The 57,671-nt window shown below is 61.6% G+C and carries 48 protein-coding genes (2 of these 48 cut by a window edge); 15 read left to right on the top strand and 33 right to left on the bottom strand.

Annotated features, from left to right (window positions below; genetic code table 11):
- From AC3RCM_RS10900 to AC3RCM_RS10785, 24 genes are all read right to left on the bottom strand, one after another.
- On the bottom strand, positions 1-510 hold the start of the coding sequence (locus AC3RCM_RS10900; RefSeq protein WP_492629600.1) for an OmpA family protein. The gene continues 657 nt to the left of window position 1, outside the view; the window shows 510 of its 1,167 coding nt (coding positions 1-510); the start codon lies at positions 508-510; its stop codon lies off the left edge, out of view.
- 21 nt (positions 511-531) lie between these two features.
- Positions 532-972, bottom strand: a complete 441-nt coding sequence (gene tssE / locus AC3RCM_RS10895) for a type VI secretion system baseplate subunit TssE (protein WP_004576432.1) — start codon at positions 970-972, stop codon at positions 532-534.
- A 4-nt stretch (positions 973-976) separates the two neighbouring features.
- The gene (gene tssJ / locus AC3RCM_RS10890; protein ID WP_004576431.1) at positions 977-1,513 is read right to left on the bottom strand and encodes a type VI secretion system lipoprotein TssJ; all 537 of its coding nucleotides are present in this window, start codon (positions 1,511-1,513) and stop codon (positions 977-979) included.
- A complete protein-coding gene (gene tssG, locus AC3RCM_RS10885; RefSeq protein ID WP_492629599.1) occupies positions 1,494-2,591 on the bottom strand; it encodes a type VI secretion system baseplate subunit TssG in 1,098 nt (365 codons plus the stop codon). The genes tssJ and tssG overlap by 20 nt, the downstream gene beginning before the upstream one ends.
- Positions 2,555-4,324: a type VI secretion system baseplate subunit TssF gene (gene tssF, locus AC3RCM_RS10880; protein ID WP_492629598.1), complete on the bottom strand. Its 1,770-nt coding sequence runs from the start codon at positions 4,322-4,324 to the stop codon at positions 2,555-2,557. The genes tssG and tssF overlap by 37 nt, the downstream gene beginning before the upstream one ends.
- A gap of 23 nt (positions 4,325-4,347) precedes the next feature.
- Positions 4,348-5,934, bottom strand: a complete 1,587-nt coding sequence (tssA, locus tag AC3RCM_RS10875) for a type VI secretion system protein TssA (protein ID WP_457250621.1) — start codon at positions 5,932-5,934, stop codon at positions 4,348-4,350.
- Positions 5,931-9,182 (bottom strand): ImcF-related family protein, encoded by a 3,252-nt coding sequence (locus AC3RCM_RS10870; RefSeq protein ID WP_492629686.1) that lies wholly within the window; start codon positions 9,180-9,182, stop codon positions 5,931-5,933. The genes tssA and AC3RCM_RS10870 overlap by 4 nt, the downstream gene beginning before the upstream one ends.
- 49 nt (positions 9,183-9,231) lie before the next feature.
- The gene (locus AC3RCM_RS10865; RefSeq protein WP_492629597.1) at positions 9,232-10,203 is read right to left on the bottom strand and encodes a hypothetical protein; all 972 of its coding nucleotides are present in this window, start codon (positions 10,201-10,203) and stop codon (positions 9,232-9,234) included.
- A gap of 158 nt (positions 10,204-10,361) precedes the next feature.
- Positions 10,362-10,619 carry a PAAR domain-containing protein gene (locus tag AC3RCM_RS10860; protein ID WP_104887809.1) on the bottom strand — a complete coding sequence of 86 codons (258 nt, stop codon included), beginning with the start codon at positions 10,617-10,619 and terminating at the stop codon, positions 10,362-10,364.
- Positions 10,620-10,621: 2 nt separating this feature from the next.
- Positions 10,622-11,113 (bottom strand): Tli1a family immunity protein, encoded by a 492-nt coding sequence (gene tli1a / locus AC3RCM_RS10855; protein ID WP_409322159.1) that lies wholly within the window; start codon positions 11,111-11,113, stop codon positions 10,622-10,624.
- Between the two features lie 149 nt (positions 11,114-11,262).
- The gene (gene tli1a, locus AC3RCM_RS10850; protein ID WP_104887890.1) at positions 11,263-11,757 is read right to left on the bottom strand and encodes a Tli1a family immunity protein; all 495 of its coding nucleotides are present in this window, start codon (positions 11,755-11,757) and stop codon (positions 11,263-11,265) included.
- Positions 11,758-11,818: 61 nt separating this feature from the next.
- Positions 11,819-14,167 (bottom strand): T6SS phospholipase effector Tle1-like catalytic domain-containing protein, encoded by a 2,349-nt coding sequence (locus AC3RCM_RS10845; protein ID WP_492629596.1) that lies wholly within the window; start codon positions 14,165-14,167, stop codon positions 11,819-11,821.
- Between the two features lie 117 nt (positions 14,168-14,284).
- Positions 14,285-15,088 carry a toxin Tle1 chaperone Tla1 gene (gene tla1 / locus AC3RCM_RS10840; RefSeq protein WP_409322152.1) on the bottom strand — a complete coding sequence of 268 codons (804 nt, stop codon included), beginning with the start codon at positions 15,086-15,088 and terminating at the stop codon, positions 14,285-14,287.
- On the bottom strand, positions 15,085-17,469 hold the full coding sequence (locus AC3RCM_RS10835; RefSeq protein WP_457250625.1) for a type VI secretion system Vgr family protein: 2,385 nt from the start codon (positions 17,467-17,469) through the stop codon (positions 15,085-15,087). The genes tla1 and AC3RCM_RS10835 overlap by 4 nt, the downstream gene beginning before the upstream one ends.
- Before the next feature lie 2 nt (positions 17,470-17,471).
- Positions 17,472-20,126, bottom strand: coding sequence for a type VI secretion system ATPase TssH (gene tssH, locus AC3RCM_RS10830; RefSeq protein WP_492629685.1), 2,655 nt, complete (start codon positions 20,124-20,126; stop codon positions 17,472-17,474).
- Positions 20,127-20,274: 148 nt separating this feature from the next.
- A complete protein-coding gene (locus tag AC3RCM_RS10825) occupies positions 20,275-20,766 on the bottom strand; it encodes an Hcp family type VI secretion system effector (protein ID WP_104887814.1) in 492 nt (163 codons plus the stop codon).
- Positions 20,767-20,781: 15 nt separating this feature from the next.
- The gene (locus tag AC3RCM_RS10820; RefSeq protein WP_492629684.1) at positions 20,782-22,512 is read right to left on the bottom strand and encodes an OmpA family protein; all 1,731 of its coding nucleotides are present in this window, start codon (positions 22,510-22,512) and stop codon (positions 20,782-20,784) included.
- Between the two features lie 5 nt (positions 22,513-22,517).
- Positions 22,518-23,198 carry a type VI secretion system protein TssL, short form gene (tssL, locus tag AC3RCM_RS10815; protein WP_104887816.1) on the bottom strand — a complete coding sequence of 227 codons (681 nt, stop codon included), beginning with the start codon at positions 23,196-23,198 and terminating at the stop codon, positions 22,518-22,520.
- Entirely contained in the window at positions 23,195-24,550 is a 1,356-nt protein-coding gene (gene tssK / locus AC3RCM_RS10810) for a type VI secretion system baseplate subunit TssK (protein WP_265959414.1), read from the bottom strand. The genes tssL and tssK overlap by 4 nt, the downstream gene beginning before the upstream one ends.
- 24 nt (positions 24,551-24,574) lie before the next feature.
- The gene (tssC, locus tag AC3RCM_RS10805; RefSeq protein WP_004576423.1) at positions 24,575-26,113 is read right to left on the bottom strand and encodes a type VI secretion system contractile sheath large subunit; all 1,539 of its coding nucleotides are present in this window, start codon (positions 26,111-26,113) and stop codon (positions 24,575-24,577) included.
- 34 nt (positions 26,114-26,147) lie between these two features.
- Entirely contained in the window at positions 26,148-26,651 is a 504-nt protein-coding gene (gene tssB / locus AC3RCM_RS10800; RefSeq protein ID WP_004576422.1) for a type VI secretion system contractile sheath small subunit, read from the bottom strand.
- Between the two features lie 596 nt (positions 26,652-27,247).
- Positions 27,248-28,303, bottom strand: coding sequence for a lipocalin-like domain-containing protein (locus AC3RCM_RS10795; RefSeq protein ID WP_492629595.1), 1,056 nt, complete (start codon positions 28,301-28,303; stop codon positions 27,248-27,250).
- On the bottom strand, positions 28,293-30,752 hold the full coding sequence (locus AC3RCM_RS10790) for an ABC transporter permease (protein WP_492629594.1): 2,460 nt from the start codon (positions 30,750-30,752) through the stop codon (positions 28,293-28,295). The genes AC3RCM_RS10795 and AC3RCM_RS10790 overlap by 11 nt, the downstream gene beginning before the upstream one ends.
- The gene (locus AC3RCM_RS10785) at positions 30,752-31,417 is read right to left on the bottom strand and encodes an ABC transporter ATP-binding protein (RefSeq protein ID WP_010954570.1); all 666 of its coding nucleotides are present in this window, start codon (positions 31,415-31,417) and stop codon (positions 30,752-30,754) included. The genes AC3RCM_RS10790 and AC3RCM_RS10785 overlap by 1 nt, the downstream gene beginning before the upstream one ends.
- 281 nt (positions 31,418-31,698) lie before the next feature.
- Here AC3RCM_RS10785 and AC3RCM_RS10780 point away from each other — a divergent pair, with 281 nt between their 5' ends.
- Both AC3RCM_RS10780 and AC3RCM_RS10775 read left to right on the top strand, forming a co-directional pair.
- On the top strand, positions 31,699-32,766 hold the full coding sequence (locus AC3RCM_RS10780; protein ID WP_492629593.1) for a Rieske 2Fe-2S domain-containing protein: 1,068 nt from the start codon (positions 31,699-31,701) through the stop codon (positions 32,764-32,766).
- 12 nt (positions 32,767-32,778) lie between these two features.
- Positions 32,779-33,729: a PDR/VanB family oxidoreductase gene (locus AC3RCM_RS10775; RefSeq protein WP_020192346.1), complete on the top strand. Its 951-nt coding sequence runs from the start codon at positions 32,779-32,781 to the stop codon at positions 33,727-33,729.
- Between the two features lie 6 nt (positions 33,730-33,735).
- Here the strand turns inward: AC3RCM_RS10775 and AC3RCM_RS10770 are convergent, their stop codons facing one another.
- Positions 33,736-34,449 carry a GntR family transcriptional regulator gene (locus AC3RCM_RS10770; protein WP_003256147.1) on the bottom strand — a complete coding sequence of 238 codons (714 nt, stop codon included), beginning with the start codon at positions 34,447-34,449 and terminating at the stop codon, positions 33,736-33,738.
- Positions 34,450-34,775: 326 nt separating this feature from the next.
- Between AC3RCM_RS10770 and AC3RCM_RS10765 the strand changes: the two genes are divergently transcribed.
- Positions 34,776-35,834 (top strand): IS110-like element ISPpu11 family transposase, encoded by a 1,059-nt coding sequence (locus tag AC3RCM_RS10765; RefSeq protein ID WP_098316384.1) that lies wholly within the window; start codon positions 34,776-34,778, stop codon positions 35,832-35,834.
- A gap of 602 nt (positions 35,835-36,436) precedes the next feature.
- On the opposite strand, the gene AC3RCM_RS10760 is transcribed toward AC3RCM_RS10765, so the two are convergent.
- Together AC3RCM_RS10760 and AC3RCM_RS10755 are read right to left on the bottom strand one after the other, a co-directional pair.
- Positions 36,437-37,690 (bottom strand): OprD family porin, encoded by a 1,254-nt coding sequence (locus AC3RCM_RS10760; protein WP_104887823.1) that lies wholly within the window; start codon positions 37,688-37,690, stop codon positions 36,437-36,439.
- Positions 37,691-37,792: 102 nt separating this feature from the next.
- Positions 37,793-39,133 (bottom strand): MFS transporter, encoded by a 1,341-nt coding sequence (locus AC3RCM_RS10755; RefSeq protein WP_104887824.1) that lies wholly within the window; start codon positions 39,131-39,133, stop codon positions 37,793-37,795.
- Between the two features lie 560 nt (positions 39,134-39,693).
- Between AC3RCM_RS10755 and mrdA the strand changes: the two genes are divergently transcribed.
- Complete coding sequence (mrdA, locus tag AC3RCM_RS10750; protein WP_064493046.1) at positions 39,694-41,589, top strand: penicillin-binding protein 2; 1,896 nt, start codon at positions 39,694-39,696, stop codon at positions 41,587-41,589.
- A gap of 42 nt (positions 41,590-41,631) precedes the next feature.
- Here the strand turns inward: mrdA and AC3RCM_RS10745 are convergent, their stop codons facing one another.
- Positions 41,632-42,258: a glutathione S-transferase family protein gene (locus tag AC3RCM_RS10745; protein WP_108190621.1), complete on the bottom strand. Its 627-nt coding sequence runs from the start codon at positions 42,256-42,258 to the stop codon at positions 41,632-41,634.
- Positions 42,259-42,539: 281 nt separating this feature from the next.
- Here AC3RCM_RS10745 and AC3RCM_RS10740 point away from each other — a divergent pair, with 281 nt between their 5' ends.
- A complete protein-coding gene (locus AC3RCM_RS10740; RefSeq protein ID WP_064493044.1) occupies positions 42,540-42,857 on the top strand; it encodes a DUF2388 domain-containing protein in 318 nt (105 codons plus the stop codon).
- Between the two features lie 60 nt (positions 42,858-42,917).
- Here the strand turns inward: AC3RCM_RS10740 and glcC are convergent, their stop codons facing one another.
- Complete coding sequence (glcC, locus tag AC3RCM_RS10735) at positions 42,918-43,682, bottom strand: transcriptional regulator GlcC (RefSeq protein WP_020192876.1); 765 nt, start codon at positions 43,680-43,682, stop codon at positions 42,918-42,920.
- A 194-nt stretch (positions 43,683-43,876) separates the two neighbouring features.
- Here glcC and glcD point away from each other — a divergent pair, with 194 nt between their 5' ends.
- The 6 genes from glcD (at position 43,877) to pdxR (ending at position 50,067) form a co-directional block, all read left to right on the top strand.
- Entirely contained in the window at positions 43,877-45,376 is a 1,500-nt protein-coding gene (gene glcD / locus AC3RCM_RS10730; RefSeq protein WP_457250632.1) for a glycolate oxidase subunit GlcD, read from the top strand.
- Entirely contained in the window at positions 45,376-46,428 is a 1,053-nt protein-coding gene (gene glcE / locus AC3RCM_RS10725) for a glycolate oxidase subunit GlcE (RefSeq protein ID WP_457250633.1), read from the top strand. Before glcD ends, glcE begins: the two co-directional genes overlap by 1 nt.
- 9 nt (positions 46,429-46,437) lie before the next feature.
- Entirely contained in the window at positions 46,438-47,673 is a 1,236-nt protein-coding gene (gene glcF, locus AC3RCM_RS10720; RefSeq protein ID WP_198747306.1) for a glycolate oxidase subunit GlcF, read from the top strand.
- Complete coding sequence (locus AC3RCM_RS10715; RefSeq protein WP_064493040.1) at positions 47,666-48,064, top strand: heme-binding protein; 399 nt, start codon at positions 47,666-47,668, stop codon at positions 48,062-48,064. Before glcF ends, AC3RCM_RS10715 begins: the two co-directional genes overlap by 8 nt.
- 139 nt (positions 48,065-48,203) lie before the next feature.
- The gene (locus AC3RCM_RS10710) at positions 48,204-48,542 is read left to right on the top strand and encodes a hypothetical protein (protein WP_012051955.1); all 339 of its coding nucleotides are present in this window, start codon (positions 48,204-48,206) and stop codon (positions 48,540-48,542) included.
- 91 nt (positions 48,543-48,633) lie between these two features.
- The gene (gene pdxR / locus AC3RCM_RS10705) at positions 48,634-50,067 is read left to right on the top strand and encodes a MocR-like pyridoxine biosynthesis transcription factor PdxR (protein WP_492629592.1); all 1,434 of its coding nucleotides are present in this window, start codon (positions 48,634-48,636) and stop codon (positions 50,065-50,067) included.
- Here the strand turns inward: pdxR and AC3RCM_RS10700 are convergent.
- A complete protein-coding gene (locus AC3RCM_RS10700; protein WP_104886202.1) occupies positions 50,060-51,256 on the bottom strand; it encodes a CynX/NimT family MFS transporter in 1,197 nt (398 codons plus the stop codon). The two genes, pdxR and AC3RCM_RS10700, sit on opposite strands and share 8 nt — an antisense overlap.
- A 200-nt stretch (positions 51,257-51,456) precedes the next feature.
- Between AC3RCM_RS10700 and AC3RCM_RS10695 the strand changes: the two genes are divergently transcribed.
- Positions 51,457-51,894 carry a carboxymuconolactone decarboxylase family protein gene (locus tag AC3RCM_RS10695; protein ID WP_064493037.1) on the top strand — a complete coding sequence of 146 codons (438 nt, stop codon included), beginning with the start codon at positions 51,457-51,459 and terminating at the stop codon, positions 51,892-51,894.
- Between the two features lie 280 nt (positions 51,895-52,174).
- Here the strand turns inward: AC3RCM_RS10695 and AC3RCM_RS10690 are convergent, their stop codons facing one another.
- Entirely contained in the window at positions 52,175-53,263 is a 1,089-nt protein-coding gene (locus tag AC3RCM_RS10690) for an AraC family transcriptional regulator (protein WP_104886204.1), read from the bottom strand.
- 168 nt (positions 53,264-53,431) lie between these two features.
- Between AC3RCM_RS10690 and AC3RCM_RS10685 the strand changes: the two genes are divergently transcribed.
- Genes AC3RCM_RS10685 through AC3RCM_RS10675 form a run of 3 tightly spaced genes read left to right on the top strand, consistent with a single transcriptional unit; the run spans position 53,432 to position 56,072 of the window.
- Entirely contained in the window at positions 53,432-54,616 is a 1,185-nt protein-coding gene (locus AC3RCM_RS10685) for an acetyl-CoA C-acyltransferase family protein (protein WP_064493035.1), read from the top strand.
- A gap of 13 nt (positions 54,617-54,629) precedes the next feature.
- The gene (locus AC3RCM_RS10680; RefSeq protein ID WP_104886205.1) at positions 54,630-55,478 is read left to right on the top strand and encodes a 3-hydroxybutyryl-CoA dehydrogenase; all 849 of its coding nucleotides are present in this window, start codon (positions 54,630-54,632) and stop codon (positions 55,476-55,478) included.
- A 12-nt stretch (positions 55,479-55,490) separates the two neighbouring features.
- Positions 55,491-56,072: a TetR/AcrR family transcriptional regulator gene (locus AC3RCM_RS10675; protein ID WP_010954588.1), complete on the top strand. Its 582-nt coding sequence runs from the start codon at positions 55,491-55,493 to the stop codon at positions 56,070-56,072.
- 48 nt (positions 56,073-56,120) lie between these two features.
- Here the strand turns inward: AC3RCM_RS10675 and AC3RCM_RS10670 are convergent, their stop codons facing one another.
- The gene (locus AC3RCM_RS10670; protein WP_003256176.1) at positions 56,121-56,498 is read right to left on the bottom strand and encodes a response regulator; all 378 of its coding nucleotides are present in this window, start codon (positions 56,496-56,498) and stop codon (positions 56,121-56,123) included.
- 44 nt (positions 56,499-56,542) lie between these two features.
- Positions 56,543-57,671: the 3' portion of a hybrid sensor histidine kinase/response regulator gene (locus tag AC3RCM_RS10665; protein WP_129933632.1), read on the bottom strand. It continues 98 nt past the right edge of the window; only the last 1,129 of its 1,227 coding nucleotides appear in the window; the start codon falls outside the window, past its right edge; the stop codon is at positions 56,543-56,545.

Below are 57,671 nucleotides of genomic sequence, written 5' to 3'. Positions count from 1 at the left end.
CATCCGCTGCATCACGCTACTGATCTGCTGTCGAAACACCTTCAGCGAAGCCAAGGAAGCATGGCCAAGCCGCTCCAAACGGTGCTCAAGCCGCCCCAGCTCAACGATCAGTTCCCTCAGCGTCGCCAGACTCGATCCGCCCCATTCCAGCATTCGAACCAGGGGATGTAGCTGAGCAAACAACCAGGCGATGAGCTCGATCCGAGCTGAAGCCTGCACCGGCCACAAGCGCGGCCACTCGTCCGTGAGAGTGGCGAGCAATGCCACCCCCTCGGTCAAACCAGCGAGCCCCGTACGGTAGCTACGCGCCAGGATAAAGGACACTGCGGTCTGCAGCTCCACCCCGTTCCGTTCGAAGAGCCTCAAGCACAACGCTTCAACTTTTGCCCAGTCAACGTCAGGACACGCAGGATGATCAAGCTTGGCCAACTCGCCGCGCAACACGTTGAACTCATCAAAACTGCCTGGGTCGCCGCCCAAGCGAATCCGCATTTCAAAAAGCGCCGTCATCTGGCCTCCTTGTCCGTAGGTCTATAGCTTGGCGAGATAGCCTTCCTGTTTCAGGTGACGTACAACCACCCTCCCGTCAGGTGCAAGCGTGGTCCCAAAGGTGGCGCGGCCACCGCCCTTGATGCGTACATCGAGTGCGTATTCCAAATGGCCGGGCCGTCGCTGCGGCACCAGCTCGATGCGTACTTCTGCGAGCCGCGGCTCATACCTGCGCAACGTGCTCACGATGTCATTCATCAAACCATGGGCCGAGGCCGGCAACCCTTGAAGAACCGTGCCCATATCCGGCAAGCCATAGTCCGGCAGATGCGCGAGTGTGCCGGCCCGGCTGTTTAGAATCCGCTGAAGGTTGTCCAGAACCGAAAGCGTCAGTTGATCATCATCACTGACCCGATCCAGCTCCAACTCGCCGCTGAAATTCTGCAGCAGCGTTTCGTAAAGCGAAGGGCTTGGTTCGATCATGTGCTCAGTCCTCGCTGCGCGGCCGCAACTTCAAGCGGTTATCACCCAACTCGACAACCCTGGGCTGGTCCGGATCGAGGTCATCACGCTGCAAGGTCAAACGCCACGCGTCTTGCTCCATGTCCGGATTTCGGAACAACGCAATCACGGCAATGTACTGAGCCTCCCTATGCAAAGGCGTGCTGAGCTGAGCCGCCTCACCAGGTTTGACCACTACGGCTTTTTCGCTCAACAGGTCGCCCCCCAGCACGCGCTCGCCGTGGCTGACCAGATCGTCGTAAGTTGCCTTGTCCAGAGCCTTGTGATCCCGCAACTGGTAGACACGCACCAGCACCGAAACGGACAACCCACTCATCTCCATGCTGTCGGTATTCATCGCTGACCGGCCGGTGAAATCCAGATGCAATGTTTTGACTTGCTTGTAGAAAACCGCACGGGCCGTGGAAGCCGTACCCTCCACAACCTTCTGGGTGAGGCCGCAGCCGCCCAGCAGTGTCACCAGCGCCACGACCGTGAAGCGTTTAGAAGCGGTACGCCACATGCGATACCTCCCTGTCGCAAGGATTCAGTTGTAGGCCTTGATAGCGGCCCAGGTTGACTGTGATGGTGTCGGTGTTGGCTGTAGCCTCTTCACCGGTCGGCAACCCCAGTACTGCCGTCATTCCCAACCTGACTTGCGCACGGCCCAGTACCGGCACGGGCAGCAGACGCAGCGGAATCGACAGCTGTAGCTTGGCCGTACAGCGCCACCCCAGGTACACCTCCAGCAGCACCCGCAAGTCGAGCAGCAACTGCCCCCCAGGAAGCCACTCGCGCGCCTCTTCCGGATCATTGGTGTGCAGCAACAGGCGCAACTGGCTGTTCGCATCCGTTCCGACAGCGCCTAGCGGCATGCCTTGGGAAAGACTTACCGGGCTTTTCGTTTCCAGGCTGGCTGGTCGCTCAAGCACGACACGTTGCGGCCAATGCCCGGTGACATGTGCCTCCGTGCTCGGCGCCAGCAGCTTGACCAACGCGCCAATGCCCTCAGCGTTGCGGGTCGGCAAGCGCATCACGCTGAGCAATGCCAAAAAGCGAGACATGGGCGTGGCGATACGCTCGGCAGTACCGGGTACTCCAAGGCCGATCAAGCCCAACAGGCACTGTGAAGTCGCATCGCTACCGCCCGCCTCAAAGGTGGCGGGATACGAGTATTTGCGCCAGACCCGATAGAACTGGGTGAATACCCGGTGGTTGAAGATATCGAGAAACGCCTCTACAGCTTCGTGGCCCTCACGGCGCTGGGCGATGTCGTCCAGGTAGGCCGTTGGCAGCGGCGAATCGACACCATACAAACCAAGTAGCCGAGTTCGTATCGTAATAGGGCGTTCGGGACAGGCGTCGTCGAACTCTATGGCCTTCAGCTCACTGGCGGGAAAGCCCATGCCTGGGTCGGGCCGAAAGCGGACCCCGTCATCAACCGGGTGTGCGGTACTGCCCAGCGGTGGGTGATCGACCAGTACCTGCTCGAGCAACTGGCAGACGCGATACACGTTGGCCGAGGCAACCTGCCCCTCCAGCACCTGCAAAAGCCCTTCTGCCTTCAGCCTGGAATACGCTGACTGTGATGTTCGCTCCATCGCAGGCACCTCCCCGTCGGTTGCAGGATCAACGTCAGTTGCGTGCACAAGTGAATGTCGGCATACAGCGCGAAGAACCGGCTGAGCATTTCACCGAACAGGCAGATGTCCCCCTCCCCCGAAAAACCATTGCTGTCGAGCGTCACCTCGATATCCACGCCGCGCAGCAAGAACCCTTTTTCGAACCGCTGGATAAGGTGATGCTTGACCTCAACGATGGCCTCCAAGCGACGGCGATTGGTTTCGCTACCCGTCCACTCGTACAACGCCAGCGTGCCACGCAGCACTTCAGCACTATTGAGCATGGGCAAGAAGTTCGAGCCCAGGTGGCTCAGTACCCGCCAGTGGAACCGGTCACGATTCGGCGGATAACATGGCAGCGTGGGTGAGGTCAGGTTGCGCACCTGCAGCCCCGCCTGGGTGGATTGCGCGGCCGCGTCGAGCAATGTACTGCGCAGGGCCTTGCGCGGCAGTTGGCCATTGGTCCCGGTAAGGCGCAGTGACAGGCTTTTGCGCTTGAGCAGCACATCCTTGTCAAAGCCTTCCCCGCCCAGGATCAGCCAGGTGTCATGAAGACCATTGGCGCCCTGCCTGAGGCGGGTATGAAAATACCGCTCGGGGGCTTCATCGCGGAGCATGCCACCCTTGTGGCGAAAGCTGCTGAAAGGCACGTAGTCCTGACGGACACTGTTCTTGGAACCGGACACCCTGTCCACGGAATAGATTTCCGTGTGCCCGTCCTGCAGCCGCATCGGGCGAAGCAGGTACTCGTTCTGCAGCGGGTCCAGGTTGAGCGGGTCCGCATCCAGCGGGAACAAATTGATCACGGGGACCGCGTGTAAACGGATGTGCTCCTCGTTGGGCGTGAAGGCATGCGACCATGCTTCACACAGCACGACATCAAGCTCGAACCAAGTAGCGCCCAGTGGCAATGACAACGACTCCAAACCGCACAGCGTCACGAACATGAATTTCTCGCGGAAGGTGAAGTACTCAAGCAGCAGCTGGTAGCCGCTGAACGCACTATCACCTTTGGGCCAAAGACGGTCATCATCGGCGAAGCCCTTGGGCTTGAAATGGCCTTCAAGTGTTTGGCGTTCTGCCTCGCCCGGCATACGCACATATAACGCCTGTACCTTCAAAGTCAGTGCTTGATGCAGTGCACTGGCCAATGCGGCATCGGCGTTCAGGTACAGCGGTATCTGAGCAAGATCCAGCCGGCTCCAATCTGCCATTTCCCCGCACAAGAAACGCAAACGCAGCACCGCGCGCCCATCAGGCTCGTGATCAAGACGCACGGTGTCGAGCGTGAGCGGCTGAAGCGGCAGGTCCTGTGTCGTGGAGTAGCGGCAGCGGGTACGTTGCGGACACACTGGCTGAGACAACACCTGAAACCCCCTGGCAATGGATTCGGTGCCTTTCATCTGGCTGACATCAGGCATGAGCTCAACGATTGCCAGCGAGGGGATAGTGCGCAGGTAGTGTGGCCAGAGCAGGCTGACCAGCCCTTCGGTCAGTTCGGGCAAATCGTCGTCCAGTTTTTCGCGCAGGCGCCCCATCAAGAACGCGAAGCCTTCGAACAGGCGCTCCACATAGGGGTCCTGCGCCCCAGGTTTATTCAGGTTCAGCTGCGCCGCGCGGTCCGGAAACGCCTGGGCAAATTCTTTACCGGCTTCACGCAGGTAGCGCATCTCGGCATCAAAGTACCGTAGGGTTGGGTTGTCCTTGCTCAAAACAGGATCCTGATCAATGTGAGTTAGCTGCACAGCACCGCAGCGCGTACCGGGTCAATGGCTACCAGCGCCGCCAGCTGTTGCTCCATCTGCCGCGCCAGGGCTGGCCGATCGGCATCGTTGCGCTGGGCTTTCAAACGCAGCAGCTTGAGCAACCGCGCCTTGACCTCAAAGATCAACTCTGGCTCCCAGTCGGTCAGTGCGTGGTGGTGCGCGGTGGTATCCAGTTCAGTGAACAAATGAATGGCCAGTTCGGCCTTGCCGTACTGCTCGGCCACCCGGGCCATCAGCAGGCGCAGCAACCAGCGTTGCCGCCCGGCCTGCGTATCGGGTCGGTTTGCAAGCCACGCCAGCGCTTGCTCGACACCCTCAGCATCGGCTTGCGCCAGTGCCTCAGGTTCCAGCGCAAGGATTTCGCAGGTTGCCGTGGTGGTTGCCGAGGCTGCAGCAGGCAGCCATTGCGCGGAGCGGCTGTCGCTGACGTGCTGGTTGATCCACTCGCGTGTGGTTTCATCCGCGAAAGCCGAGCCATCGTTCCAATACAGCATGTCCAGCCCAGGCAAGCGCTGCAGCAGCATGTTCAGGTCATGTTTGACGATGGCTGCCCAGCTACTGTGCGGATGGGGTGATTTGCTCAAGGCCTGATGCAGATGCCATTGCAGGTCCAACCAGAAATGGTTGACGCCCTCGGCATACATCCGCTCGGCCTGGTCGATCAACTCACTCCAGCGTTGCTGCACGTGCAGGCGTTTTAACTGGGCACGGTATTCACCGCGCGGGGGCGCCAGCCGGGTAATGCCCTGTGCGTCCTGCGGTGGTACCTGGTGCACGGTGTCCCAGCGCAGGCTCTTCATCAGCCGATGGGCGGCCAGCCAGCCCTCAGGTTGGTCACGCAGGTAGTTCGCCAACTGACGGCCACTGTCCAGCAGCTCTCGCCCGGACTTGATCGGCGACGACTTCGGGCTGCTGGCAGTGTCGTTCGGCGCTGATTCGTTACTGGTCTGCGGAACAATCGCGTCCACGCCGCCCGCCACTGCCAGGCGGGCAGACAGCGCGGTGTAAAGGCCATCCAGGCGTGGCCGATGGTCTTCTGGCCAGGTGCCAAAGCCCTGCTCCAGCCACATCAGTGCTGCCACGGTGCGCTGGGCCTCGGCCTTGACCACCTGGGGATACAACGACAGGCTAGCCAGCACCCGGTTACCGGACAGCCACTCCAAGGCCATTTTCCGGCTGTTGGGACGCGTTGGCAGGATGTCCGTAGCGTAGCGCTCCAGCAACGCGGCCAGCAGGTTCAAGCCGTCTGCCAGCCCTGGCTCCCCATCCGTGTGCAGGCGGGCCCAGAGGTAGTACGTCGCGACGCGCAGGTCTTTGCAGGAATTTTGAAGCAGCCTCTGCCCAAGCTGTGCGACTAGGTCTACATCAGCCCCGGAGAGCCGGTTGACCTCTTCGCGCATGCGCTGAAAATCGTCGTCATAGCCAGGGTCCTCACCGACAGGCGCGTCAGCGCTGATGGGGGACAACCAGGCTTCCCAGCGTTGCCCGTGCTCTCGGGCCAAGGCGATGGCATCACGCTCCGGCAGGCAGCTTGCGTCCAGGCTTTTCAGAGTCATTGCGGGCCTCCGTTCTGCGCGTAACGCGCATCGTCCACAAGGAAGATGTCCCTGGGCAGGCGGAAGCTGCGCAACTTGAGCAATGCCAGCGGGCCTTCAGCCAGCTCGGTACGCAGGTGCCACGTCAGGCCGAGGCCGTCCGGCGCACTTAGCACCACCCGAAAACGGCTGTCGCCGTCATCCAGTGGGGTGACATTGGCCTCCTCCAGCAGGCGTATCAAACCCCAGGTACCCTGGTAGTCCGCATACAGCCGTTCTCCGCCATGCACGCTGGTCCAGGTCAGGCTGATGCCCGGGTGGTTACCCAGCCCTGGCCAGCGAAAGCGCTGCCAGCGCTCACGCTGGTTGAAGTAATGATGCTTCTCGCCGTTGAGCACGAAGCTGGTCTGCACCACGTCCTGCACGGGTTTGCCCCGCAGTTCGAAGCTCATGCCCATGCCGCCGTCGGTGTACAGCACATCCGCCAATTGGCTGAGTTGGTTGATTGCCTCCAGAAAGGCCGGGTTGAAGCGCAAGCCCTGACTCTGGCGGGGATCGATCACCCAGCGACTCCCCTCTTTGCGCACAAGCCCATTGAGCTGCTGGTGCAGAAACTGCTCGATGCGCCCGGAGTCGGCGCGAATCATCTGCCCGAGCATGGGCAGGGATGCATCACTGCTAGAGGCAACAAAGGGGTAACGGTTGTCGAATGCGCCGTGCCACTCATCGACGATGGCGCGCTGCCAATCCCGGTTGAGGCCTGCCGATGAAGGCTGCAGGATCTGCTGCCAGGCCTGCGCCAGTGGTTGCACGAACAACGCATGGGCCACAGGGCCCCACTCGGCGCCCAGGCTCGCGGCAATCAGGTTGCCGTAGGACTGCGCGTCAGTAAGATCGACGCCCTTGCCTTGAAACACGGACTGCGCGAGCGCTTGTGTCATGGCCTGCGGGTCTGGGGCATTGGTGATCTGCTGCAGCTTCAGCCGCACGCTGGTGACGCGCGTGAGAAAGGCTTGCAGGCTTAAATGGTCGCTGCCGGATCGGCCTTCGGGATCTTTGCCGAGCAAGGCCATCAGCGGGCCGAACGTGCTGTCGAGTGGGCCGCCAGGCACTTGAGCCAGCTGATCAACCATCGGTGCTGCTTTTTGCCCCACCAGCTTCTGCGCCGATTCGATCAGTGAGTCAGCCAAAGCCTGGCCACGGACACCCGCCTGCCCTTGGTAACTCAGGGTGTTCATCAGGGCGATCAAAGGCGACTGGCGTGCATCGCTCATCACCGTCAGCTGGGTGATCACATCATGCAGAGTGGTACTCTGCTGCCAGCGCAGGCTATTGAGAAAGGCCAGCCAAGCGCTGCTGTAATCCCGAAAATAGCGCGCGGTCAGCCGCGCTTTCAGTTGCTCAGGGCTCAGCTCGCCCCCCACATCACCCACATTGTCGCTCAATACCCAGTCGATCTCTTCACGACGCGCCTTAGCGGCGTCATCAATGGCCGAACGTACCTGACCCTCCCAAGCTTCGCGGGTGAACACTCCGGGGACTTGCTCGCGACTGGTGAACAGGGAGGTCGCATCAGTGTCACCGACCATCTGCTGCAAGCCCATGGGCGGATAGTGGTTCGCCGCAGTGTCGAGGACGTGCTGGTACAGCGCGGCTTCCGCGTTGCGCTGCCCCAACTCGCCGAGCAGCACCTGGCGAACCTGACCAATCAGTCTGGGATTGGCCTTGATCGCCCATTCCGGATGATCAGGCAAATGCTCAGCGTAGAACCGCCACATGGCAGGCTGGTTTGCACCCACACTATCGACCAGGAAATCTGCATCGGCCTTTTCCGGGCGGGCCAGCATCAGGTAGGCCTTGAGCTGATCATAGGCCTGCTGCGCTCTCTCGGCGCGGGCCGGGCTACCCGGTGCGAGCTTGACCAGCGCGGTGAGTTGTCTCTCCAAGTCGGATGCGGCCGGGCCCCGAAGAAGGCGGTCATTGGCCTCGACATACAGCGGCCACACCGCCTCACGCAGGTCATTGGAGCGGTTCAGGCCAAAGCGTTGATACCAGGGTGCTCCGTGCTCGCCACGGTAGTCCAGACGGGACAATTCACGAACCAACTCGGCCAGGGCGTGCGCTGGATCACTAGCGGCCTCGGGCTGTTGTAGCGCTCGGTACGCAGCTTCCACTCGGCCGACTTCGACACGGTTGCTGGTGAATGAAACCAACAAGCCAATGCCCCAGACAGCTGCAAGCCCGAGCGCGGAGGTGTAGACGATTCTCAGCGGATTCCAACCAAATCTGCGAGGTCTAGCCGAACGGTCGTTGAGAATTCCAGACCAAGCGGGGTCGTCAGGCCAGTAGTGTTCGATTGCCGTCGCCGATTCTGACCTATGAACTGGCAAACTAAACCACAAACCACGAAGCTGGACGCCTCGTATGGCCCTTCCTGAGAGGGACTTGAGCACGCGATACCATCGATCAGCACCGTCAACCTGCAAATCACGAGCAAGCCGCAGAAGAAAGTCGTGAGCTGTCTGACCTTGAATCTGCGCTAGACCCTGCTCGCGCAGCTGCTGTTGCAAGTTACCTAGACACTCAGCCAGTTGGACTGCGGTGAACCGGGATGATAACTGGCAGCCCACCCCCCGCACGTCACGGGCTGGCTGTGCCCAGTCGCTGTCGCAGACCTGCCACACATGCAGAGATAGACTCCAGCCTAATAGCCGGGCCAGCTCCTGTAACCTGTTGACAATGCCGCCAAAAGAGGCGCTATCGCTGTACTGAGCTTGGTTCACCACCCAGATGGTGCCATGCAGCCCTCCTCTGTGGCCTAGCGTGCACCATTGTTCTATCAAGGCTTTATCGATAGTGGTCTGTACACTTCCCCCCCAGAGCAGAACATCATCCTTTCCCATCAGCCACAGCTGGCGCGTCAGGCCGGGGGCGACCGCTTCGACTTCGGTTGGCTCACCAACAACGACATACAACCGGACTCGTCGCCGCCAGAACTGACCATAGTGCTGCCGTAAATGCGTCTGGATTTGGGCATTCACATCCGGGAATCCAGCCTCGACCTCCAGATCAGTCGGGTGCACCCTAGGATGATGCACAAGCCCCCGGATCCCGTGCAGCACTCCCCGCCATACGAGCACCGATGTTACGAAAAGCAGTCCCCAAGAAATCAGCCCCTTGAAGAGCAGGTCCACGAGTGAAGTCCGACTGCTCGGCTGCCCTGCCCATAACCACCAGGCCGCCCCACAGGCGGTGACAAATACAGCCATCATTACAGCGAGTAAAAATACCGTTCGCCAAGCAGATACTTGTTGTGATTCAGCTACCTGATTCATGGGGCCGCACAATTCCAAGGGTCAAGATGAAATGAGGGTCTGAAGCCAGCCATGCGCAGGGCACGCCATGCTGCTTGACGTACCAAGCGGCGAGGGTCTGCACGACCATTGCTTCAAGTTGGTTCAACGCGCCAAAATTGGCGTCCTGAACGTTGGTCTTAGCATTCCAGCCGATTGTGGCCAGCCCAGGTACGTCAGGCTGAGAGAACGACAAGCAGATCTGCGCCGGAGCCTCCAGCAGGCTTTGCTTAACGGCCCGTTGGGCAACGGTCGCCAGGTCATCGTCTGCCTGCGAGAACCACTCGCCACAAGAAAAGGCCACGTCTCCTTCAGCGCCAAGTAGCCATAGCACTGCGGCCTCGCCTGCCGGCAAAGAACTTGCACGATCAGGTGAGGAACTCTGACAACCGGCACAGAGCACACGCGCACCATCAGGAACCCTTTGCAACTGATCGATGATCGCGTCAAGGCTAAGAATCCCATCCCATGTCTGAGGATATTCAGGCAGGTGCACATCAGGACAGCACTGCGCCATCTGCTCGACGAATGCACGCCAGGCTGCCTGCGAGCCATGCCAGTAACAGCTTGATGGGGTCAAGCGCTGATCGGTGCCACGCTGTACTCCCCACTTCAGTGCGAGCAGCGTTGCCAGTTCTTGCTCCCGCTGCTTCGCGTCGCGTCCAAACACCTGGAGCAAACGAAGCGCGAAGCCTTCACCCGTCTCCCGTGCCACGGGTGGCTGCTTCGAAGGGTCTAGCAAGCCGTCCAGATCCTCCGGGCTACTGCACGAAGCACTCAGCAGAACCGACTCGACCAGCGCAGCTTTCTGGCGATGCTGTGCCCACCAGGCCCGCTGTTCCCGCTCCACCGCTTCGCCATAGCACTGGGCGTTGTGGCGGTTGAATCGGAAATAAAGCACATGAAACAAGAATGCCAGTATGCCTGCGAGCAACATGCCTCCCACCGTGAAGGCGAAAAGGTGCGGTGCAACTAGGGAGGGCGGCAGGGCCCTTCCGATGCCGAGCAATGCCAACAACCCTACTGCCCCTGCAAACCAGCGCCAATAGCGAGGCTCAGGCACCAGTGGATAGGGTGCAAACTCCGTAGTCCTCTTCATGAAGCAGCCAGTACATCGGGCATGGAACTGACTAGGCTACAGCCGCAAGCACAGCGGTCAGCGTGCAGTGCCACCGGGCAACCGTCGATTTCGACGAGGTCACTGCCTTCGGCAATCACCGTCAGCCCATGCAGGTTGCAGCGCACAGCGTCTCCCTGGCAGGCAATCGGCTGGCCGTCGCACAGATAGTGCCCTTCGAGGACCTCGCCGCCCGCCTCCCGCAAGCTGTCACCCTTTCTAATGAAGGCGTTCATCACTATTGCTCCTTCTGGTCAGTGCTTTTGGCAGGACATGACTGCGGCTCCGGCAGTTCCAGCGCGGTTTTAATCGGGTACTCGGGGCTACCGTAGCCGTAACAGGAAGTGGTGACCTGAAGCTCATCACAGGGAAGGAAATGCACAGTGATGCCACAGACTTTCTGGCCGGAGTAGTCAGGTACAGGGACAAATTTCTGGTGACTGCGCTTTTGTGCCTCGATTTGTTCTAACCAAGCGTCATACTTCGCCTCATCCGCAAATCCAGGAAATCCTTTTGTGCCTCCTACTCCGGTTTCCCAATCGACCCGTACCGTCATCCCTGGCCGCCACTGCGGCGGAACGGTGTAGCAGCACCCTCCACCGCCGCCTTGATACGGCCCAATAATGTCAACGGCTGAACGGCCATCGACGCTGAACCGGTTGATTGCCCAATGGGTGTGGTTGACCCCATAAATGCTGCTCGCACTGGCTACCGTAACGCTCACGAACATCGCCACAGTGCCGAGGGCAAGGTCCAATACACGGCGCCGCATGAGCTTGCCTGCACGTTTTGCTTTGACTGGCTGCACGCCTCTGTGCCCTTCGAGCACCTCGCCGCCTGCCTCCCGTAAGCTGTCACCCTTTCTAATGAACGCGTGCATTACTGCTCCTCCTGCCGGTCACTGCTTTTGGCAGGGCATGACTGCGGCTCTGGCAATTGCAGCGGGGTTTTGATCGGATACTCGGGGCTGCCGTAGGCGTAACAGGAGGTAGTGACCTGAATCTCATCGCAAGGCAGAAAATGCACTGTGATGCCGCAGACTTTCTGATTGGTGTAGTCGGGGATGGGAACGAGTTTGCTGTGTTGGCGTTTTTCAGCCTCGACTTTGCTAACCCAATCCAAATATTTAGACCAATCAGCGAACCCTGGATATTCGTCAGCTAAAGCGCTCATGCCGCTAGCGCCAGTTTCCCAATCAACCCTCACGGTAGACCCAGGCTTCCATTGCTCAGGTACGGTGTAGCAACATCCACCACCGCCACCCTGATGCGCACCAATAATGTCGATCCCGGATCGCCCATCCACACTGAAACGATTGATCGCCCAGTGGGTATGGTTGATGGCTTCGATGGTGCTAGCGGATGCAACAGGCATAAGCCCATTCGTGACCGCACTCGTGACAGCGAGCATGCAGAGCAAAATCCGACAAGTCGTATCAGCCATTGATGCCCTTCCCCCCCGTCACATTGACGTAGTGCGACCTCCACTGCTCGTCAATTTCTTTCTGTGCCTTGGCCAGGCGTTGGGTGTCCTGCCCTAGCGGCTCGCTAAAGTCATCATTCCCCAGCGCAAGGGCCGCGTTGTTATCGGCCTGAATGCCTGGCGCGGGTATCAGGACCAAGTCTCGACGGTTGGCCTCACCGAAGAACACCATGCGTTCACTGAAGTAGCTGCCCCACGGTTCCCGTCCGACCGCAACCGGTATGCCCTTGTAGGTAGCATTGAACACGGCATGGAGAAACCAGGCGCGTGAGTCATGCACTTGGTCGTCGAACAGAGCGCGTAGCAGGCCCTCGGGCTGCGCGCTGTTGCGCAGTTCGTCCACTTCGCCCCGGTGGTCTTCGCGGGTATGGTTTTGTTGGCCTAGCGGAGGGGGAAACAGCTGGCTGACCTTGGCACGCCCACCAGCCTTCATACGCTTGCGTTCAGCGATCGTGTCGGCGCTCTTCAGGTAGGTAATCAGCGCGGGGATGTTCACCCAGCGTGCACGTCGGAAAAAAGTCAGGTAGGGGTCGCTGTCGAGGTCGCGGTAAATCCTGCCGAACTCTTCGGCGGCCTCGCGCAGTTGAGTCTTCGACTTATCGGGGTCGAAGTCCTTGATGCCCGGTTCCAGCGGCATTTTGGGGGCGCCGCGACGCTGTTGGAGCTCTCGTCGCTTGATAACCTCGGCCTGCTTTTGGTTCCGCTCGACTTCGGCATTTCGTCGGGCTTCATCAGTGTTGTGTGCATCTGTGGCGGCACGGAAAAAGTCCGTGGCCTCCAAGCTGCGGAAGGCATAGCGATCGATACGCCAAGCGGTCAGCCACTCCATCTGGTTACGCAGAGCGTCTTCTAGGGAGACGGTGGCGGGAAGGGGTTGATACTGCTCGATTAGACCTCGCTCCGGTTGATCGGATGCAGAACATAATTCAATGGTTACTTGCCTCCATGCGTTGAACCGACGAATTAGCTCTGGGGCAATGGCGAACTCTCTTTCACTTTGCAGATCCAGAACTCTCCAATAGTCCCTCAACTCCATAGGCAATACCGTTTTCGGAACTTTAAAAGGAGCTCCGTAAGCAAACGCATGGCTATAGAGATCGTTTAATGCGATTTGAGAAAGCAGCAAACCATCCCCAACCCGACTATCCGAGCTAATAGCCTTCCCCTGATCCCCCGGCGGATACCCTCCACCCTGATCCGAATGCACTCCGGGATAGATCACCTCCACGCTGTTTGCCGGGTAGCTGCCATCCTCCCGGCGGATAGAATCCAACGGAAAGCTCAACCGTTGCTCATGGCTGGCGACGATATGCAGGCAACGTTTGAGCAGAGCCCCCGAAGGCAACGCCTGACTACTATCGCCCCAGCCCATATGCCCAGTAGGCCCCGGCGCGATATCGGCCAGCCCCACCGACACCACCGTGTCCAACAGCCCCAAGTATTCCACACTGACTGGCAGCTTCCGCTTCCCCACGATGAGCCCCGGAGTCGATTCAGCTGGCGCCAACAACTCATTCAGCCAGTTAACGAACGCCCGCGCCGAGGCCGCGCCCCGCGAAAATCCATAAACGTACAACCGCACTCCCAACAGCTTGGGCTGAGCCGCCGAAGTACCCTCTAGAGCGATCTCCAAGGTCCGCTCTATTGCACTTAGTTGTTCTTGAAACTTCCCGCGTCGATTCAACCGGCCTTTGATCCACTCGGTGCCGGGCAACGTCCCCATAGCTTTAACGGTGGTCTTGAGCGCCGCGTTGTCCAAACGCGGCAGCCCGAGCGCCCGACGCAGCGCATCGATGATCATCAGCAGGCCCCAGTTGATCCGCTCTTCGCCACGTAGAGCGAACGCGAGGCCTTCGGTGGTGTAGTCCAGGTCGCCTACCTCCGGAAACGGCGTGCCCACTCCAGGCATGTAGTACTTGTAGTAATCACCGTTGGCAGTGCCCGCCGCGTCGGTCAGGCCGTTCGCTCGACCGCTGCGGTGGGCCGTGCCGCCGACATGGCCCGCGCCGATCGTGGCGCGGAACAAGCGGGCAATGTTGGTCGGGTGCGGCACGGCGGATTCGAACAAGTCGTTGTTCAGGTTGTTACCGGTTCCGTCGAAGAACAGGCTGATATGCAAGGTCCTGCTGCACGGCGGCGGCAATCGGTAGCCGGCAACTAGACACAGACTATCCTGGTGGTCACGCTCCGGCTTATGCCGTAGCCACAGGTTGCGCTGCACCTGCTCGACACGCTGGGGCAGGCGACCTTGCACCGGGAACTGGGGCGGCAGCCAAACGGAGGTTTTGCTTTTTTTGGACATGACTTAGGCTCCTGGCCATGCAATGGGCCTCGATAGAACGTGCGGGAACATCCGCTTGGGCGAGCGGGAGACTGACTAGAACCACTACCCTTCAGCCCATCAGCGGACGCCTTGCCTTCAATGTTTTTCCCCAATTGCAGGTTCGCTTACCCAGCTCTTGCGCACCTGCTCCAGGGTAAGTGCCTCGCGCTGACTGCTTGTCAGCAGACCCGCCGAACTGGCGGCCAACATCCCGCTATAGCAACCGCAGAAACGCTGTTCCGCTCCCCATTCGCAGGGAAGTTCCGCAGCGAGACTAGCCATTGCTGCGGTAGCATCACTGGCACAACAGAGCACGTCGATCTGACTGTCACTAAGTTCAAGTGGCGTGAGCGAGTCGTCGATGACTGGACTTTGCGCTGTTCCAAACAGGTGCTGGGGCGTGCCATCGCGGTCAAGCCAACTCCAGAACAGAGCGGGCTGTAACAATGCTTGCTGCTGCTCGGGCGTCAGTACGTGACTGAACAGCAAGGGAAACAGCCGCGGATCGTAGTAACGCAGTAACCCCAGGCACCCTCCGTTGAGTGCCTCAATGCAGCGACCAAGGTGCTCTGCGAGTATTGGAAAGGGCCAATCAGACGCCAAGATCAATAACACTGGCAGACCTTGGGTGGCGTTCAGCAAACCGAGAAACCATTGCTTCTGCAATGGCTTTCTCAAATCAACCCGCACCAGCAGGGGGGCCAGATCCTCGGCACCTTCCTCAGGCAGCCCAGTGAACAGGGAGTAACAATCCAGCAGCGGGTCCACGCTAAGCACACTGGGGCGCATCGGTGACTCGCAACCAGCCTGGTCGATGATCACATGCAGATAGGTGGTCTGTGCCTGCTCGCACGCGCACAGCAGAAGGTTGAACCACGTGGTGCACGCTTGTGTGCTCATACTTGGGCCTCCCTGAGTACGAAGCCCTGTGCAGCGGCCTGCGCCCTCTTCAAGCATTCCTTGCACACTGTTCCCGGCAACTCAGGCAGCTCGAAGGATTCACCAGCAGGGGGATTGAATCTGTGCTTGCCCTTGAGACTGATCAGCCCCGGGCTATGAATCTGAATTTCGCCTTGCTCAGTAATACGGATGTAACCACCACCACAGCCAAGCGTAATGCCCTTTTTGGCCGTCAATTGGATATGGCCCTCCACAGACTGGAGGGTGTTGTCTTGCTGAGCAATCAGATTAAGCAAGTCGCCATGCGACTCGATTTCCAGCGGACCTTTGCCAGAGACCAGACGCATGCCCTGCAGCTGCGCCAAGAGAGAAATTCCTTGGCCGGAGTGGGCAAAGAGCCGTGTGCCTGCAGCCAAGTTGAGCTCTTCATCAGTTTGAGCATAGAGAGCTTCACCACTTTTCAGGAGCAGACTTGCCGGCGTCACGGTCCCAACACCATCAGGTGCGCTAATCAAGATTGCGGAACCTTTGAGGTTTTCTGCCTGAGCCTCGAACCGCCTCAAACCCTCGACATCAGGCTGGTGGCTACGATGGTTCTGTGCAATTTTGTGCCACTGGGTCAATTGTCGCTCCGCACTTTCTAACTGAGCGGTGGCGCGTTCCATGTTGAGGGCTTCGCCAGCAGCATCTGCTTGCACATCAGCGCTGATGAACAATCCCTTGCCACCACGGATCGCCCCCCAACCGTCGGTGCGCAACTCAAAACCCTCACCACGTTTTTGATTGTTAGCATCCACGAAATGCCCCAAATTGAGCTGGCTCTTACCACTGTGTTCAGTACTGAGCTTGACGTGCTCCTGCCCCCGCGTATCGTCCATGCGCAACTTGTTGTTCGCGGGTGTGCGCAACACGTTGCGTTTGTAGTTGCGCAGCGTGACATGGTCGGGGTGCTGGCTATCGTGCAGGGCATGCGCGATGTAGGGCCGGTCCGGGTCGCCTTGCTCGAACGCCACCGCCACTTCGGTGCCGCAGATCAGCGGCAGGTGCAGGCCATGGGTGTCGCCCGCGTAAGGTCGCGCCAGCCGTAGCCAGACACTCTCCTCGCCCGCTTTCCAACTGTCCCGATCGAACAGGAAGTTCACACGGTACCGACCTTCCAGGTCGATGTGGCCATAAGGATCGTTCTGCTGGGTACTGGTGACCCGCGCTGGTACCGTCCCGGCGATCTGCGGCTTGTTCGGCAATGGAGGTCGAAAGCATATCGACTCTGAGTAGGGAATCGCCTCGAAGGTGACTTCCAGACTACGGTCCCGTGCAGCCTCGACGGTCAGATGCGTCATGACGACCCCAGGCTCAAAGACCTGCGGTGCCCCTTCAGTTACTGTAACCACTTGCCCTGGGGCGAGTGTCACGCTGCTGCTGATGCCGCTGCAGCGGGTTTGGCCGTTGAGGAAGCGTTCATGGTTCAGGCGCGCGTAGAAGTAGCCACTTTCACTCTCCAATTCCTCATCCTGGGCAATTGCGTCACCCAGCGCGGTATAGGGTTCGCCGTAGTGGTAGCCCTCCCCGTACGTAGTCGTCGCACCCCGGCTATGATCCACGTCTCCCTCCAGGAAAGCCGTAGCATCGCGGTGGTGATAGGCGCGAACGTTGATGTGCTGCTCCACCACCTCATGGCTGACCTGCAGCGCCCAGACGCCATCCTGGCCGTTGCTGGTCAGGCCAGACAGGGGGCGGAGCGGCAGACTGACGTCGAACTGATAATGTTGCTGGTGATCGTGAAACTCGACAACGTCGATAAACAGCTTGTCGTTGTGCGTGAAGCGGTACCAAATGCCCACCTCTGCCAACAGGCGACTGATGAAGGCAAGGTCACTTTCACCGTACTGCATGACCTGTTCACGCTTGGGGTATTCGCGTAGCAGGTCGAACAGAAAGTGCTGCCCCTCAAACTGGTGGCGGCTGCGCAAGATGCTTTCGACGATCTCCGGAACCGACTGATGTTGGTAAATCCGGTACTGTTTGCCACGGCTGAGCAGCGCCAAGCGAGCCTGCAGGGTCACCTCATAACGGGCTTCATCTTTGGAGCTGGAGAGGCGCTTGAAACCCGTAATCACGCCATGCAACGTGCGTGACGCCGCCCCAGAGATCGCATTGGCCGGTGTCTGCTCTGACGACCCCATCTGAAAACTGGCGTCCTTCCCGAGGACTTTGGCGACATCAATATCCTGCGTGGAAGAGGTAAACGCCACCGTGTACATGAACGGTTGACTGAGCCATTCCTCACCTTTGAACGACAGTACATCGAGTTCGACGTCATCCAGTTCATCGATTTCAAGCGTGTAATGGTTGTGGGTGGGACCTAGTAAAGGCTTAGCCATGATCAAGCCCTCTCGGCAGCCAACAACGCCGCGTCGTGTTCATCCGAAAAGCTCAAACTGATGCCGGTGTCTTCGCAGAACCCAAGCGTTACCGTTTGAGCTGGCTGGCCATGGGCTTGGCGCTGCAGTAGCTGTTGGCTAAGTACCGGCAAAATCTGCTGGTTCAGCAGGCTGTCGATGTTGCGGGCGCCGGTATAGGGTAGCAGGCAGGCGACGACCAAGGCTTCGTAAAGTGAGTCGTCCACTTCGCACTGCAACCCGTAATGGCGCTGCAAACGCCTGGCAACCTGGTCGAGCTTGATCGCGACAATGCGCCTGAGCGCACCGGAGTCCAGCGGGCGGAAAATCAATGTCTGGAAACGTGCCAGCAGTGCAGGCTGGAAGTGCGCGCGCAGCACGGGCCGCAACAGTTCGTGCAACGCGGCGTCCTCGATATCTGGCTGTCGCTCCACACAACCTTGAAGCAGATCACTGCCGAGGTTGGAGGTCATCAGGATGACCGTGTTGCGGAAATCGATCTCTCGGCCTTCACCATCGCGCATGAAGCCACGATCGAAAACCTGGTAGAACAGGTTGAGTACATCTCGGTGGGCTTTCTCGACCTCGTCCAGCAACACGACGCTGTAGGGGCGCTGGCGAACGGCCTCGGTAAGCACACCACCCTGGCCGTAGCCAACATAACCAGGCGGTGACCCTTTCAGCTGGCTGACGGTGTGCGCCTCTTGGTACTCGGACATGTTGAGCGTGATGAGCGACTTCTCACCGCCGAACAGGCTACTGGCCAGGGCATGTGCTGTTTCCGTCTTGCCGATGCCACTGGTGCCGACCAGCAGGAAAACGCCCATCGGCGCGTTGTCGTTCGTCAACCCTGTTCGCGCGGCACGTAGCCGTTGAGCGAGTGCAAGCAGGGCCGAGTCCTGCCCAACAATGCGTTCGGCCAACTGATCTTCCAGGTTCAACAAGCTGGCATGTTCGTCCTTGAGCAAGCTACCAAGGGGCACCCCCGTCCAGTCGGCGATCACTTCAGCCACACTGCGGGCACACACGTCCAGCGATAGGAGCGGCCGACTCCCCTGTACGTAGCTCAGTTCCTGTTGCAGCTTCGCGCAGGCCGCTGTATCGACCTGCTCGGCCTGACGAACATTGAGCAACTGACGGGTAAGCTCAAGCTCTTGTTGATACTGCAGCTCCAGCGCAGCCTGCTGGCTCTCGAGATGAACCAGCTGGGCGTTGATCTTCGCCAAACGAGGCTCCATCAGCCTGCCAGTAAGCTGTGCATCCTCTTCCAACGCAGTTCGCTCTGCAGTCAGGGCCGTCTTTTGCGACTTCAGCTGGACCAGCGCCTGCGGCTCGCAATCGAGGCTCATACGAACGCGTGCGCACGCGGTGTCTATCAGGTCAACCGCTTTGTCCGGCAGGCGGCGCCCCGTCAGAAAACGCCGGGACAAACTAACCGCCGCCTGCACTGCAGCGTCTTGAACGTGCACGCCGTGATAGGTGGCGTAACGCGCTTTGAGCCCGCGCAGCATCAAGCAAGCATTGGCATCATCCGGCTCATCCACCTTGATCATCTGAAAGCGCCGCTCCAGCGCAGCATCGCGCTCGAAGTACTGCTTATATTCGCTCCAGGTCGTGGCAGCGATGGTTCGCAACTCGCCACGCGCCAAGGCAGGTTTCAGCAGGTTTGCGGCATCAGCGCCCCCCGGCTGGTTGCCAGCACCGATCAGGGTGTGCGCTTCATCGATAAATAACAGGATGGGTGTTTCCGATTGCTGGACGGCATCGATCACGTTCTTGAGCCGCTGCTCGAACTCACCTTTGACCCCGGCTCCAGCCTGAAGCAGCCCCAAGTCCAGCGTACGGATACTCACCGGTTTCAGGCTATCCGGGACTTCGCCGCTGGCAATGCGCAAAGCAAGTCCTTCGACCAGGGCGGTTTTCCCGACACCGGGATCTCCTACCAGGATGGGGTTGTTCTTGCGGCGACGGCTCAGTACGTCAATCACCTGACGAATTTCATCGTCACGTTCGAAGACTGGATCGATCTGCCCCGCTGCGGCCTTGGCGGTTACATCATGGCTGAACTGATCGAGGATCGCTGGCTGCGCCACATCGCTATCCGCAGCGCTTGTAGGCTTGGCCGTCCGTCCCGTCGCGGGGTTGAACGACACAGTCTGCACCAACTGCCTTTCTTCCGAATCCGATTCAAGCAGGGCTACCACCTGTTGCAGTTGTGTTGAACCTATACCCAATAGAGGCCAAGCGGCTGAGCACTTGAGTAAGTCCGGTGTCTCAATCAGGGCCGCCAACACATGCACGGAGCGCAATTGCTCACAGTCGCGATCCATCGATGCCAGTAGCCAGGCGCTGCTGATCAGTTGCTGCACTTCGAGACTTAGTTGGGGCTTGCTGAGCACGCTGCGCGGCAAGGTATTGAAGTACTCAAGCAGTCCTTGCCACAGGGCATCCACATCCAACCCATAACGGCGGGCGATGACCACAAGATCACCTTCTCCTTGCTCAAACAACTTCAACAACCAGTGTTCAATGCTGATATGACTGTGCCCACGTGCCTGACACAACGACGCTGCCGCCGTCAGTGCCTGGGTGCAATAAGCGTTGAGACGGCGGAGCAAGCGGGTAGGATCATGTGCCATACAGGGCATCCTTGTCGTCAATGGTCAACGTAACGTCATCAGTGGACGTATCTGAAACCGTGGTGTACTTGGCTGAGCGCCCGCACGCGGACGCTCAACCCAATACACTGGGGACCGTCAGCAATTACAGACCGACGGCCAAGTTCCATCAGGCGGTAGTACGTTCATTCCAGGAATCCGAATGGATGATGTTTCCATCCTTGAATGTCCAGGTGATTTTTTCGTAACGCAATTCGACCGATTCCAAATGGTTGTGCTTTTCTTTCTCAGGATCTTTGATGTCGTGCATTTTTGGTGCAACCTGAACGACCTTCACGTTCTCCAGCTTGGTATTGAAATACTCAACTTCCTGGCCGGCATCATTAATCTTGTACCACTTGAACTCCGCCGACTTGAGCGTTTGACCGGTTGTGACGGCCTTATAGAGATACGGGGAAGACGCATCAATCTCTTTGGTGAAAAGGAATGGGGTATGGATGCGCGTACCGGTCAATCTGCCAGTGTTGTTATCAGTCGGAATGTACAAGTTATGATCCTGAGCGACGACCTCGATACTCCCACCTCGATCTTGAACATCCACCGAGCCTTTGATATCGGCACCGCCATCGTCTTTCAGCCACAGGTAAACAGGAATAGCCATTTAGAAAATCCTCTTTCAAGTGTTGGAGGTCGCGGAATGCGACTGGGGTTGCAGGCCAGAAGCCGCAGTCGAGGACAGGCAAGCCCCCGCCTCCGGCACCAGGCGAATCTCAACTCGGCGATTGGCCGACCGTCCTTGTTCCGTGTCGTTGCTTGCAACTGGCTGGCTGGCTCCCAGGCCTTGCACCGCGAAGCAGTTGCTGGGGATGTCGCCCATGTGTTGAATCCAGTCGTGTACCGCGGCCGCACGTGCTCGCGACAAACGCAGGTTTTGTTCGTCGCTGCCGGTAGCGTCCGTGTGCCCCGTGATCACAATCAGCCAACCTGGCTGGGCCTTGATGCCCGCCAATGCAGTGACCAGGACCTTGGTTGAATCCGCCTTCAGCTGCGCACTGCCACTGCTGAAAAGCGAGAGGCTGTCCAAGCGAACCATTTGAGGGCTGGCAGGCGAAGACTGAGGCATCGTCGGGATACGGTGGCCGTTGATGGCCGCCAGCAATGACGGGCGCAGTTTTTCGCCCTGGTACAAGCCGAGGCCCAGCGACCACGGCTCACCCTGGCGGTAATAGTGGTCCAAGCGCTCGGCATCCTGACGAAGCACTGCCAGCGCGCCCTCCCGTTGGAGACCCTTGTCAGGCTCAGCACTCACCGAAGCAGTGGCATAGCGCCGTAAGTCTTCGGTGACCTGGCGTACCAGCAATGTGTTCTGCCATGCAGAGCTTACCAACGCGATGGAGGTTGCCAACACAAACAGCCAGCCCCCCACCAGCACCGCTCTGTGTTGCCTATTACGTTGAGCACTGCGAGGCAGCAAATGGAGCAGAGCGTCAGGGAACGGCAATGAAGCATAGGCATCATCAGACGTACCTTGGTCAAAGCTCAGCCCAGTCCGCTCCTGCAGCCAGCGGTGCCATAGGTTGTTGTCAGGGCGCTCGCTGGAATTGGGTGTCCATGCAAGGGCAAAGGCGGTGGCCGCGATCTCCTGGCGAGAAGTCCGCACGCGCATTTCCGACATACAGAGAGCTTTCAACCAGCCAGCAGCAGCGCTCAATTGCACAGTGTCTCGCAGTCGAGCAGCCCGGAGATCAGGATCCGCGCTCCAACCCTGCCATTCGGCCAGGCTCATGCACATACCTGATTCATGCACTTGCACGCTCGATTTGGCGCTTGCCCAGGTAAACCAGGCCGAGGTCTGCGAAGTGCTCTGGAAAAACCCCACCACCAGCAGCGACAGTGGGCTACCACGTTCGCGCAACCTCACAATCTGACGGTGCACATTGCGCAGTTCATTCGCCAACACTGCAACATCTGTATGGACGGAGGGATCCACGACCCACATGACACTCAGCTGTTCATTCCATTCGGGCCTTTGCAGCAACAGGCTGGCAATCGTCGTGGGCAGCTTCTGCGCGTCGGGCACCCGGACATAGCAACCCTCCCCCGTTACCCGCAATGCCCATTGCTCAGCGGGTAACGGACCAAACAGCTCAGCCAGACAATCGCCTACCACCAAGACAACCGGATGGCGGTAGGATCCTGCAGGTAGGCTAGTGCCCTTGCTCCACTGCAGTTCATGTCCCTCGCCGCCGGCAATCCGCCTGCTTCGGCGCCATGCTGCCCACACTCCGCCCGTGACGACCACGGCGATCGTGAGCTGCCACTCAACAGCAAGCGGAAGCGTGGCAATGAGCAGCAAGGACAACGTTCCGACCCATAGCCAGAGCCCCTGCTCCTGTCTCAGCTGCATCTCGCTCACCCCTGCACCGGCAGGAGCGAGGCCACTGCCTCACCCAGCGTATGGTCAAGCCCCCACCAGAGGCCTATCAGCAGGCCAGATGCGGCCACCACGTGGACCAGAGGAGACTGCAGCCAACCCCACATCGGGAGGTGTGAAGTAGGCCCTATCTGGGTGACCAGGGACTGACTTGTGTCAAGGGGCGGTACATGCGCATCGATTGCAGCGAACAATTGCTGCCGCTCTGGATGATTCACTTCGCGGTAGCGCCCCCGAAAACCGAGCATCAGCGCCCGCTGAAAGACCGTGAAGACATAAGGGTGTGCAGAGGCCTCCCGAAGCACGGTGCGCATGTCTTCATAAAGCGATTCCCCCGCCTGATGACTGCTGAAAAACTTGGCCTGCAAGGTCTCCATTGCCCAGTCCTCATGGGCCTTACCTTCGGCGCAAGCGAGCACTGTCTCATCCAGCAAGGCACATTGCGCATGGCTGATAAGCTCGATGCTATGGCGATCCAGGCCCTCCTCCTGAAGAGAGGCCCGAACATGCTCGACATCCGCCACGCAACGCGGCCAAAGTTCCGGGCTACTGTGCACACCTGTGCCATGTCGCAACTCGACCACCAGCAAGTAGGTATCCTGTAACAAGGCGTCGATATCCACCTTGGCTGTGCCGGGTTTCTGCTGAGCGAGACTCATGAGCGCAGCACCGCGAACAGCTCAAGTGTGGCGTCCTGGAACACGCTCGGCACATAGAGCGCGCATACGCCGTCCTCCAACATGGCACGCCCTTTCTCATGCCCGAGATCCAGTGCGAAGTACTGGTTTTCCAAACGCAGCGGTATCGCCGCAGGCACATGGCTGAGGGGTTTCAAGGGCACGCCATCGAGTGCTGCATTGACGAGATAGTCCACATCATCAGGCGAGCCGATCTTGCACAGCCGTGGGAACTGGCTTTGCACTTGCACGGCTGGCAGCCGGCAGCGCACCGACAGGTAAAAGTCAGCCCCGTCTGGCTCAAGCAAACGAGGATCGTTCAGGGCCACCTGCCATCGGTTGGCACTGCGCGCTTCGAGTACCAAAGCCAGCACACGTGACGGCAGGCTCGCTTCCAGCAATGTGGAGAGCGTACGCATCAACGGCGGGAAAACAGACTCAAGGTGCGTATGCTGATAGGCAGGAATGTCCTCGACACTCTGGTCCAACGAAAACGTCAACAGCGCCCCCGCGCATTTCACCAACTGCTGGTACACCAACTCCGGATGCCGAGCAGGGTGTGCTTTAAGGTCTGCCAGCACCGGCTGATAGGTATTCAACGCGTTGAGCAACCAGAACAATGTCACATCAGCGACAGCAAAATCTGCCATGCGCTGGTTGCTCTCGCGACGCATCCCCATCAGCCGCTCACGTTTGGAGGACAGCTGGGTCAGCAAGTTATCCAGCTGAAGTAACAATCCAGCGTGCGCATCAAACCTCAGCAACGGGGGGATGTAATCCTGATCAATTTCCCAACGCCCCCGCCCATCCCGGACAAGGCGTGCCACTGGGCAGGTGAGGTAGTCTGCGTTGTCATCTTCATTCAGGCGCAAGCTCAGTGCATGTTCGAGTACGCTGATTGACTGCACCTCATCGGTATAGTGATCCTGTACATCCCGCCACACTTGGCGGTATCTGACCGGGCGCTCAACTCGGGCACCCTCGAACAGACAGTTGTTGCCATTGGCCTGTTCCAGCGGCAAAGCGAGCACCACCGTTGCCGCTTGACTGTCGTCAGGCAGCGCCCGGGACAGTTCCAGGGCACTGGGAAGCCGATCCAATCGATCCGTGTCAATCAGCGTTCCATCGGGCATGCACACCTGCAGCCGAGTGGCCAGGAGTTTGCCTAGCTGCAGTGCGTCCGCATCAAATGCGACTGCGCGAATACCCCACGGATGAACCCATGCCAAGGAAGCAACTGCCTGGTTGGTCCACGATTCAAAGCGGGCCTGCTGCTGAAACTGCTGCGCAGACAACACCACACCGGACGCCCACATAGGCCGATCGATCTTCACGATTAGTAACTCCCGGGTTCGCCGTCAGGATTTAGCTTTGGGCATCTGCGAAACCAACGACAGGTTGATGTCCATACCCTCAACCTGGAAATGCGGCACCGCAAACAGCTTGACTCTGAAGAAGCCTGGGTTGTCATCAATATCTTCGACAACCACCTTTGCCTCCCTCAGCGGATGAGACGCCTGCAAGTCATCGCCGGGGTCCGTCATTTCGGTAACCAAGCCGCTGATCCACCTATTCAATTCCAGTTCCAACAGGCGGCGATCCTTGGTTGTGCCGATGTTCTCCCGCTGGATGAGTTTCAGATAGTGAGCGATGCGCGAAAGCAGGAAGACATAAGGCAGCCGAGCGTTGATACGACTGTTGGCCGTGGCCTCAGGTGTGTCATAGATCGCCGGCTTATGCGCTGAGTTCGCGGAGAAAAAGCACGCATAATCGCGATTCTTGTAGTACGACAACGGAATCAACCCAAGATTGGCAAACTCAAACTCGCGGGTTTCCGGAATCATCACTTCCGAAGGAATCTTGACCTGACTGCCCGTACCCATGTCATAGAGATGGATCGGCAGATTCGTTACAGCACCCCCTGATTGCGGCCCTCGAATTTGTACGCACCAACCATTGGCTATAAAGCTTTTGACCATATTGGCTGCAAACGCGAACGTCGAGCTTACCCAGAGGTACTTGCTGTGATCCGGCCCCTTGACTCGCTCTTCATAGTTAAACAGCCGAACCGGACTCGTATCAGGCCCGTAAGGCAGTCGCCCCAACGTACAGGGCAATGTGGCGCCGACATAGCGGGCATCATCGCTTTCAGCGAAAGCGTGCCATTTGATGTACTCAGCACGGTCCATGTAGTTGCCGATATCCTTGATCGCGGCGACCTCCTCCATTGTTTGCTTGCCAAAGAACGCAGGGCCCATCGAGCACAAGAATGGCATATGAGCGGAGGCCGCAACTTTCGAGATATTCCGCAACAGTGCAATGTCTTGCGCCCCACGGCCAAACTCGTAGTTTGAGACCGCCGCCGCAATAGGCTCACCACCCGGCGTATCGTATTCCTGAGTATACGTATGCAGGTACATGCCGCTTTGAGCGATTTCGGGCGCATCTTCGAAGTCCTGGGCCAGATGCTCTTTACTGATATCCAACAACTCGATGCGGACGTTCTGGCGGAAGTCCGTCTGATCGATCAACGACTTCGCCCCACGCCAGATCGACTCTACACGCTGAAAGTCAGGATGATGCATCACTTCGTCCAGCTGACTGCTGATCTGGGCATCAATCGAGGCAATGTGTTCGTCCAGCAGGGCCCTGTCCAGACGCTCCACTTTCGGGGAGACTTGCTTGAGCCGCTCAAGAAAAACACTTACAGACGCAGTAACACGCTGATTGGGTGTTGCCTCAGACAGAACATCCACACTCTGGTAGGCGTCGATACCGCCCATCTGCTCAAGGGGTTCGAGATTTATTTTTTCAAACAATGTGTGATAGACATTCTGGCTGTCCTCCACCCGCACAGTGGCGCCACGCGATTGCGCAGAGGATTGCTCTTCGGACATTTGTTAGCTTCCCGTCTGTAGAGATGATGGTTTTCTAGCATCCGCCTTGAGGGGCAAGGGCAGCCAGTTCCTTACGCAGTTCATTACTCAGCGCTTCATCTTTCAGTATGCGTTCCAACTCGGCACGGAACGTGGCGTTATCCAAGAGATTGGCTTTCAACTCACGCAGCAGGTTGCGCATCGCCAGCAGCGCACGTAATTGGGGTATCTGTCGAGCGACCTGTTCGGGCTCGAAGTCCTTCATCCGCTGAAAACTCAGTTCAACAGGCGTTTCTCCACCTTCGCTGGCCAGCGTATCTTCAACGACCAGTTTGAGGCTCGGTGAAAACTCCAAGAGCACACTGTCAAAATTATTTTTATTGACATTAACCTTGCTCCGTTCGGACAGCGGACGCTGCTCTTTTCCGTTACTGTAATCCCCCATCAGCATGAGCTTAAGCGGCAGCTCAACCTTACGCTGGGCCCCACCCGTATGAAGATCAAGTTTAATATTGACGCGCGCCCTCGGCACCTCACTTTGAAAACTGCCTGAAGCCATAACTCCTCCTGAAGCCACTGGAAACGGCCTCGACGAAAGTGACATCACTGACAACGATCCATTTCAGGCCCATTGGCAACTGCAATGGAATTCAATTCATTGCCAGCAACTACCGCTCCCCCAAGGCAACACTTGAAATGTTTCCAGATCAAACATGCACCAATTCTTCACATTTCGCCACCCCCCGCACAAAACTAGGAAACTTCCTACAAGCGACAGGAAAACCTTCGACCAGGATTCTGCTTGCCCCCCCAATCGAGTAGCGCCAAACAGATGCACTCAATGCACCAGCAATGCATTGATCCATATCAACGAATTTAACCAACAGACCGCGCGGACCACCGCCGTACAAATATCAATTAATCTAAACCCACCAAAGGCAAGTCCAGAAAATGATACCCCCCCAATTAAAACAGCCAATTCTTCCTGAGCTTCATTGATGAGCAGGTACCCGTCAGTGAATACCCTGTTTGTCGACAGTGCCTATGCCGGAAAGTGGGCTCAGCGCATCGTGTGATATGGGTATGGCTGGCTGAGGCTTGCATGCTAACTCGCCGGCTAACCAGCTCTTCGTCTCAAGACTTTACACACAGCGCCTAGTAACCGGTCATCTCCAGATACCCGCGCCCGCCCGCACTCCCGTTCAAGCGTACCGGCCCTTCCCAATACGGGAACCGTGTCTGCATCCACGCCTGCGGCTCAACGGCATCGACCTGCACATCCACCCCATGCTCCGGCACTTGCACCCGCCAGCGCGTCGGCACCTGCTTGCCGTTTTTCTGCGCAGACCAGGCCAGCGCCTGCAGCTTGATCTGTGCGGCGTCCAGTGCCACCACGTCCCCTTGTGGCCCTACCCAGGTTCCGGCGCGATACGGTTCCCCGTGGGCCTCCCGCACCTGGAACAGCATCAGCTTGGCGCCACTGTCCAGGTGCAGGGAAAACCAGTCCCAGCCGGTCTGCCCGGGGGCCAACGGCTGGCTGCTCCATTCCCGGTCCAGCCAGGCCTGCCCGGTAACCGCGATGCACAAGCTGCCACGCTGGACCTGCCCCTGGACCTGATAGAACGGCTGGCTGTAATAGTACGAAGCCTGGCCCTTGCCTGATTTTTCGCTGTAGCCCTGCTCCCCGTGCAGCACCAAAGGAAGATCGCTGTGCAACTGCAAGTCATAGCGAAAACCATCGCCACTCGCGACCATCTGCAGGTGTTCAATACCACCCTGACCCTGCAACACCCAGTTATTGATCCATGCGCGAAACGGCTGGGCCTGCACGCCGGCCTGGCCGATCCCCCCCCGCGCCAGGGTTTCAGCAGCCTGATGGCCACCCGGCCCGGTCAGTGCTGCATGCCCCATCCACAGGTTCGGGCTGTTCCAGCCGGTGGTCTCCGGGCCGGGGCGCAGGGCCGAGCGGAACAGTGTCCACTGGGCGCCCCAGTCACGGCCCTGGGCGTCCTCGAGGTTGGCGGTGACATACCACCACTCGATACGAAAGCCGTCGTGGGGGCCGTGGTCATGCGGGAAGACCAGACGATGATCGCGGGTCACCTGGCTGAACTCGCCAGCCTGCTGCCCGAGCCCGGCATAGCTCTGCGGTGCAGGCTGATCACAGCCGCACAACAAACCACTCAGCAACAGCCACGCATTAAGCTTCATCGGACAACGGCCTCAACAGTTCGCGCGGCTGGCGGCGCGCCAGCTGCCACAGCGGCCAGGCGCAGGCCAACAGGCTGGTGAGCATGCCCAGCACGGTCAACTGCAGCAGTTGCATGGGGAACACATAGAGCGGTAACCGCCAGCCGAAGGCCTGCACGTTCACCACCGCGACCAGGCACCAGGCCAGCAACAGCCCAAGCGGAATTGCCAGCAGCACGGTGAAGCTGCTGAGCATGAGTGTCTGCCCCAGGCTCAGCCAGACCAGTTGCATGCGCCGCACCCCCAGCGCCCACAGCGGTGCCAACTGGCCCAGCCGCGCCTGGCCCAGGGTCAGCAGGTTGATGAACAACGCCACACCGGCCACGCCAAGGGTAAGGCTGTTGAGGGCTGCGGTGGCGGCAAAGGTGCGGTTGAAGACGTCGGTCGACCAGCGTTTCAGGCGCGCCTGCTCGACCACCCGGCTGTCATCCAGGGCAAAGTGCCGTTGCAGCGCGTCCTTGAGCGATGCCCCCCCTTCAGCGCTCAGGTCGACACTCAAGCCGGCCAGGGTTGCCTGTGGCCAGTGGGCGCGCAACCAGTCGGCATTGACCAGTACATGCCCCTTGGGGTTGCCGTAATCGGCATAGATCCCCACCACGGGCATGGCTGGCGTGTCTGCGGGCAGCTTCAGGCTGTCTCCCAGTTGCAGGTTCAATCGCCTGGCCAACTGCTCACTGAGCATCACGCCTTGTCCGCTGGCCAGTTGCTGCCAGGCGCGCGAATGCTGTTCCAGCAATGGCCAACGCGTTCGATAGGCGGGGTGATCGACAATGCCCTGCACTTGCACCGGCCAACCTTGCAGCTGCATGTCTGCGCGCCAGCCGGGCATGACCACGCTGGCCCCGGGCTGCTGCTTGAGCCACTCGACTATCTGCAAGCCTTGGGCCGTGTCCCGCGGGGTGACATACAGGTCGGCGGAGAGGCGCAGGTCAAGCCAACCGACAAACGTCTTGCGAAAACCCTCGGTCATGCTGCCCACGCCAACACTGGCAGCCAGCGCCAGCAAAAGGGCGACCAACGCCAGGCTAAGGGCTGGCAACTGCTGGCGGCTGTCAGCCACGAACCATTGCGCCAATGGCCGGTGGCAACGACGCGCCAGCCAGGCCAGTACCCGATCGAGCAAGGCCGGCAACAGCAGCGCCGCCGCCAGCAGCAACCCTGCCAGCATGGCGAACGCGCCAAGCAGGCCAGCCCCGAAGACACCACAGCCCAAGGCCAGCAACAGCAGCAGGCCCGCTAGCAAAGCCTGCCGTTGCAACCATGGCCCCTGCGCCAGTCGCCAGGCCTGGGGTTGCGCCAGCGCCAGCAAAGGCAACCGGGCAGCGCGCATTACACTCTGCAGGCCGGCCAGCAATGCCCCGAGGACACTCACCAGCACACCCAGCAGCCACCAGCCCGCCGGCAGGCTCAACGTGCCGGCGACCTGGGCGCCATACAGGCCACGCAGGCTGGCGGCCACGTCGGGCAGCAGCCACGCGGCCAATCCGTAACCACTGGCCACCCCGGCCAGCCCGCCCAGTGCCGCGAACAGGCCCAGCTCCAGCACCAGGGCACCCAGCAGGGTCTTCAGGCTGACGCCGCACGCGCGCAGGTTGCGGATCAGCCCACGGCGCTGCTCCAGCGCCAGACCGATTGCGGCGTGGGCAATGAACAAGCCGACGACGAACGCCAGCAGGCCGAGCGCGGTCAGGTTGAGGTGGAAACTGTCGGTCAGGCGCTGCAAGCCACCATCGTCCTGCCGCGGCTGCAGTTCAAGGTAGCGGGCGATATCTGCAGGCAACGGCCCGGGCGTATCGGTCAGCAGCAGACGAGACAACTGCCCCGGTGCGTTCAGCAACGTCTGCGCGTGGCCGATGTCCACCACGATGACCCCGGGTGCCAACGCAGGCTGCAAAACCATAGGCGGCAGCAACTGCCCTTCACTGTCGCGGGTCGGCGACCCGGGGCTTGTGTTCAGTTGACGCAAGGTGTCTGGCCCAACCCAGGCTTGCCCGGGCGAGCCGACGAACGCTTGCAGGTCGAATGCCTGCACCTGCACTCCGGCAACGCTGCTGGCAGGCGGCAGGCTCAACGGCTCGATGCCGATCAGTCGCACACTGCGTGCGGGCTCGCCCGGCAAGCGCAAGCGCCCTTCCAGCACCGGCGAAACAGCCCAGCCCAGCCTGCGCAGTTGCACGTACAACGCCTGATCGAAGCGCTCGCCATTGCGCGCGATCAGTTGCGCCTGCAACGGCCCGGTCAATACCGCGCTGGCCCGGGCATAGTCGCTGCGTGCCTGGCTGTTCAACGCCTGCACGCCGGTCCACAACGCCGTGGCCAGCCACAGGCCAATGAAGATGCTGAAGCACTGCACACGATGGCGCCGCCAGTGGCTGAGCAGCGCCAACAGGGCCAGCGACAAAAGCTTCATCAGCCCTGCTCGGGCCGCACACGGCCGGCCTGCAGGTAGCAACGGTGCTGCAAACGCGCCGCCAGCCGCGGGCTGTGGGTCACCATCAGTACCCCGCTGCCGGCTTCGGCGACCAACTGCAGCAACAAACTCAGCACCTCGTCACTGCTGGCTTCATCGAGGCTGCCGGTCGGTTCGTCAGCCAACAGCCAGGCCGGGCGCCCGGCAAGCGCACGGCCGATCGCGACGCGCTGCTGCTGGCCGCCAGACAGTTGTTCCGGGTAACGCCCGAGCAGGTCCGCCAGGCCCAGGCGCTGCGCCAGGTAAGCCGCCCAATGCGGGTCATGCCGCCCGGCGAGACGGGCCTGGAAGGTAAGGTTCAGGCCCACGTCCAGGCTGCTGATCAGGTTGTACTGCTGAAACACCAGGCCGATCCCCTCCCGCCGCCACTGCGCCAGCGACGCTTCCGAACGGCCATCGAGCGGAACGTCGTCGATCAGAATACGGCCACTGTCCGCTCGGTCCAGGCCAGCCACCAGGTGCAGCAAAGTACTCTTGCCGCTGCCCGACTCGCCCATCAGCGCCAGGCTGCTGCCCCGCGCCAGGCGCATGTCCACCCCCTGCAAAATGGGGAGCGGGCCTTGGGGGGTGGGGAATGATTTGTAGAGTTGTTCGATGGCTAGCATCGAGTGGCCTTGATGGGTTGGGTGTCCCTTTAGGCATAGCAGGTTCGGCCAGGCCTGCTCCCGCACCGGCCACATTGATCGATCTCGCCGGTGCCTTCCTGTTCAGACGACGTGCCGCTGCGGCCGCCCCCTCGAATCGCAGAGGGCGTACCATCAATGGATCCACTAAAAACCGATAATCGCACAGAATCCGCACTTACCAAGCAAAATGCATTGACCCACCACGCCGACCGCAGCCTTAATGGATCCATTAAATAAAAACAAAACCCGGAGAGCCTCCCATGTACCCCAAAAACACCTGGTACGTCGCTTGCACCCCCGATGAGATCGCCACCAAACCCCTGGGCCGGCAGATCTGCGGGGAAAAAATCGTGTTCTACCGCGCCCGCGAGAACCAAGTAGCCGCCGTCGAGGACTTCTGCCCGCACCGCGGCGCACCGTTGTCGTTGGGCTATGTCGAGGACGGCAACCTGGTGTGCGGCTACCACGGCCTGGTGATGGGTTGCGACGGCAAGACCGTGTCGATGCCGGGCCAACGGGTGCGTGGCTTCCCCTGCAACAAGACCTTTGCGGCCGTCGAGCGCTATGGCTTCATCTGGGTCTGGCCCGGTGACCAGGCGCAGGCCGACCCGGCGCTGATTCCGCATCTGGAATGGGCGGTGAGTGATGAGTGGGCCTACGGCGGCGGGCTGTTCCACATCGGTTGCGACTACCGCCTGATGATCGACAACCTCATGGACCTCACCCATGAAACCTATGTGCACGCCTCCAGCATCGGCCAGAAGGAGATCGACGAGGCACCGCCGGTCACCACCGTCACCGGCGACGAAGTGGTTACCGCCCGGCACATGGAAAACATCATGGCACCGCCCTTCTGGCGCATGGCCTTGCGTGGCAACGGCCTGGCCGATGATGTACCGGTGGACCGCTGGCAGATCTGCCGTTTCACCCCACCCAGCCATGTACTGATCGAAGTGGGCGTGGCGCATGCCGGCAAGGGTGGCTACCACGCCGATGCACAGCACAAGGCGTCGAGCATCGTGGTCGACTTCATCACCCCGGAAAGCGATACCTCTATCTGGTACTTCTGGGGCATGGCGCGCAACTTCGCTGCGCACGACCAGACCCTGACCGACAACATTCGTGAGGGCCAGGGCAAGATTTTCAGCGAAGACCTGGAAATGCTCGAACGCCAGCAGCAGAACCTGCTGGCCCACCCCGAGCGCAACTTGCTGAAGCTGAATATCGACGCCGGCGGCGTGCAGTCACGCAAAGTGCTGGAGCGGATCATCGCCCAAGAGCGTGCGCCGCAGCCGCAACTGATCGCCACCAGCGCCAACCCTGCCTGAGGAACAGCCGACATGATCGATGCCGTAGTGGTATCCCGTAACGATGAAGCGCAGGGTATCTGCAGCTTCGAGCTGGCCGCGGCAGATGGCAGCCTGCTGCCGGCGTTCAGCGCCGGCGCCCATATCGATGTGCACCTGCCCGACGGGCTGGTGCGCCAGTATTCGCTGTGCAACCACCCCGAAGAACGCCATCGCTATCTGATTGGCGTACTCAACGACCCGGCTTCGCGGGGCGGCTCACGTAGCCTGCACGAGCAGGTGCAGGCCGGTGCCCGGCTGCGTATCAGTGCGCCGCGCAACCTGTTCCCGCTGGCCGAGGGTGCGCAGCGCAGTTTGCTGTTTGCTGGCGGCATCGGCATTACCCCAATCCTGTGCATGGCCGAGCAGCTGTCCCACAGCGGCCAGGCCTTCGAGCTGCACTACTGTGCCCGCTCCAGCGAACGTGCGGCGTTTGTCGAGCGGATTCGCAGCGCGCCGTTCGCTGATCGGCTGTTCGTGCATTTTGACGAGCAGCCGGAAACGGCGCTGGACATCGCCCAGGTGCTGGGCAACCCGCAAGATGATGTGCACCTGTATGTATGCGGGCCGGGCGGGTTCATGCAGCATGTGCTGGACAGCGCGAAGGGCTTGGGCTGGCAGGAGGCCAACCTGCACCGCGAGTACTTCGCCGCAGCACCGGTGGATGCCAGCAACGATGGCAGTTTCTCGGTGCAGGTGGGCAGCACGGGCCAGGTGTTCGAGGTGCCAGCCGACCGGACCGTGGTGCAGGTGCTGGAAGAGAACGGTATCGAGATCGCCATGTCGTGCGAGCAGGGTATTTGCGGCACCTGCCTGACACGCGTGCTGCAGGGCACACCGGACCATCGCGATCTGTTTCTCACCGAAGAGGAACAGGCCCTGAACGATCAGTTCACGCCTTGCTGCTCGCGCTCGAAGACGCCGCTGCTGGTGCTGGATATCTGATCCGGCTTACGACGAGGGCAGGATGACTTTCATGCCCGCGTCCGCCGCTGCCCCACCAAAGGTTTCGGCATAGCGCAAGGTGGCATTGGCGTGCTCGCGCATGATCGCTTCGGCGCGGGCACCCTGGCGGTTGACCAGGGCGTCGAACACGGCGTGGTGCTGCATGTGGGCGAAGTTGAAGCGCCGGTATTCGCGAGCCAGATCATGGCGGTCCACCGCCAGTGCGGTGACCGAGGCGAATGGCAGGTGGTCGTTGCGCGCCAGGGCAACGGCAATGGCCGGGTTGTGGCTGGCGTCGATGATCACCTGATGAAAGCGCATGTTCAGGTCGTGATAGACCTGCAAGTCGTCTTCGCTCACAAAGCCCTTGTCGAACAGCTGATCGCCGTCGACCAGGCACTGTTGCAGCGCAGCGCGTGCTTGCACCGACAAGCCACGCTCAGCGGCCTGACGAGCAGCCAACCCCTCCAGCACACCGCGCACCTCGACCGCACCTGCGATGTCATCGGCGCTAACCGAGCGCACCTGAAACCCCCGGCCGCCAAAGCGCACCAGCAGGCCTTCCTGTTCCAGGGTACGAAATGCCATGCGCACCGGCATGCGTGAAACGCCGAACAGTTCAGCGGTTGGGACTTCCATCAAGCGTTCGCCGGCCGCCAGCTCGCCCGAAGCGATCATCTTGCGCAGCGCAACCAGCACCATCTGACCGGGTTTGCTCATCCAGGCGACTTCCAAAGACATGAACGGGCATCTTAGCGCAAGCCGAGGGGTTGCTGCAGGCCTGTTGTAGGAGCGGGTTTACCCGCGAAGCAGGCGACGCGGAACATGGCACCGGCTGCGCCGGTGTTCGCGGGTGAACCCGCTCCTACGGGGGGCGCGCACCAAGAAACCAACCTGGCGCAAGACATACGCCGTAAATGTAATCGATGGACTCGCCCCCGCCGAGGCATCACAGTGCCACGGTGGTGTTCGAAGAAGCCAACGGCAGCGAGGGCGAGACCATGAAAAAGCATAGTTCGAAACACGATTCCCTGTCTTCCACTGATGTGGAGCTTTGCACAACCATCTGCGTAGACCTGGCCAAACAGGTCTTCCAATTAGCAGGCGAGGACGCTACTGGTCGGGTGATCTACGAAGATCGCATCAAATCCCGCCAAGCGTTCCACGATTTCCTGCTCAGGCTGCCAACGACCGTGGCCGTCTTGATGGAGTGCGGTCCAGGTGCACAAGCCTGGGCCAGACTGCTGCAGGCCAAAGGTAATCCGGTTCGCATCCTGCCGGCGCAACGTGTCGCCGAACATCGCAGCGGTGCTAAGAACGATCGTAACGACTGCTATGCCATTTTGCGTGCCGGTCGCGATACGAGCATCGCTTCGATACCGATCAAGAGCACCACAGCACTGGCTATTCAAGCGCTGCACCGTATCCGGCGCGGTAACATCAAGCGACATACCGCGCTGGGTAATCAGATCCGTGGTTTGCTACTCGAGCATGGCGTATCCATGCCCCAGGGCGATGCCGCGATCAATAAGCATGTGCCTCAGGCGCTTGAGGATGCTTCCTTGCCTCTACCCGACCTGTTGCGCGAGTTGCTCGATGAGTTGCTGATGGACTGGTTGTCTCTAGGTGAACGCATAGCGGCGCTGAGCCGCCGGCTCGAAGCGACTGCCCAAGAGGATAAAGTCGCTCAGCGACTGATCACCATTCGCGGCGTCGGCCCTATCATTGCCACGGCGATCGTGGCGAAACAGACCGACCCCAGCCGCTTCGCCAGTGGCCGAATGTATTCCGCCTTCTTCGGTATCGTGCCCGATCAGCACAGCAGCGGAAACAAAATCAGATTGGGCAAGATGAGCAAGCGCGGTGACGGCTACATACGCAGCCTGATGATCCAGGGCGCGCATGCTGTCTTGAGTCAGTTAAGGCCTGATTCCGATCAGCCAGATGATCGCCGCCTCTTGCGCTGGCTATCCCGCCTTGGGCGCAAGGAGGCGGCGATCAGGCTGGCTAATCGAAATCTGCGGATTATCTGGGCCCTGTTACAGAGCGATCAGGTTTACCAACGCAAACCGAACGAAAAACCGGAGGCGGCTATGAGCCTCTGACCAACCGGGTAATGCCACCGGGGCGCTAGGCGCTCCAACCCCTGCTAGTGAACATTGACCCTAGGTAAGACCGTCGCAGACCGATGCCTCCGCTCCTACAGGCCTGATAGTGGCCTCCATGTAAACGGCACACTGCGAGCTCACCACGATGTTGGCCAGAAGCAAAAAGCTTCCTCGAACAGGCCTGATACATAGATGCAACCGGGTTCCTATGTTCAAAAAAGCAGCTAGACAGTGTGGGCGAGTCCATACATAGGAGCGGGTTTACCCGCGAAGCAGGCAACGCGGTGCATGGCACCGGCTGCGCCGGTGTTCGCGGGTGAACCCGCTCCTACGGGGGCGCGCGCGCGCCAAGAAACCCACCTGGCGCAAGACATGCGCCGTAAATGTAGGAGCGGGTTTACCCGCGAAGCAGGCAACGCGGAACATGGCACCGGCTGCGCCGGTGTTCGCGGGTGAACCCGCTCCTACGGGGAGAGCGCGCGCCAAGAAACCAACCTGTCTCAAGACATGCGCCGTAAATGTAGGAGCGGGTTTACCCGCGAAGCAGGCAACGCGGAACATGGCACCGGCTGCGCCGGTGTTCGCGGGTGAACCCGCCCCTACAAGGTCAACGGGTAGCTGACGATCAGGCGCGTCTGGTCGAAGTCGCTGTTAAAGCTGCGCCGGTTGGTCGCGTTGTTCAGCCGGATGTTGAGGTTCTTCAAAGCCCCGCTCTGGAAGGTGTAGTTCACCTCGGCATCGCGCTCCCACTCCTTGCCATTGCTGCCCGCCGCCGTGGTGGCGTTCTCGCCATGCCCGTACCGCACCATGGCCAGCAGCCCTGGCACACCGAGCGCGGCGAAGTTGTAGTCATAACGCACTTGCCACGAACGCTCGTCAGCATTGCTGAAGTTGCCGTTGAACATGTCGTTGCCCAGGGTTCGCCCACTGCTGCCGTAAACCGACATCCACTGACTGTCGCCACTGACCTTCTGCAACCCCAGGTACAGCGTGTGGCCACTGTGCGAAGCTGACAGCAAGGCGTAACCGGTGCGGCTCTGGATGTCGCCGATGCGCGCCTGTCCGTCATCCCGGTCGATGAAGTAGCCAAGGTTGGCTCCCAACGTCCACTCCCCTACCCGCTGACTGTGCAGCAGGTTGAAGTAGCTTTGCTGGTAGATGTCCTCCAACTGCGAGTGCCAGGCGCCGATCAGTGTTCGCTGCTGGTTGAAGCGGTACTCGGCGCCGGCGTAGTTGAAGCCGTCCGAGGTGACCCCGGGCGCGGCCCAGGCAGATAGATCCTGCATGTCCGAAGAGTGGCGCAGGCTCACCTCGCGGTACTGGCCGGCCTGCAGGCTCAGGCCTTCGATTTCCCGCGAGTCGAGCATGGCACCACGGAAGGTCTGCGGCAGCAGACGGCCATCGTCGTAACGCAGCAGTGGAATATCCGGCAACAACTCCCCCACCTTCAGCTCGGTCGCGGACATACGCAGCTTCGCCGCCAGCCCGGCCCGACCATAGTCGTCGGCCGCTCGCCCGTCATCGTGCACCGGCAACAGTTCTGAGCCGCTGGTACCGCCGCCGCTGTCCAGCTTCACGCCGAACAGGGCGATACCGTCCAGGCCAAAACCGATCAGCCCCGGGGTGTAGCCAGAGCTGAACTTGAAGATGAAACCCTGGGCCCATTCTTGAACCTTGCCCTTGGCGGCCCCCGGGTCGCGGAAATCGCGGTTGAAGTAGTAGTTGCGCAATGTCAGCCCACCCTTGGCATCTTCAAAGAAGCCCCCCTCTTGCGCCCAGGCCGGCAAACCAAGGCCAAACGCCAGCGAAACAGCCAGGACCGAACGGGCCAGCGTGCAGGTTGTGTCCATCATTATTATTGTTCTCCACGTTCAATAGGCGCAGCAGACCGCCCCAGGCCAGCATGACCCGGAGCAGTAAGTTGCATTCAGATACCCGGCCAGGCCGGGTTGCACTCAGTGGCTCAGTGCATCAGCAGGCAAGGCAGACGCAGGCTTGGCCGTTGGGCGCAACAGCAGCAGGCAACCTGCGGCAAGCACGAACACGCTGGCGAACACGCCATAAAGATGCAGGGGTTGCCAGCCACCATCGAGCAGCACGCCAGCCACGGTCGGCGACAGGATCGCGCCCATGCGGCCGATGCCGATCCCCCAACCCACACCGGTGGCGCGTACCGATGCGTCATAGACCACCGGCGACAAGGCATACAGCCCAGCCACGCAGCCGTTGGAAAACAGCCCGATCAGCAGGCCCAACGCCAGCGCCGCAGTGACCGAGGCACCATTGGCCACGAACAGCACCAGCAGCGCGGCGGTGATGAGCATGAACAACGCCAGCACGCGAGTCAGTGGCCAGCGCGAAGCCAGGCCGCCGATCAGCGCCGCGCCAACGATGCCGCCCACGCTCAACAGCACGCCGCCGGTGATGCCTTGCTGGGCCGACAAGCCGGCGGCCACCAACAGTTTCGGCGTCCAGCTCATCACGAAGTAGAAGCCGAACATGACCAGGAAGAACAGCAACCAGATCACCAGCGTGGTGCGACGCATGGCCGGCGCCAGCAGCTGCCTGAACCCGGTTTTGGCACCCTCTGCCCTTGCGGCAACAGCCGGCAGTTGCGCCAATGCCGGCTGGCCGAGGCGCACGGCCAGGCGGTTGACCCGGGCCAGAGCATTGGCCGGCCGGCGTGCCAGCAGAAAGTCCAGCGACTCTGGCAACCACAGCAGTACCAGCGGGATCACCAGTACGGTGACGATGCCGCCAAACAGAAATACCGAGCGCCAGCCCCAATGCCCCAGCAGCCATACCGCCAGCAAACCGCCCAGGGTCGCACCCAGCGCATAGCCAGTGGACTGCAGGCTCACCGCCAAGCCGCGCCAGCGTTTGCTGGCATATTCACTGGCAATCACATTGCTGCTGGCCAGGATGCCACCGATGCCCAGCCCGGTCAGGCCACGCAGCAGCGCCAGTTGCAGCGGGCTCTGGCTCAGTGCCGAGAGCAGCATGCCGATACCGGACAGCGCCAGGCACAGCAGGATCAGCGGGCGTCGGCCAAAACGGTCAGCCCACGGCGCGATAAACAGTGACCCGGCCGCCATACCGAACAAGCCGGCACTGAGCAGAAGCCCTACCTGCGCCCCGTTCAGGTTCCACTCGGCAGACACCGAGGCGGCGGTGAAGGCCATGACCAGCACGTCGAAGCCATCGATCATGTTGAGGATGATGCAAATACCAATGGCCAGGCACTGAAAGCGACCCATCGGGTCGTTGTCCAGACGTTGCTTGAGATCGGTATTCATGGGGTCACCTGCCGGCCAGGCTTGGCCAAAGGCGAGAGGAACGATGCGCACGCGCAGGCGCAACGGGAGGAACCCTGACGGTTCAGTGCCGCTGGATAGCCATTCATGACTGGACCCTTTTTGTAATTGTTATCGCATACGGCAGGAGGGCTCCGGCCGTTGTCAGGCGCTAATCAACCAGATAATGGATCCACAGACAACGTGACGAAAGCACCGCCTAACGATCAGGCGCGACCAATTTCAGTTCATTGCTAGGAAAAGTCATATTTTTATAAATAAATTCAATAGCTTATAAATTTACAACCAACGAAACTTGATGTTCGGTTACCGAACAGAATCGATTTATGGATCCACAAATCATCAAAAACCACCCCTGACTCGCCATCATGACTCCGCAATGAACAAATCTTCATATTCCCCCTCAGCGCCCTGATCATGGGGCACACAGCCGATGCCAGCCAGCGGGCAGCCGGGGGCTCGTCTTGAGGGTACGGTACGGGTTGCGTAGCATCCGCGGCCCGATCGCGCGCGTATTGCCACCCCTCAGGATCGATTCACAGATGCCGCAACCCATCCCGCTAAAGGACCACGAAAAGGAAAAGCACCTGGTCAACCGTCGGCTTCTGGCCTGCGCTGCCATGGTGTTCAGCCTGTGTGCCGTCCTGGTGGGCCGGCTCTATGTACTGCAAGTGCTGCAGCACGACCAACAAACGGCCGTGTCGGAAAACAACCGCGTGCACGTGCTGCCCATTGCCCCCGAACGCGGGCTGATCTACGACCGCAACGGCGTGGTACTGGCCGACAACAAGCCCAGCTTCGACCTGACCATGACCCGCGAGCGGGCCGGCGGCGACTCGGCCAAGGTGCTCGACACCCTGACGCAGGTGCTGGGCCTGACCGAAGACGACCGTAAGCAGTTCGACAAGGACCTGCGCCGTGGCCGCAAACCGTTCGAGCCCGTAACCCTTATGGTGGGCTTGAGCGAGGAGCAGATCGCCCTGGTAGCGGTGAACCAGTTCCGCCTGCCGGGCCTGGAGGTGGAGCCGCAGTTCATCCGCGAGTACCCACTGGCCGGGCATTTCGCGCATTCAGTGGGCTATGTGGGGCGCATCAACGAGAAAGAAGCCAAGACGCTCGACAGCACGGAGTACCGCGGCACCCAATCGATTGGCAAGACCGGCATCGAGCGCTTCTACGAAAGCCAGCTGCATGGCCACGTGGGCTACGAAGAGGTCGAGACCAACGCTCAGGGGCGGGTGATGCGTGTGCTCAACCACAAGGACCCGACCCCTGGGCAGGATATAGTCCTCACCCTGGACGCCCATTTGCAGATAGCCGCAGAAAAAGCGCTGGGTGACCGCCGTGGCTCGGTGGTGGTATTGGACCCGGCCAATGGTGACGTACTGGCGATGGTCAGCAACCCCAGCTTCGACCCCAACCTGTTCGTCAAGGGCATCAGCTTCAAGCAGTATGCCGCGCTGCGCGACTCCATCGACCGCCCACTGTTCAACCGCGTCCTGCGCGGCCTGTATGCGCCCGGCTCGACCGTGAAGCCTGAAGTGGCCATCGCTGGCCTCGACAGCGGGGTGATCACCCCTGCCAGCCGGGTGTTCGACCCGGGCTACTACGAACTGCCCAACTATGACCACAAGTACCGCAACTGGAACCGCAGCGGCGACGGCTGGGTGGACATGTACACCGCCATCATGCGTTCCAACGACACCTACTTCTACGACCTGGCGCACAAGTTGGGCATCGACCGGCTGCACGACTACATGGCCGAGTTCGGCCTGGGCCAGAAGGTGTCACTGGACATGTTCGAAGAAGCCTCCGGGCTGATGCCCTCGGCCGAGTGGAAGCGCGCCACACGACGCCAGGCCTGGTTCCCGGGCGAGACGCTGATCCTTGGCATTGGCCAGGGTTACATGCAGGTCACCCCCCTGCAGCTGGCCCAGGCCACCAGCCTGCTGGCAAGCAAGGGCGTGTGGCACCGCCCGCACCTGGCCATGACCGTGGGCGGCGATACGCCGATCGACCCAAACCCCATGCCCGACATCGTGCTGCACGACAAGCATGCCTGGGACCAGGTCAGCCAGGGCATGCAGATGGTCATGCACGACCCGCGCGGCATTGCCCGCGCCGCGGCCGCCGGTGCCCAGTACCGAATTGCCGGCAAAAGTGGTACCGCGCAGGTGGTGGCGATCAAGCAGGGTGAGCGTTACAACCGCAACAAGACCCTCGAGCGCCACCGCGACAACGCCCTGTTTGTCGGCTTTGCTCCGGCTGAGCACCCCAGTGTGGTGGTGGCGGTAATGATCGAGAACGGTGAGGCTGGAGGCCGGGTCGCAGGGCCGGTGGTGCGGGAGGTGATGGATGCTTATCTGCTGGACGAGCAAGGGCACCTGAAGCCGGAGTATGCGGGCGGCGCACCCACTCGGGGTGTGCCACACACATGATTTTGCCGGGCCGCCGTGGTGGCGGTTTTAGCCGCGAATGGGTCAGGATGCCGTGCGCGGCATCAGCTCATACGGGTGTTTCCACCCCGGCAGTGCCTGGATGCGGGCTTTCCACGCCTCGATGTGCGTGAACGCTGCCAACGGGATACCGGTGTCTTCTGGCATGAACACATACCCCGCCAACGACAGGTCGGCGATGGTCAACCGGCCACCGACCATGAATGGCGTCTTCGCCAGGTGCGCGTCGACAATACGGTAAGCCGCCGTGGCACGCTCGCGCAGGAACCTCGTGACATCGGTTTCGCCGGTGTTCTTCAGGCAGAACAGAAAGCGCAGCGCAGCGTAATAGCTGGTGAACTTATGGTTGTCGAACAGCATCCAGCGCCAGATCTCACGCTTTTCATCTTCATCGCGAGGCCCGAACTGGCCGGTCTGTTCGGCAAGGTATTCCAGAATCAGCGCAGACTGGGTGAAGCGCTTGCCAGCATGCTCCATCACCGGCACCTCGCCCTGCTCGTTCACCTCATCGCGCCAGGTTTGCTCACGCGTCTGGCCATGGAAGAAGTCGACGAACACCGGCTGCCAGTTCTGGCCGGTGAGTTCAAGCATGAGCGCAGCCTTGTAGGCGTTACCGGATTCGGCGAAGCAGTGCAGCTTGTAGTCGGACATGGGCGAACCTTCAGTTTCCTTTGAATGATCGGCAGGGCCCTCTGCGGATTTGCCCGCGAAGCACCATCCACCCAAGCAAATCACGCGCGTCCCGACGCGGTCAATCCATGACACGCTCCGTCGCCAGCTTGCAAACCGCCAGTTCAGCCACATCGTCAGCGGCAGGTGCACCTTATCCCCGACACCCTCCAGCCAGGATAAGGGAACTACCCCAACGCCTCCGCCGTCTTAGACACTGAGTGGTTTATTTCCCTGTGCTTCACGTTACTGGAGAACACGACATGCGCCACCTACTCCTCGCCCCTGCGCTGCTGCTCCTGATGCCTGCCGGTGCTGCCCTGGCCCGCGTCGATGCGGGCGACGTCGCCACCTCGGCCGGTATCTCCGCTTCGCTGTATTCGACCTTCAAGGACGACAAACGGATCATCCCGGCCCGTGACGAACTTTCAGCGTTCGTCGCCAGCGGCGGTGCCATCCGCGGCGCCTATGTGGAGTCGGCGCTTGAACAGGCCCGCAAGGACCATCCAGGGCTGCAGGCCAGTGATGAAGAGCTGGCCCGGGCCATCCTGTCGCAAGATGACCCTGTGGCTGACCATTGAGTAGACCTTTACCGGCCCTCTCGCGGCGCTCAGACGCGAGAGGGCCGCTGCAGGGCCGTTTCAACCCCAGCCATCCATGCGCATGGTCGCCCTGACCAGGCGCTGCTCTTCCTGCTCGATCTCCCGCAAACTGTCGCGTATGCCATTGATATGCTCGCGCGCGGCCCGCTGCGCCTGCTCGGGCAGTTGCTCCATGACCGCGCGATACAAGCGCGCATGCTGCCGATCAATCTGGCGTTTCTGCGTTGGCCGGCAATACAGGTTGTTGACCGAAGCGAACACCGTGCTCAAGGTCAGGTCACTGAGCGATTGCAGGGTATGCACCAGCACCGGGTTATGCGACGCCTCACTGATCGCCCGGTGAAAGGCATGGTCACGGCGGGCATGCTCACGGGCATCGAGCGCCTGCGCAGCCTCGTGCGCAGCCAGCATTTCTTCGTAGCGCCGGCGGATCAGCAGGCGGTCGACGTCGGTAGCCCGCAACGCCGCCAGCCGCGCCGACTCAGCCTCCAGCAACGCCCGGACCTCCAGCAGGTCGAACAGCGTGCGCGGTTGCGAACTGAACAGGTGCATCAAAGGCGTAGCACCCGCCTGCCCGGTGAGATCGGCGACGAACGAACCCCGCCCCTGTTCGGTGTCGATGATGCCGCGCCCACGCAGAACGCGCAGGCCCTCGCGCAAGGCCGAACGTGAACAGCCAAGCTTTTCCACCAGCCGCCGCTCCGACGGCAGTGCCTGGCCCACCTTGAGCACGCCTTCGACGATAAGCCGCTCGACCCGTTCGGCCACCTGGTCGGCGACCTTGGCCTTGCCTTCAGTACCCACTGCGCACACTCCTGCTGGTAGGACCACTTTGACTTATAGCGCCAATCTAGCCAGACAGAACCGTGAATAGACAGTACTGCCCGAAGAAACTGGTAGGACCAGTCAACATCTCACTCGACCCCGAACGCTAGCACGCGCACGCTGCATCGGTGACCGCTTCGCCAACAACAACAAAAACCGTTGCGAGTGAGCCAATGAATATCCTGTATGACGAACGCGTCGATGGCGCGCTGCCCGACGTGGACCTGGCCGCCCTGTTGCAGGCGCTGCGCGATGCACTGCCGGACCTTGAAATCCTGCACCGCGACGAAGACCTCAAACCGTACGAATGCGACGGCCTGTCGGCCTACCGCACCGTGCCACTGCTGGTGGCGCTGCCCGAGCGCCTGGAGCAGGTGCAGACGCTGTTGAAGCTTTGCCACCAGCGCGGCGTACCGGTGGTTGCGCGTGGCGCCGGTACCGGCCTGTCTGGTGGTGCCCTGCCGCTGGCCAAGGGCATCCTGCTGGTGATGGCGCGCTTCAACCGTATCCTCGAGGTCAACCCGCAGGGGCGTTACGCCCGCGTGCAGCCGGGCGTACGCAACCTGGCCATCTCCCAGGCCGCCGCACCCCATGGCATGTACTACGCACCCGACCCTTCCTCGCAAATTGCCTGCTCAATCGGTGGCAATGTCGCCGAAAACGCCGGTGGCGTGCACTGCCTCAAGTACGGCCTGACCGTACACAATGTGCTCAAGGTGGACATCCTTACGGTCGAGGGCGAACGCCTGAGCCTGGGCAGCGATGCCCTGGACAGCCCTGGCTTCGACCTGCTGGCATTGTTCACCGGCTCCGAAGGCATGCTCGGTATCGTCACCGAAGTCACCGTCAAGCTGCTGCCCAAGCCCCAGGTGGCGCGGGTGATACTGGCCAGTTTCGACAGCGTCGAGGACGCCGGCCGGGCAGTCGCCGACATCATCGCTGCCGGCATCATTCCTGGCGGCCTGGAGATGATGGACAACCTGGCGATCCGCGCCGCTGAAGACTTCATCCATGCCGGCTACCCGGTGGACGCGGCGGCGATCCTGCTGTGCGAACTGGATGGCGTGGAAGCCGATGTTCACGACGACTGCGCGCGCGTCGCCGCCGTGCTGACCCAAGCCGGGGCCCGCGAGGTGCGCCTGGCCTGCGACGAAGCCGAGCGCGTTCGCTTCTGGGCCGGGCGCAAGAACGCCTTCCCGGCCGTGGGGCGCATCTCCCCGGACTACTACTGCATGGACGGCACCATCCCGCGCCGCGAGTTACCACGGGTGCTCAAGGGCATCAGCGACCTGTCCGCGGAGTACGGCCTGCGGGTGGCCAACGTGTTCCATGCCGGCGACGGCAACATGCACCCGTTGATCCTGTTCGATGCCAACCTGCCCGGCGAGCTGGAGCGTGCCGAAGCGATCGGCGGCAAGATTCTGGAGCTCTGTGTGAAAGTGGGCGGCAGCATCACCGGTGAACACGGCGTGGGGCGCGAGAAGATCAACCAGATGTGCGCGCAGTTCAACAGCGACGAAATTACCCTGTTCCACGCGGTGAAGGCCGCCTTCGACCCCCAGGGCCTGCTCAACCCCGGCAAGAACATTCCCACCCTGCACCGCTGCGCCGAATTCGGCGCCCTGCACGTGCACCAGGGGCAACTGCCCTTCCCCGAGCTGGAGCGCTTCTGATGAGCATGGACCGCGACATGAGCCAGACGCTGTTGGAGCAGGTCAACCAGGCGCTGAACGAAGGTACGCCGCTGCGCATCCAGGGCAGCAACAGCAAAGCGATGCTCGGCAACCCGGTGGCGGGCCAAGTACTCGACACCCGCAAGCACCGCGGCATCGTCAGCTACGACCCTACCGAGCTGGTACTCACGGCCCGCGCCGGTACCCCCCTGCGCGAGATCGAGGCAGCCCTGCACGAGGCCGGCCAGATGCTGCCCTGCGAACCACCCCACCTGGGCCCCGAGGCCACCTTGGGCGGCATGGTCGCGGCCGGGTTGTCTGGCCCGCGACGGCCGTGGGCCGGGTCGGTGCGCGACTTTGTACTCGGTACACGGGTAATCACTGGCCACGGCAAGCTGCTGCGCTTTGGTGGCGAGGTGATGAAGAACGTCGCCGGCTACGATGTGTCACGCCTGATGGCGGGCAGCTTCGGATGCCTGGGGCTGCTGACCGAGGTTTCGCTGAAAGTGCTGCCACGGCCTCGCCTGTGCCTGAGCCTGCGCCTGGCGATGGGCCGCAATGAAGCGCTGGCCGAGCTGGCCGAATGGGGCCAGCAACCGCTGCCGATCAGCGCCGCCTGCCATGAAGGCGAAACGCTGTACCTGCGCCTGGAAGGCGGCGAAGGGTCGGTGCAGTCGGCACGCCAGCGGCTGGGGGGCGACACGCTCGATAACCGCTTCTGGAGCGACCTGCGCGAACAGCGCCTGGCGTTCTTTGCCGACGCCGCCCCCCTGTGGCGCCTGTCCGTACCCACCGTCACCGGCGAGCTGGACCTGCCCGGCCAGCAACTGATCGACTGGGGGGGTGCCCAGCGCTGGCTCAAGACCTGCGCACCGGCGCAGGCCATTCGCGACCAGGTCGCCAAGGTGGGCGGCCACGCCACCTGCTACGCCCCCGGTGCAGCCAGCAGCCCGCCGCTGCCGGTTGCACTGATGCGCTATCACCGCGCCCTCAAGCAGCAGCTCGATCCCCAGGGGGTGTTCAACCCTGGTCGCCTGTACCCGGACCTGTGAGGCCAGACCATGCAAACCAACCTTAGCGAAACATCGCGCCGCCTGGCCCGCGCCGACGAAGCCGAGCGCATCCTGCGCACCTGCGTACATTGCGGTTTCTGCACCGCCACCTGCCCCACTTACCAGTTGCTGGGCGACGAGCTGGACGGCCCGCGCGGGCGCATCTACCTGATCAAGCAGATGCTCGAGGGCGAGCCGGTCACCGCCAGCACCCAATTGCACCTGGACCGCTGCCTGACCTGCCGCAACTGCGAAACCACCTGCCCATCCGGGGTGAAGTACCACGATCTGCTGGACATCGGCCGCGCAGTGGTCGAGCAGCAGGTGCCACGCCCGCTCGGCCAGCGCCTGTTGCGCCTGGGCCTGCGTGCGGTGGTGCCGCGCCCGGCACTGTTCAAGGCCCTGACCCGCAGCGGCCAGGTGCTGCGCCCGCTGCTACCGGCCTCAGTCAAACGCAAGTTGCCGGCGCAGGTCACCACACCCGGCCAGCGTCCGGCAGTGCGCCATGCGCGCCGGGTACTGATGCTGGAAGGCTGCGTGCAGCCGGCCCTGTCACCCAATACCAATGCCGCTGCTGCGCGGCTGCTCGACCGCCTGGGCATCAGTGTGCAACCGGTCCGGCAGGCCGGATGCTGTGGCGCGGTGGACTATCACCTGAATGCCCAGGAGCAAGGCCTGCAGCGGGCGCGGCGCAATATCGACGCCTGGTGGCCCGCCATCGAAGCGGGTGCCGAGGCTATCGTGCAGACCGCCAGCGGCTGCGGTGCGTTTGTCCGCGACTATGGCCACCTGCTGGAAAAAGACCCCCATTACGCTGCCAAGGCCGCCCGGGTCAGCGCCCTGTCCCGCGATCTGGTGGAAATCCTGCGCGATGAGCCGATCGAACAATTGGCCCTGTGCACCGAACAGCGCCTGGCCTTCCACTGCCCATGCACCCTGCAGCACGCACTGAAGCTGGGCGGCGCGGTAGAGGCGCTGCTGACACGGCTTGGCTTTACCCTGACCTCGGTGCCCGATGGCCACCTGTGCTGTGGCTCGGCGGGGACCTATTCGCTGACCCAGCCAGAACTGTCACTGCAACTTCGCGACAATCGTCTGAATGCGCTGGAAAGCGGTAAACCGCACCTCATTGCCACAGCCAACATAGGCTGCCAGGCCCACCTCGACGGAGCTGGACGCACGCCCGTGCGCCACTGGGTCGAAATCGTCGAAGCAGCCTTGAACCCGGAGCCCGCCCATGCTTAGCAAGTTCGTTATCGGCCAGACCGAAATCGCCCGCGTACTGACCGCCGCCCGCCAGGAAGCCCAGGCCCGACAATGGAGCGTGACCATCGCCGTGGTCGACGACGGCGGCCACCCGCTGGCCCTGGAACGCGTGGACGGCTGTGCGCCGGCCAGTGCCTACATCGCGCTGGAAAAGGCCCGCACCGCCGCACTGGGGCGCAAAGAGACGCGGGATTATGAAGAGATGGTCAATGGCGGCCGTACGGCATTCGTGACCGCCCCCCTGCTGACCAGCCTTGAAGGTGGCGTGCCGCTGCGGGTGGAAGGCCAGGTGGTGGGCGCCATTGGTGTATCCGGCGTCAAATCCGAACAGGATGCCCAGGTGGCCAAGGCGGGGGCTGCTGCCTTGTAGACCCTGAGGTTCGACCACCTCCCAGCATCTTAAGACGTTTCCTACGCCGCCCTCAGAAGCGCCCTACTTGCTGCCTCTGCCCACAGAAAACATGATCGGCACTGGAGGACACAAGGTCGCGATCCAGAGGAGGCTCCGCATGCACCCGTACGCCCGCCCCATCGCCGAACTGCGCAGCAGCCTGCGCGAAATGCTGGCCCATGACATGACCAACCCCGACAACGACCCGCACTTGTCGGGGGTCATGTTCTTCTGCGCCACCGATGAACATTCCCGGCAATTGATCGAACGCATCGAGTTGCTGGCCAGCGAGGTGTTCTTCGACGCGAACGGGCGGGCCATTTCAGAGCATATGAAAGCTTCGACGGTTGAAGGCGTGCGCATCAAGCGCAACCGCAACGCGCCGGAAGACGAAACCGTGATACGCATTGCCCTGGCAGAAAAAGGCTATATCACCGTCAGCACCGCTCGGCTCTGAGCGGTTGGCTCGGCCTCTTCGTAGCCTGTGACAAGCACCTGAGTCGCAGCCAATCCGCTATCCTGAGCAATCCTCCGCTCCGGACCCGCCCATGGAACTGCACATTCGCCTGGAGGGCCGCAAAGGCCTGGCCGATCAGCTTTACCAGCAATTGCGCGATGGTATCGACAGCGGCCACCTGGCCGCCGGCTCCCAACTGCCGCCTACCCGTCTGCTGGCTGAACAACTGGGTGTATCGCGCAAGACTGTGGCCGAGGCCTATTCGCGGCTGACCTACGATAACCTGCTCAGCGGCGTGGTCGGCCGTGGCACATTCGTCACCCCGCGCCATCCGCTGCGCAGTAGCGAATCAGCCACCCTCCCCCTGGCCGGCGCCGCCTCCCTCGAGCGCTGGCAGCAGCGCGCCACCGTGCTCAGCCAACGCCAGTTGCAGGCGCCATCGCGCTATGACTTCGTCGGGGGTGCTTCGAGCAAGGCACAGTTCCCGTTCGACCAGTGGCGCAGTTGCCTGAACTACGCCCTGCGCCGTAGCCAGCGCCACCCCGAGCGACAATTCCCGGCCCAGGGCTTGCCGGAACTGCGCGAAGCCATTGCCCACCACATCGCCTACTCGCGCGGGGTGCACTGCAGCGCAGCCGACCTGCTGGTGTGCAACGGCGCCCAGCAGGCGCTGGACCTGATCGCCCGGGTGCTGGTCGAGCCGGGCTGCCAGGTGGCCATGGAAGATCCTGGCTACCCGCCGGCACGGCAATTGTTCCTGGCCCTAGGGGCACGCCTGCAATCGGTGCCGGTGGATGATGAGGGCCTGTGCGTGGAACAGATCGCCGACGGCACCCGGCTGATCTACGTAACACCCTCGCACCAGTTCCCGCTGGGCATGCCGATGAGCGAGCCACGCCGGCATGCCCTGCTTGCGCGGGCCGCCGAGCTGGGTGCACTGATCATCGAAGACGACTACGACTGTGAGTTCCGCTACCACGGGCCAGCCTCGGACGCGCTGCAGCGTCTGGACCGACATGGGCTGGTCGCCTACGTCGGGACCTTTTCCAAGACCTTGCTGCCCGAGCTGCGCCTGGGCTATGCCGTATTACCGCCTGCCGTACTGCAGGCCGCTTGCGTGGCCAAGCACCTCAGCGACTGGCACAGCCCTACCCTGCTGCAGTGGGCGCTGGCGCGCTTCCTTGGCGAAGGCCACCTGAACAAGCACATCCGCCGCTGCCACGAGGTCTACAGCGCACGCCGCGAGCGCATCCTGGCGCGCCTGGGCGGCGATCTGGCACCGTGGTTCAGCGCCATCCCCGCCAGCGCAGGCTTCCACCTCAGTGCCTTGGCCAAACCCGGGGTGGATGTGGAGTTGTTGGCCAACCTCGCGCGCAAGGTAGAGGTAGGCCTGTATTCCCTGGCACCCTTCTTCAGCGAGGCACCGGTACGGCCGGGGCTATTGATGGGCTTCGGCGCCATCGAACTGCTGGATATCGACCCGGCGCTGGACCGGGTACGCGATACCCTGCAACGCCTCAGTTGACCGGTGCGGCCTTGCCGGTGGCGGCCGGCCGGGCGATAGCCGCCGCATAGCTGCGCGGGTTGAAGCACGCGGTCACCAGCAGCATTGCCATCACGGTCACGGTCAACAGCGTCCACGAAGCCTGGAAGTCGCCACTGACATCCCGCAGCCAACCCGTGATATACGGCACGATGCCGGTGATGATGAAGCCGATACCCTGTACGAACGCCGCCAGGCTGCCGGCTTCGGCAGGCGTTTTCAGGTGTTCCAGGGTCAACGTCAGGCACTGGCTGAAGCAGGCACCCAAGCCAAAGCCGATCATGGCGACCCAAAGCCCGGAAGCCGCCGCAGGTACCAGCAAAAGCCCCAGGAAGCCCGCCAGCTGGATCGCCAGCGCCAGCCACAAACCCGGGCGCCTGTCTGCCCAACGTCGCAGCAGCAGCGGCAGGCCGAGCGCACCGAGCACCTGGAAGACGGTCATCAGGCCCACCAGGTCGGCACCGCCCTGAGCGCTGCCGCCATGCTCGATGTGGTAAGCCGGCAACCAGGCCACCATGCTGGTGTAGCCGCCGTTGATCAGGCCGAAGTACAGGGCCAGCAACCATGCCCGGCGGGTGCCGAACCAGTGCCCGCCCGTGACCGTTCCCAGCTTCGGCGCCTCCTGCCTTGGCCGCAGCAAGGCCCAGGCCAGCACCGCCAGCACGGCCGGGACCGCCCATACGCCCAGGCCCGCCTGCCAGTAGCCGAAATGGCCGCTGATGTGTGGCCCGAGTACTGCAGCCAGGCCGCCGCCGCTCATCAGCGCTGCCGAGTACAGCCCCATCGCCCCGGCCAGACGCCTGGGGAACCAGCGGTTGACCAGCCCCGGCATCATGCCCTGCACCACCGCCACGCCCAGGCCGGCGACCAGCGCACTGGCGATCAGCGCCCAGGCACTGTCCAGCTGCAGGCGCCACAGGCAGGCCAGGGCAATCGCGGCCAGGCCCCCCAGCATGCCGCCATGCTCGCTGACCCAGCGTCGCAGCCACGGTTGCAACAGGGGCACCAGGCCCATGCACAGCACCGGTAGCGCCGTCAGCAAGGCCGCCTGCTGGTAACCCAGGCCGGTGCTGGCGCGCATGGGTTCGAGTAACGGGCCGATACTGGTCAGGATCGGCCGCAGGTTCAACGCCAGCAGGATCACCAGCAACAGGTTCAGTACAGCGCTCATTGTGAGTCGGTTCTCTTGTAACAGGAACTGGCCATTATCCCGGCTCGGCTGGCCTGGCAGAAATGAAGAGATTGGATGCAGGTCAGTGGCCACCTGAATGGACGATTGGCCTCCCGCTTATGCGCAAAATTGGCTATCGGGGTGGCCAATGAGCGGCGCTACAGTAGCGCCATGTCCACCCCACACTTCTGGAGACTGCCATGCACAACCGTATCGAATGGGCCAAACACGCGCCGCAAGCCTACAAAGCCATGGTCGGCCTGGAGCAGGCGCTGGCCAACAGCGGCCTTGAACACTCGCTGCTGGAGCTGATACGCCTGCGCGCTTCGCAGATCAACGGCTGCGCCTACTGCGTCAACCTTCACGCCAACGATGCGCGCAAGGCGGGTGAGACCGAAGCACGCCTGCAGACCTTGTGCGTGTGGCAGGACACCAGCTATTTCACGCCGCGTGAACGTGCTGCCCTGGCCTGGGTCGAGAGCCTGACCCGCTTGCCTGAACGGGGTGCGCCGCAAGAGCAATATGAAGCCCTGCAGGAACACTTCGAGCCGGGCGAGGTGGCCAACCTGACCTTGGCAATTGCCACCATCAATGCCTGGAACCGGTTCGGCGTCGGCTTTGCCATGGTGCCGGCCTGATCCTTTCGGGTGGCCTGTGCTGGCCTATTCGCGGGCAAGCCCGCTCCCACAAATTCTGTGCCCTGTAGGAGCGGGTTTACCCGCGAACACCGGCAGAGCCGGTGCCATCCACCGCGTTGGTTTCTTCGCGGGCATGCCCGCTCCCACAATTCTGTGTCCAGTGCCCTGTAGGAGCGGGTTTACCCGCGAACACCGGCAGAGCCGGTGCCATCCACCGCGTTGGATTTCTTCGCGGGCAAGCCCGCTCCTACAATTCTGTGCGTGCCCTGTAGGAGCGGGTTTACCCGCGAACACCGGCAGAGCCGGTGCCATCCACCGCGTTGGTTTCTTCGCGGGCATGCCCGCTCCTACAGGTAGAACGCAGGCCGGCCAGCCGCGCCCGGTAGCTCCCTGGGCTCTGCCCGGTCCACTTCTTGAACGCCCGGTGGAACGCACTCGGTTCCTGAAACCCCGCCTGCTCGGCAATTTCGGCAATGCTCAACGCACCGTCGCGCAGCCGTTCGAAGGCCATGGCCCGGCGCACTTCATCCTTGATCTGCTGGTACGAACGCCCCTCCCGCTCCAACTGCCGGCGAAAGGTACTGGCACTGATCCCCTGTTGCTGCGCCAGTGCGGCCAATGTCGGCCACTGTCCATAGCGCAATGCCCGCAGGTGCCGATACACCTCAGCCACCAGCCCGTTCTGATTGCGAAAGCGGATCACCAGCCCTTGAGGTGCACTGCGCAGAAAGGTCTTCAGGGCTGCACGGTCCTGCACCACCGGCAGGCGCAGGTAAGCGCTGTCGAACTCCACCTCGGTGCGTCCGCTGCCCAGGCGCAGGTCCGGCCCCCACAGCAGCAAGTCGTCCTCCTGGGCCGGGCGCGACACCGCGAGCTCCGTGCGGTCGATGGCAATCCGTCGCCCGGCCAGCCAGCACAGCATGCCGATCATCAGCACCAGGTAGGTTTCCTCGGCATAGACACGGGTCAAGGGGTCGGCAATGTTCGACTGCACGCTGATCAGCGCCCGGCCGCCACGTACTGTCAGGCTGCCACGCAGGTCACGCAGGAACAGGCCGAAGCCCCCCATGCACTGGCGCAAGGCCTTTTCCAGGTTTGGCTCGAGGATCAACCCCCGGCAGATCAGGGCAAAACTGCCCAGCGGCATGCCATGGCTGTCGAGGCCAAAGAACTCATCGTCCAGGCGCTGGATCAACGCCAGCCACAGCTGGGCGAACGCCTTGGCCGGCACCCGCGCCTGCGGCTGATCGAGCAGCTGCGGGGCGATGCCCACCGCACGCAGCTGGGCATCACGCTCGGCGGGGGTGTCGCGCAGGGCGTGGAGCATGGCGTTGAGGAAGTACACGGCGACTGAATCGCTTTCGCGCATGGCGGTTTTCGCTGTCTATGCTGAGTGGCAAAAAGTGCCAGGTTGTTTGAACAGATTCGGCATAGGCTGCAACAGAGCCTTTGCCTAGACTCGAACCCACTTCGGGGCCGCCAACCATTCTCGCAGAGCCTGGCCCGGTCCCGCCACGCCTTCGCAATCGGAGCCCTTATGAGCAGCGCAGAAATCTACGTCGTCAGTGCCGTCCGTTCAGCCATTGGTGGCTTTGGCGGTTCCCTCAAGGACCTGCCGCTGGCCGACCTGGCCAGCGCCGTGACCCGCGCCGCCATCGAGCGTTCGGGCCTGGCCGCCGAGCAAGTCGGCCACCTGGTGATGGGCACGGTAATCCCCACCGAACCGCGTGACGCCTACCTGGCACGGGTAGCGGCAATGAACGCTGGCATCCCCAAGGAAACGCCGGCATTCAACGTCAACCGCCTGTGCGGGTCTGGCCTGCAGGCTATTGTCTCTGCGGCCCAGGGCCTGTTGCTGGGCGACACCGATGTGGCCGTCGCGGCCGGCGCCGAGTCCATGAGCCGTGGCCCTTACCTGCTGCCACAAGCGCGCTGGGGTGCACGCATGGGTGACCTGCAAGGCATCGACTATACCGTCGGCGTGCTGCAGGACCCGTTCCAGCACTTCCACATGGGCATCACCGCCGAGAACGTTTCGGCCAAGTACGGCATTACCCGCGAAATGCAGGACGAACTGGCACTGACCAGCCAGCGCCGCGCCGCTCGTGCGATTGCCGAGGGCCGCTTCGCCAGCCAGATCGTTGCGCTGGAGCTGAAAACCCGCAAGGGCAGCGTGCAGTTCAGTGTCGACGAGCATGTGCGTGCTGATGTAACCGCCGAGCAACTGGCCGGTATGAAGCCGGTATTCAAGAAAGACGGTACCGTCACCGCCGGCAACGCCAGCGGTATCAACGATGGCGCCGCCGGCCTGGTGTTGGCCACCGGTGACGCGGTGCGCCGCCTGGGCCTGAAGCCACTGGCACGCCTGGTGGGCTACGCCCACGCCGGGGTGGAGCCCGAACTGATGGGCCTGGGGCCGATCCCGGCCACCCGCAAAGTGCTGGAAAAAACCGGCCTGAACCTGCAAGACCTGGATGTGATCGAGTCCAACGAGGCCTTCGCCGCCCAGGCCTGCGCCGTGGCCCGCGAGCTGGGCTTCGACCCGGAAAAGGTCAACCCCAACGGTTCGGGCATTTCCCTGGGCCACCCGGTGGGTGCCACCGGTGCAATCATCGCCACCAAGGCCATCCATGAGCTGCAGCGCATCCAGGGCCGCTACGCGCTGGCCACGATGTGTATCGGCGGTGGCCAAGGCATCGCCGTCGTGTTCGAGCGCGTCTGAGGGAGGCTGACACATGAGCATTGAACAGATCGCCGTGATCGGCGCGGGCACCATGGGCAACGGCATTGCCCAGGTGTGCGCCATTGCCGGCTACCAGGTGCTGCTGGTGGATGTTTCCGACGCAGCGCTTGAGCGCGGTGTGGCCACCTTGAGCAAGAACCTCGAGCGCCAGGTCAGCAAGGGCACCCTCGACGCCGACAAAGCCGCAGCCGCCAAAGCCCGCATCCGCACCAGCACCGACTACGCCCAGCTCAGCGCTGCACAGCTGGTGATCGAAGCGGCTACCGAGAACCTGCAGCTCAAGCAGCGCATCCTGCAGCAGGTGGCAGCCAACGTTGCCGCCGACTGCCTGATCGCCACCAACACCTCGTCGCTGTCGGTGACCCAACTGGCTGCCAGCATCGAGCACCCCGAGCGCTTCATTGGTGTGCACTTCTTCAACCCGGTACCGATGATGGCGCTGGTGGAGATCATTCGTGGCCTGCAGACCAGCGACCACACCTACGCCCAAGCGCTGGTGGTGACCGAAAAAGTCGGCAAGACCCCGATCACCGCCGGCAACCGCCCGGGCTTCGTGGTCAACCGCATCCTGGTGCCAATGATCAACGAGGCGATCTTCGTGCGCCAGGAAGGCCTGGCCAGTGCCGAGGACATCGACACCGGCATGCGCTTGGGCTGCAACCAGCCGATCGGCCCGCTGGCCTTGGCCGACCTGATCGGTCTGGACACCCTGCTGGCGATCATGGAGGCCTTCCATGAAGGCTTCAACGACAGCAAGTACCGCCCTGCTCCACTGCTCAAGGAAATGGTCGCGGCCGGCTGGCTGGGGCGCAAGAGCGGTCGTGGTTTCTTCACCTACTGAGGACCAAGCGCCATGCCCCCGGTCAATGCCGCAATGCGCTGTGCCAACTTTGAGGAGCGACGTGACCGGGCCATGGCATTGTTTGCCGAAAAGGGCTTTGGCCAGGTCAGCATGCGCGAGCTGGCGGCCCATGTGGGGCTGACCGCCGGCTCGCTGTACCATCACTTTCCCAGCAAGCAGGACCTGCTGTACGACTTGATCGAAGAGTTGTACGAAGAGCTGCAGGCCACCCTGGACCAGGCCCGCCGGGCCATGGCCCGTGGGGCATCGGCGTTGAGCTGCCTGATTGCTGCGCACTGGCAGCTGCATGCCGAGCGGCCGCTGCAGTTCCGGCTGGCCGAACGGGATTTGTGTTGTTTGAGTGAGGCGCAACAGGCGCACCTGGCCTCGTTGCGCAAGCGCTATGAGGCGGGTTTGCTGCGCCTGATCGCACCGCAAGCAAAACTGCCGGGGCAAGCGTTGGACGCCACAGCGCATGTACTGGCGACGCTTCTCAACCAGCTGCCGGGGTTGCTCAAAGCAATGCCTGAAGAGCAGGGCTTGGAGCTGATGGAAAACTTGCTGGTCGGGGGCATTGAGCGGACGCTGCGATAGCCTGCCAGGGCCTCTGCGCGGGCCTGCCCCGCGAAGAGGCCGGATGCCTCAGCGCAACAGCGACTGGATCTGCTCGTGCAAGGTATCCAGGTCAAACGGCTTGGCCAGGATAGGGGCCTTGCGGGTGATCGGGCTGCCAGATTCGAGAATCTCCGCCGGGTAGCCGCTGATGAAAATCACCTTCAGGTCGGGCCGCAGCTTCACCGCGGGCTCGGCAATATCCACCCCCGAGATCCCCCCCGGCAAACGGAAGTCCGTCACCATCAGGTCCAGGTGCGGTTTGCTGGCCAGGATGGCAAACGCCTGCTCGCCATCCTCAGCCACCAGGACGTGGTACCCCTCACCCGCCAGGTAGTCGCGCAAAATCATGCGAATCGCCGGTTCATCCTCGACGACCAGAACCACATCTTGTGCATCTTCACTCATGTTAACGCCTTGAAATACTTACAGTTGGCCATCAGACCCCAGGCTTACACAGAGGTTGCCCGCGCCTGGTCGTTTTGTTCTTTGAATGTTGCCAGCGGCAATTGCAGGGTGAATGTGGCACCCTTGCCCTCCTCGCTTTCAACCTGTATCCGGCCACCGTGCGCCTGGACGATCTGCTCGGAGATGTACAGCCCCAAGCCCAGACCTCCGCTGGCCTGCTGGGCAGCGACCCGCTCGAACTGCTGGAAGATCCGCTGCTGGTTGGCGGCGCTGATACCGATGCCGTGATCCTGCACCTGCACCCAGGCCATGCCGCCCTGCTCGAACACCCGCACCTGCACCGGATTGCGCTCGCCGTAACGCATTGCATTGGACAACAGGTTGGCCACTACTTGTTCAATCCGGAATTCGTCCCACTCACCCTTCAGCGCTTCGCAACGCTGCAATTCGATGTGTGTTTCCAGGGCCATGGCCTGCGCTGTGAAGTTTTCCACCAGCCCACGCACCAGTTGGCCCAGGTCAAACAGTTTGGGCCGCAGCGACAGTTTACCGGTCCGGATGCGCGAAACATCGAGCATGTCCTCGACCAACCGGATCAGACTGTTGATCTGCCGTTCGTCGCGCTCGACCATGGCCTGCAGCTTGTCGACACTGAACGCTTCCAGGTTGCCGCGTGCCAGGTGCATCTTGCGCAACTGGGTTTCCAGGATCAGGCCATTGAGCGGCGTACGCACCTCGTGGGAGACGATCGACATGAAGTCGTCACGCATGCGCACGGCGTGCTCCAGCTCACACCGTGCCACCTGCAGCTGGCTGAGCAGCAGCTCCTGTTCCTGGCGGCTCTGCTCCAGGGCTTCCAGCTGCCGGCCAAGCACCTTGCGCTGGCGGAACAGGTCGACGAACACCGAGACCTTGCTTTTTACCGCCAGGGTGTCGAGCGGCTTGTGCAGAAAGTCCACGGCCCCGCTCTCGTAGCCCTTGAAGGCATAATTCATCTCGCGGCCCGCCGCGCTGACGAAGACGATCGGGATGTGCTTGGTCTTGTCGGTACCGCGCATCAGCTCGGCCAGTTCGAAACCGTTCATGCCCGGCATCTGCACATCGAGAATGGCCAGTGCGAACTCGTGCTCGAGCAGCAACGACAAGGCAGCCTCGGCAGACTGTGCCTGGTGC

The organism is Pseudomonas sp. GW823-FHT05G12, assembly GCF_058795575.1.
This window is presented reverse-complemented; position numbering and strand designations above follow the sequence as displayed.

Bases quoted from the DNA above. Each gene is read 5' to 3' on its own strand.
- AC3RCM_RS10870 (WP_492629686.1), bottom strand. From the start codon at position 9,182: ATGGCTGTATTTGTCACCGCCTGTGGGGCGGCCTGGTGGTTATGGGCA.
- tssG (WP_492629599.1), bottom strand. From the start codon at position 2,591: ATGGAGCGAACATCACAGTCAGCGTATTCCAGGCTGAAGGCAGAAGGG.
- AC3RCM_RS10835 (WP_457250625.1), bottom strand. From the start codon at position 17,469: ATGGCTAAGCCTTTACTAGGTCCCACCCACAACCATTACACGCTTGAA.
- tssE (WP_004576432.1), bottom strand. From the start codon at position 972: ATGATCGAACCAAGCCCTTCGCTTTACGAAACGCTGCTGCAGAATTTC.
- AC3RCM_RS10780 (WP_492629593.1), top strand. From the start codon at position 31,699: ATGTACCCCAAAAACACCTGGTACGTCGCTTGCACCCCCGATGAGATC.
- AC3RCM_RS10770 (WP_003256147.1), bottom strand. From the start codon at position 34,449: ATGAGCAAACCCGGTCAGATGGTGCTGGTTGCGCTGCGCAAGATGATC.
- tli1a (WP_104887890.1), bottom strand. From the start codon at position 11,757: ATGCCTGTTGCATCCGCTAGCACCATCGAAGCCATCAACCATACCCAC.
- AC3RCM_RS10790 (WP_492629594.1), bottom strand. From the start codon at position 30,752: ATGAAGCTTTTGTCGCTGGCCCTGTTGGCGCTGCTCAGCCACTGGCGG.
- AC3RCM_RS10675 (WP_010954588.1), top strand. From the start codon at position 55,491: ATGCCCCCGGTCAATGCCGCAATGCGCTGTGCCAACTTTGAGGAGCGA.
- AC3RCM_RS10760 (WP_104887823.1), bottom strand. From the start codon at position 37,690: ATGATGGACACAACCTGCACGCTGGCCCGTTCGGTCCTGGCTGTTTCG.
- AC3RCM_RS10690 (WP_104886204.1), bottom strand. From the start codon at position 53,263: ATGCGCGAAAGCGATTCAGTCGCCGTGTACTTCCTCAACGCCATGCTC.
- tla1 (WP_409322152.1), bottom strand. From the start codon at position 15,088: ATGAGCACACAAGCGTGCACCACGTGGTTCAACCTTCTGCTGTGCGCG.
- AC3RCM_RS10715 (WP_064493040.1), top strand. From the start codon at position 47,666: ATGCTTAGCAAGTTCGTTATCGGCCAGACCGAAATCGCCCGCGTACTG.
- glcD (WP_457250632.1), top strand. From the start codon at position 43,877: ATGAATATCCTGTATGACGAACGCGTCGATGGCGCGCTGCCCGACGTG.
- glcF (WP_198747306.1), top strand. From the start codon at position 46,438: ATGCAAACCAACCTTAGCGAAACATCGCGCCGCCTGGCCCGCGCCGAC.
- tssL (WP_104887816.1), bottom strand. From the start codon at position 23,198: ATGAGTCTCGCTCAGCAGAAACCCGGCACAGCCAAGGTGGATATCGAC.
- AC3RCM_RS10695 (WP_064493037.1), top strand. From the start codon at position 51,457: ATGCACAACCGTATCGAATGGGCCAAACACGCGCCGCAAGCCTACAAA.
- pdxR (WP_492629592.1), top strand. From the start codon at position 48,634: ATGGAACTGCACATTCGCCTGGAGGGCCGCAAAGGCCTGGCCGATCAG.
- AC3RCM_RS10710 (WP_012051955.1), top strand. From the start codon at position 48,204: ATGCACCCGTACGCCCGCCCCATCGCCGAACTGCGCAGCAGCCTGCGC.
- AC3RCM_RS10785 (WP_010954570.1), bottom strand. From the start codon at position 31,417: ATGCTAGCCATCGAACAACTCTACAAATCATTCCCCACCCCCCAAGGC.
- AC3RCM_RS10740 (WP_064493044.1), top strand. From the start codon at position 42,540: ATGCGCCACCTACTCCTCGCCCCTGCGCTGCTGCTCCTGATGCCTGCC.
- AC3RCM_RS10820 (WP_492629684.1), bottom strand. From the start codon at position 22,512: ATGCAGCTGAGACAGGAGCAGGGGCTCTGGCTATGGGTCGGAACGTTG.
- AC3RCM_RS10685 (WP_064493035.1), top strand. From the start codon at position 53,432: ATGAGCAGCGCAGAAATCTACGTCGTCAGTGCCGTCCGTTCAGCCATT.
- tli1a (WP_409322159.1), bottom strand. From the start codon at position 11,113: ATGTTCGTGAGCGTTACGGTAGCCAGTGCGAGCAGCATTTATGGGGTC.
- AC3RCM_RS10795 (WP_492629595.1), bottom strand. From the start codon at position 28,303: ATGAAGCTTAATGCGTGGCTGTTGCTGAGTGGTTTGTTGTGCGGCTGT.
- glcE (WP_457250633.1), top strand. From the start codon at position 45,376: ATGAGCATGGACCGCGACATGAGCCAGACGCTGTTGGAGCAGGTCAAC.
- AC3RCM_RS10860 (WP_104887809.1), bottom strand. From the start codon at position 10,619: ATGAACGCCTTCATTAGAAAGGGTGACAGCTTGCGGGAGGCGGGCGGC.
- tssB (WP_004576422.1), bottom strand. From the start codon at position 26,651: ATGGCTTCAGGCAGTTTTCAAAGTGAGGTGCCGAGGGCGCGCGTCAAT.
- AC3RCM_RS10755 (WP_104887824.1), bottom strand. From the start codon at position 39,133: ATGAATACCGATCTCAAGCAACGTCTGGACAACGACCCGATGGGTCGC.
- tssC (WP_004576423.1), bottom strand. From the start codon at position 26,113: ATGTCCGAAGAGCAATCCTCTGCGCAATCGCGTGGCGCCACTGTGCGG.
- AC3RCM_RS10775 (WP_020192346.1), top strand. From the start codon at position 32,779: ATGATCGATGCCGTAGTGGTATCCCGTAACGATGAAGCGCAGGGTATC.
- AC3RCM_RS10700 (WP_104886202.1), bottom strand. From the start codon at position 51,256: ATGAGCGCTGTACTGAACCTGTTGCTGGTGATCCTGCTGGCGTTGAAC.
- AC3RCM_RS10825 (WP_104887814.1), bottom strand. From the start codon at position 20,766: ATGGCTATTCCTGTTTACCTGTGGCTGAAAGACGATGGCGGTGCCGAT.
- mrdA (WP_064493046.1), top strand. From the start codon at position 39,694: ATGCCGCAACCCATCCCGCTAAAGGACCACGAAAAGGAAAAGCACCTG.
- AC3RCM_RS10670 (WP_003256176.1), bottom strand. From the start codon at position 56,498: ATGAGTGAAGATGCACAAGATGTGGTTCTGGTCGTCGAGGATGAACCG.
- AC3RCM_RS10680 (WP_104886205.1), top strand. From the start codon at position 54,630: ATGAGCATTGAACAGATCGCCGTGATCGGCGCGGGCACCATGGGCAAC.
- tssH (WP_492629685.1), bottom strand. From the start codon at position 20,126: ATGGCACATGATCCTACCCGCTTGCTCCGCCGTCTCAACGCTTATTGC.
- AC3RCM_RS10745 (WP_108190621.1), bottom strand. From the start codon at position 42,258: ATGTCCGACTACAAGCTGCACTGCTTCGCCGAATCCGGTAACGCCTAC.
- AC3RCM_RS10845 (WP_492629596.1), bottom strand. From the start codon at position 14,167: ATGTCCAAAAAAAGCAAAACCTCCGTTTGGCTGCCGCCCCAGTTCCCG.
- AC3RCM_RS10865 (WP_492629597.1), bottom strand. From the start codon at position 10,203: ATGTTGCTCGCAGGCATACTGGCATTCTTGTTTCATGTGCTTTATTTC.
- tssA (WP_457250621.1), bottom strand. From the start codon at position 5,934: ATGACTCTGAAAAGCCTGGACGCAAGCTGCCTGCCGGAGCGTGATGCC.
- tssJ (WP_004576431.1), bottom strand. From the start codon at position 1,513: ATGTGGCGTACCGCTTCTAAACGCTTCACGGTCGTGGCGCTGGTGACA.